At 38.8% G+C, this 57,671-nt stretch carries 57 protein-coding genes, 1 tRNA gene and 1 pseudogene (2 of these 59 cut by a window edge); 39 read left to right on the forward strand and 20 right to left on the reverse strand.

Annotated elements, in window-relative coordinates; translation table 11 throughout:
* A protein-coding gene (locus RM545_RS09295; protein ID WP_311495050.1) for a cupin-like domain-containing protein crosses the window boundary here: on the forward strand, window positions 1-422 show its final stretch. 460 nt of this gene lie to the left of the window's left edge; the window shows 422 of its 882 coding nt (coding positions 461-882); its start codon lies off the left edge, out of view; it ends in the stop codon at window positions 420-422.
* Between the two features lie 169 nt (window positions 423-591).
* Entirely contained in the window at window positions 592-1,005 is a 414-nt protein-coding gene (locus RM545_RS09300) for an ester cyclase (protein ID WP_311495051.1), read from the forward strand.
* Window positions 1,006-1,016: 11 nt separating this feature from the next.
* On the opposite strand, the gene RM545_RS09305 is transcribed toward RM545_RS09300, so the two are convergent.
* The 3 genes from RM545_RS09305 to RM545_RS09315 form a co-directional block, all read right to left on the reverse strand.
* Window positions 1,017-1,496, reverse strand: coding sequence for a regulatory protein RecX (locus tag RM545_RS09305; protein ID WP_311495117.1), 480 nt, complete (start codon window positions 1,494-1,496; stop codon window positions 1,017-1,019).
* 152 nt (window positions 1,497-1,648) lie between these two features.
* On the reverse strand, window positions 1,649-3,190 hold the full coding sequence (locus RM545_RS09310; protein WP_311495052.1) for an Rne/Rng family ribonuclease: 1,542 nt from the start codon (window positions 3,188-3,190) through the stop codon (window positions 1,649-1,651).
* Between the two features lie 301 nt (window positions 3,191-3,491).
* The gene (locus RM545_RS09315) at window positions 3,492-3,785 is read right to left on the reverse strand and encodes an HU family DNA-binding protein (RefSeq protein WP_311495053.1); all 294 of its coding nucleotides are present in this window, start codon (window positions 3,783-3,785) and stop codon (window positions 3,492-3,494) included.
* Window positions 3,786-3,920: 135 nt separating this feature from the next.
* Here RM545_RS09315 and mutY point away from each other — a divergent pair, with 135 nt between their 5' ends.
* The 5 genes from mutY (at window position 3,921) to RM545_RS09340 (ending at window position 8,413) form a co-directional block, all read left to right on the forward strand.
* Window positions 3,921-4,967: an A/G-specific adenine glycosylase gene (mutY, locus tag RM545_RS09320; protein WP_311495118.1), complete on the forward strand. Its 1,047-nt coding sequence runs from the start codon at window positions 3,921-3,923 to the stop codon at window positions 4,965-4,967.
* A 102-nt stretch (window positions 4,968-5,069) separates the two neighbouring features.
* Entirely contained in the window at window positions 5,070-5,540 is a 471-nt protein-coding gene (locus RM545_RS09325) for a single-stranded DNA-binding protein (RefSeq protein ID WP_311495054.1), read from the forward strand.
* Window positions 5,541-5,561: 21 nt separating this feature from the next.
* Window positions 5,562-6,884, forward strand: a complete 1,323-nt coding sequence (locus RM545_RS09330; RefSeq protein WP_311495055.1) for a gliding motility-associated protein GldE — start codon at window positions 5,562-5,564, stop codon at window positions 6,882-6,884.
* Window positions 6,881-7,444: a gliding motility lipoprotein GldD gene (gene gldD / locus RM545_RS09335; protein ID WP_311495056.1), complete on the forward strand. Its 564-nt coding sequence runs from the start codon at window positions 6,881-6,883 to the stop codon at window positions 7,442-7,444. The genes RM545_RS09330 and gldD overlap by 4 nt, the downstream gene beginning before the upstream one ends.
* Before the next feature lie 60 nt (window positions 7,445-7,504).
* Window positions 7,505-8,413, forward strand: a complete 909-nt coding sequence (locus RM545_RS09340; RefSeq protein WP_311495057.1) for a DMT family transporter — start codon at window positions 7,505-7,507, stop codon at window positions 8,411-8,413.
* A gap of 53 nt (window positions 8,414-8,466) precedes the next feature.
* On the opposite strand, the gene RM545_RS09345 is transcribed toward RM545_RS09340, so the two are convergent.
* Together RM545_RS09345 and RM545_RS09350 are read right to left on the reverse strand one after the other, a co-directional pair.
* Window positions 8,467-10,527: a M16 family metallopeptidase gene (locus RM545_RS09345; RefSeq protein ID WP_311495058.1), complete on the reverse strand. Its 2,061-nt coding sequence runs from the start codon at window positions 10,525-10,527 to the stop codon at window positions 8,467-8,469.
* Window positions 10,528-10,544: 17 nt separating this feature from the next.
* Entirely contained in the window at window positions 10,545-11,870 is a 1,326-nt protein-coding gene (locus tag RM545_RS09350) for a M16 family metallopeptidase (protein WP_311495059.1), read from the reverse strand.
* A gap of 182 nt (window positions 11,871-12,052) precedes the next feature.
* Here RM545_RS09350 and RM545_RS09355 point away from each other — a divergent pair, with 182 nt between their 5' ends.
* The 3 genes from RM545_RS09355 (at window position 12,053) to rpmA (ending at window position 13,414) form a co-directional block, all read left to right on the forward strand.
* Entirely contained in the window at window positions 12,053-12,517 is a 465-nt protein-coding gene (locus RM545_RS09355; protein WP_311495060.1) for a DUF4199 domain-containing protein, read from the forward strand.
* A gap of 109 nt (window positions 12,518-12,626) precedes the next feature.
* Window positions 12,627-13,124 carry a 50S ribosomal protein L21 gene (rplU, locus tag RM545_RS09360; protein ID WP_311495061.1) on the forward strand — a complete coding sequence of 166 codons (498 nt, stop codon included), beginning with the start codon at window positions 12,627-12,629 and terminating at the stop codon, window positions 13,122-13,124.
* 29 nt (window positions 13,125-13,153) lie between these two features.
* A complete protein-coding gene (gene rpmA / locus RM545_RS09365) occupies window positions 13,154-13,414 on the forward strand; it encodes a 50S ribosomal protein L27 (protein WP_311495062.1) in 261 nt (86 codons plus the stop codon).
* 326 nt (window positions 13,415-13,740) lie between these two features.
* Here the strand turns inward: rpmA and ahcY are convergent, their stop codons facing one another.
* Window positions 13,741-15,057, reverse strand: a complete 1,317-nt coding sequence (ahcY, locus tag RM545_RS09370) for an adenosylhomocysteinase (protein ID WP_311495063.1) — start codon at window positions 15,055-15,057, stop codon at window positions 13,741-13,743.
* A gap of 63 nt (window positions 15,058-15,120) precedes the next feature.
* Here ahcY and RM545_RS09375 point away from each other — a divergent pair, with 63 nt between their 5' ends.
* The 9 genes from RM545_RS09375 (at window position 15,121) to RM545_RS09415 (ending at window position 22,525) form a co-directional block, all read left to right on the forward strand.
* The gene (locus RM545_RS09375) at window positions 15,121-15,774 is read left to right on the forward strand and encodes a 4'-phosphopantetheinyl transferase family protein (protein WP_311495064.1); all 654 of its coding nucleotides are present in this window, start codon (window positions 15,121-15,123) and stop codon (window positions 15,772-15,774) included.
* A complete protein-coding gene (locus RM545_RS09380; protein ID WP_311495065.1) occupies window positions 15,774-16,484 on the forward strand; it encodes a phosphoglycerol geranylgeranyltransferase in 711 nt (236 codons plus the stop codon). Before RM545_RS09375 ends, RM545_RS09380 begins: the two co-directional genes overlap by 1 nt.
* Before the next feature lie 139 nt (window positions 16,485-16,623).
* Window positions 16,624-16,884 carry a thiamine-binding protein gene (locus RM545_RS09385; protein ID WP_311495066.1) on the forward strand — a complete coding sequence of 87 codons (261 nt, stop codon included), beginning with the start codon at window positions 16,624-16,626 and terminating at the stop codon, window positions 16,882-16,884.
* Window positions 16,868-17,500: a nicotinamide riboside transporter PnuC gene (gene pnuC, locus RM545_RS09390; protein WP_311495067.1), complete on the forward strand. Its 633-nt coding sequence runs from the start codon at window positions 16,868-16,870 to the stop codon at window positions 17,498-17,500. Before RM545_RS09385 ends, pnuC begins: the two co-directional genes overlap by 17 nt.
* On the forward strand, window positions 17,461-18,030 hold the full coding sequence (locus RM545_RS09395; RefSeq protein ID WP_311495068.1) for an AAA family ATPase: 570 nt from the start codon (window positions 17,461-17,463) through the stop codon (window positions 18,028-18,030). The genes pnuC and RM545_RS09395 overlap by 40 nt, the downstream gene beginning before the upstream one ends.
* Complete coding sequence (locus tag RM545_RS09400) at window positions 18,027-19,580, forward strand: DUF4301 family protein (protein WP_311495069.1); 1,554 nt, start codon at window positions 18,027-18,029, stop codon at window positions 19,578-19,580. The genes RM545_RS09395 and RM545_RS09400 overlap by 4 nt, the downstream gene beginning before the upstream one ends.
* A 5-nt stretch (window positions 19,581-19,585) precedes the next feature.
* Complete coding sequence (gene arfB, locus RM545_RS09405; protein ID WP_311495070.1) at window positions 19,586-19,987, forward strand: alternative ribosome rescue aminoacyl-tRNA hydrolase ArfB; 402 nt, start codon at window positions 19,586-19,588, stop codon at window positions 19,985-19,987.
* Between the two features lie 466 nt (window positions 19,988-20,453).
* Window positions 20,454-20,789, forward strand: coding sequence for a hypothetical protein (locus RM545_RS09410; RefSeq protein ID WP_311495071.1), 336 nt, complete (start codon window positions 20,454-20,456; stop codon window positions 20,787-20,789).
* A 377-nt stretch (window positions 20,790-21,166) separates the two neighbouring features.
* Window positions 21,167-22,525 carry a sigma-54-dependent transcriptional regulator gene (locus RM545_RS09415; RefSeq protein WP_311495072.1) on the forward strand — a complete coding sequence of 453 codons (1,359 nt, stop codon included), beginning with the start codon at window positions 21,167-21,169 and terminating at the stop codon, window positions 22,523-22,525.
* On the opposite strand, the gene RM545_RS09420 is transcribed toward RM545_RS09415, so the two are convergent.
* On the reverse strand, window positions 22,515-24,932 hold the full coding sequence (locus tag RM545_RS09420; RefSeq protein WP_311495073.1) for a hybrid sensor histidine kinase/response regulator: 2,418 nt from the start codon (window positions 24,930-24,932) through the stop codon (window positions 22,515-22,517). The genes RM545_RS09415 and RM545_RS09420 overlap by 11 nt on opposite strands.
* 299 nt (window positions 24,933-25,231) lie before the next feature.
* Between RM545_RS09420 and RM545_RS09425 the strand changes: the two genes are divergently transcribed.
* Window positions 25,232-27,613, forward strand: coding sequence for a TonB-dependent receptor (locus RM545_RS09425; RefSeq protein WP_311495074.1), 2,382 nt, complete (start codon window positions 25,232-25,234; stop codon window positions 27,611-27,613).
* Window positions 27,614-27,718: 105 nt separating this feature from the next.
* On the opposite strand, the gene RM545_RS09430 is transcribed toward RM545_RS09425, so the two are convergent.
* Window positions 27,719-28,153 (reverse strand): Rieske (2Fe-2S) protein, encoded by a 435-nt coding sequence (locus tag RM545_RS09430; RefSeq protein ID WP_311495075.1) that lies wholly within the window; start codon window positions 28,151-28,153, stop codon window positions 27,719-27,721.
* A 312-nt stretch (window positions 28,154-28,465) separates the two neighbouring features.
* On the opposite strand from RM545_RS09430, the gene greA reads away from it, so the two are divergent.
* The 3 genes from greA (at window position 28,466) to RM545_RS09445 (ending at window position 29,855) form a co-directional block, all read left to right on the forward strand.
* On the forward strand, window positions 28,466-28,942 hold the full coding sequence (gene greA / locus RM545_RS09435) for a transcription elongation factor GreA (protein ID WP_311495076.1): 477 nt from the start codon (window positions 28,466-28,468) through the stop codon (window positions 28,940-28,942).
* Between the two features lie 107 nt (window positions 28,943-29,049).
* The gene (locus tag RM545_RS09440; RefSeq protein WP_311495077.1) at window positions 29,050-29,445 is read left to right on the forward strand and encodes an HIT family protein; all 396 of its coding nucleotides are present in this window, start codon (window positions 29,050-29,052) and stop codon (window positions 29,443-29,445) included.
* Entirely contained in the window at window positions 29,445-29,855 is a 411-nt protein-coding gene (locus tag RM545_RS09445) for an acyl-CoA thioesterase (RefSeq protein ID WP_311495078.1), read from the forward strand. The genes RM545_RS09440 and RM545_RS09445 overlap by 1 nt, the downstream gene beginning before the upstream one ends.
* On the opposite strand, the gene RM545_RS09450 is transcribed toward RM545_RS09445, so the two are convergent.
* Window positions 29,852-31,000: a sensor histidine kinase gene (locus RM545_RS09450; RefSeq protein ID WP_311495079.1), complete on the reverse strand. Its 1,149-nt coding sequence runs from the start codon at window positions 30,998-31,000 to the stop codon at window positions 29,852-29,854. The genes RM545_RS09445 and RM545_RS09450 overlap by 4 nt on opposite strands.
* A 114-nt stretch (window positions 31,001-31,114) precedes the next feature.
* Between RM545_RS09450 and RM545_RS09455 the strand changes: the two genes are divergently transcribed.
* The 3 genes from RM545_RS09455 (at window position 31,115) to aat (ending at window position 33,145) form a co-directional block, all read left to right on the forward strand.
* Window positions 31,115-31,987 carry a flavin reductase family protein gene (locus tag RM545_RS09455; RefSeq protein ID WP_311495080.1) on the forward strand — a complete coding sequence of 291 codons (873 nt, stop codon included), beginning with the start codon at window positions 31,115-31,117 and terminating at the stop codon, window positions 31,985-31,987.
* Window positions 31,988-31,992: 5 nt separating this feature from the next.
* Window positions 31,993-32,367, forward strand: coding sequence for a DUF3127 domain-containing protein (locus RM545_RS09460; protein ID WP_311495081.1), 375 nt, complete (start codon window positions 31,993-31,995; stop codon window positions 32,365-32,367).
* A 139-nt stretch (window positions 32,368-32,506) separates the two neighbouring features.
* Window positions 32,507-33,145 (forward strand): leucyl/phenylalanyl-tRNA--protein transferase, encoded by a 639-nt coding sequence (aat, locus tag RM545_RS09465; RefSeq protein ID WP_311495082.1) that lies wholly within the window; start codon window positions 32,507-32,509, stop codon window positions 33,143-33,145.
* Between the two features lie 52 nt (window positions 33,146-33,197).
* On the opposite strand, the gene RM545_RS09470 is transcribed toward aat, so the two are convergent.
* The 9 genes from RM545_RS09470 to RM545_RS09510 all read right to left on the reverse strand — a co-directional run bounded on the left by RM545_RS09470 (window position 33,198) and on the right by RM545_RS09510 (window position 38,615).
* On the reverse strand, window positions 33,198-33,773 hold the full coding sequence (locus RM545_RS09470) for a DNA-3-methyladenine glycosylase I (RefSeq protein WP_311495083.1): 576 nt from the start codon (window positions 33,771-33,773) through the stop codon (window positions 33,198-33,200).
* A 4-nt stretch (window positions 33,774-33,777) separates the two neighbouring features.
* Window positions 33,778-34,497: an energy transducer TonB family protein gene (locus RM545_RS09475; RefSeq protein ID WP_311495084.1), complete on the reverse strand. Its 720-nt coding sequence runs from the start codon at window positions 34,495-34,497 to the stop codon at window positions 33,778-33,780.
* Window positions 34,498-34,515: 18 nt separating this feature from the next.
* Window positions 34,516-35,238 carry a tRNA pseudouridine(55) synthase TruB gene (truB, locus tag RM545_RS09480; protein WP_311495085.1) on the reverse strand — a complete coding sequence of 241 codons (723 nt, stop codon included), beginning with the start codon at window positions 35,236-35,238 and terminating at the stop codon, window positions 34,516-34,518.
* Window positions 35,228-35,566, reverse strand: a complete 339-nt coding sequence (locus RM545_RS09485) for a HepT-like ribonuclease domain-containing protein (RefSeq protein WP_311495086.1) — start codon at window positions 35,564-35,566, stop codon at window positions 35,228-35,230. Before RM545_RS09485 ends, truB begins: the two co-directional genes overlap by 11 nt.
* The gene (locus tag RM545_RS09490) at window positions 35,556-35,840 is read right to left on the reverse strand and encodes a nucleotidyltransferase family protein (RefSeq protein ID WP_311495087.1); all 285 of its coding nucleotides are present in this window, start codon (window positions 35,838-35,840) and stop codon (window positions 35,556-35,558) included. The genes RM545_RS09485 and RM545_RS09490 overlap by 11 nt, the downstream gene beginning before the upstream one ends.
* 13 nt (window positions 35,841-35,853) lie before the next feature.
* Entirely contained in the window at window positions 35,854-36,648 is a 795-nt protein-coding gene (locus RM545_RS09495) for an undecaprenyl-diphosphate phosphatase (protein WP_311495088.1), read from the reverse strand.
* Between the two features lies 1 nt (window position 36,649).
* Window positions 36,650-36,916 (reverse strand): DUF3098 domain-containing protein, encoded by a 267-nt coding sequence (locus RM545_RS09500; protein ID WP_311495089.1) that lies wholly within the window; start codon window positions 36,914-36,916, stop codon window positions 36,650-36,652.
* A 175-nt stretch (window positions 36,917-37,091) separates the two neighbouring features.
* Window positions 37,092-37,970, reverse strand: a complete 879-nt coding sequence (locus RM545_RS09505) for a cell division protein FtsX (protein WP_311495090.1) — start codon at window positions 37,968-37,970, stop codon at window positions 37,092-37,094.
* A 231-nt stretch (window positions 37,971-38,201) separates the two neighbouring features.
* Window positions 38,202-38,615, reverse strand: coding sequence for a hypothetical protein (locus RM545_RS09510; protein WP_311495091.1), 414 nt, complete (start codon window positions 38,613-38,615; stop codon window positions 38,202-38,204).
* 195 nt (window positions 38,616-38,810) lie between these two features.
* Here RM545_RS09510 and RM545_RS09515 point away from each other — a divergent pair, with 195 nt between their 5' ends.
* The 3 genes from RM545_RS09515 to ald all read left to right on the forward strand — a co-directional run bounded on the left by RM545_RS09515 (window position 38,811) and on the right by ald (window position 44,378).
* On the forward strand, window positions 38,811-39,737 hold the full coding sequence (locus RM545_RS09515; protein WP_311495092.1) for a ketopantoate reductase family protein: 927 nt from the start codon (window positions 38,811-38,813) through the stop codon (window positions 39,735-39,737).
* 147 nt (window positions 39,738-39,884) lie between these two features.
* Complete coding sequence (gene leuS, locus RM545_RS09520) at window positions 39,885-43,178, forward strand: leucine--tRNA ligase (RefSeq protein WP_311495093.1); 3,294 nt, start codon at window positions 39,885-39,887, stop codon at window positions 43,176-43,178.
* A 102-nt stretch (window positions 43,179-43,280) separates the two neighbouring features.
* The gene (ald, locus tag RM545_RS09525) at window positions 43,281-44,378 is read left to right on the forward strand and encodes an alanine dehydrogenase (protein ID WP_311495094.1); all 1,098 of its coding nucleotides are present in this window, start codon (window positions 43,281-43,283) and stop codon (window positions 44,376-44,378) included.
* 118 nt (window positions 44,379-44,496) lie between these two features.
* On the opposite strand, the gene rimM is transcribed toward ald, so the two are convergent.
* Together rimM and RM545_RS09535 are read right to left on the reverse strand one after the other, a co-directional pair.
* Entirely contained in the window at window positions 44,497-45,024 is a 528-nt protein-coding gene (rimM, locus tag RM545_RS09530) for a ribosome maturation factor RimM (protein ID WP_311495095.1), read from the reverse strand.
* An 18-nt stretch (window positions 45,025-45,042) separates the two neighbouring features.
* The gene (locus tag RM545_RS09535) at window positions 45,043-45,612 is read right to left on the reverse strand and encodes a 30S ribosomal protein S16 (protein WP_311495096.1); all 570 of its coding nucleotides are present in this window, start codon (window positions 45,610-45,612) and stop codon (window positions 45,043-45,045) included.
* Window positions 45,613-45,888: 276 nt separating this feature from the next.
* Here RM545_RS09535 and RM545_RS09540 point away from each other — a divergent pair, with 276 nt between their 5' ends.
* The 10 genes and pseudogenes from RM545_RS09540 to RM545_RS09585 form a co-directional block, all read left to right on the forward strand.
* Window positions 45,889-46,338 (forward strand): ferritin-like domain-containing protein, encoded by a 450-nt coding sequence (locus tag RM545_RS09540; RefSeq protein ID WP_311495097.1) that lies wholly within the window; start codon window positions 45,889-45,891, stop codon window positions 46,336-46,338.
* A 255-nt stretch (window positions 46,339-46,593) separates the two neighbouring features.
* On the forward strand, window positions 46,594-50,982 hold the full coding sequence (dnaE, locus tag RM545_RS09545; RefSeq protein WP_311495098.1) for a DNA polymerase III subunit alpha: 4,389 nt from the start codon (window positions 46,594-46,596) through the stop codon (window positions 50,980-50,982).
* Window positions 50,983-51,529: 547 nt separating this feature from the next.
* Window positions 51,530-51,862: pseudogene (locus tag RM545_RS09550) on the forward strand (type II toxin-antitoxin system RelE/ParE family toxin).
* 10 nt (window positions 51,863-51,872) lie between these two features.
* The gene (locus RM545_RS09555) at window positions 51,873-52,205 is read left to right on the forward strand and encodes a helix-turn-helix domain-containing protein (protein ID WP_311495099.1); all 333 of its coding nucleotides are present in this window, start codon (window positions 51,873-51,875) and stop codon (window positions 52,203-52,205) included.
* A gap of 353 nt (window positions 52,206-52,558) precedes the next feature.
* Window positions 52,559-52,876 carry a thioredoxin gene (gene trxA, locus RM545_RS09560; RefSeq protein WP_311483413.1) on the forward strand — a complete coding sequence of 106 codons (318 nt, stop codon included), beginning with the start codon at window positions 52,559-52,561 and terminating at the stop codon, window positions 52,874-52,876.
* Between the two features lie 88 nt (window positions 52,877-52,964).
* On the forward strand, window positions 52,965-53,894 hold the full coding sequence (locus RM545_RS09565; RefSeq protein ID WP_311495100.1) for a DUF58 domain-containing protein: 930 nt from the start codon (window positions 52,965-52,967) through the stop codon (window positions 53,892-53,894).
* Window positions 53,895-53,980: 86 nt separating this feature from the next.
* Window positions 53,981-54,054 (forward strand) — tRNA-Asp (locus RM545_RS09570).
* 113 nt (window positions 54,055-54,167) lie between these two features.
* Window positions 54,168-55,112: a hypothetical protein gene (locus tag RM545_RS09575; RefSeq protein WP_311495101.1), complete on the forward strand. Its 945-nt coding sequence runs from the start codon at window positions 54,168-54,170 to the stop codon at window positions 55,110-55,112.
* A 145-nt stretch (window positions 55,113-55,257) separates the two neighbouring features.
* Window positions 55,258-55,593 (forward strand): helix-turn-helix domain-containing protein, encoded by a 336-nt coding sequence (locus RM545_RS09580; protein WP_311495102.1) that lies wholly within the window; start codon window positions 55,258-55,260, stop codon window positions 55,591-55,593.
* A protein-coding gene (locus tag RM545_RS09585) for a DUF3987 domain-containing protein (RefSeq protein WP_311495103.1) crosses the window boundary here: on the forward strand, window positions 55,556-57,671 show its 5' portion. The gene runs 437 nt beyond the window's last position; only the first 2,116 of its 2,553 coding nucleotides appear in the window; the start codon lies at window positions 55,556-55,558; the stop codon falls past the right edge of the window. Before RM545_RS09580 ends, RM545_RS09585 begins: the two co-directional genes overlap by 38 nt.

Raw genomic sequence — 57,671 nt, forward strand, 5'->3', positions numbered from 1 at the left:
TTCATTTTCATTTCCATGGTAAGAAACAATGCATTTTATTTCCTCCTTCAGAAAGTCAATATCTTTATAAAGTACCGCATGCACTTATTTCCAGGCAGGACATAGATTTTGTAAATCCTGATTTTGAAAAGTTTCCGGTGCTTAAAAAAGCAAAAGGTTACATAACCGAATTAAACCACGGGGAAGCACTTTATATGCCCGAGGGTTACTGGCACCAGATGACTTATCTTACCGCCGGATTTTCGATGAGTTTACGCGCGACACCACGGACAGTAACAAATTTCTCTAAGGCAGTCTACAATGTTTTTTTTATGCGCCATTTTGATAATTACATGCGTAAGTGGAAAGGACAGAAATGGATTGATTATAAAAACGAACAGGCGGTTAAAAAGACGCACCAGAAGAACAAAATTGAACAGTAGTATATCTTTTCTGTAGAATAAAAATTTTTTCAGCTTTTCTCTGGATTACATTAGAGGTTTCGATATAAGTTAATCCTTGCTTAAGCAATGCTTAAAATAATCAAAAGTTATTTCATTAAAAGCTATGTTTTTCTGAACTTCAGGAAAACATACAAAAATTTAAAAAGTTATGAGTAAAGAGCAAAATAAGCAAATTCAACAGAAATTTGGAGAAGCAGTAAATTCAGGAAAACTGGAAAATCTAAGAGATCTTGTAGCAGATGATGTTAAGGAGCATGATCCGGCGCCCAATCAGGGTCCTGGAGCACAGGGTTATATAGATTTTTTTACCATGATGAGGAATGCCTTTCCCGATATGAAAGTTGAGGTGGAGCAATTAGTAGCCGATGAAGATAATGTCGCTTTTGCCTATACCCTCACAGGAACTCATAAAGGTGATTTTATGGGAGTTGCCGGTACCGGAAAGTCTATAAAAGCGCGCGGAATGCAAATTAGCAGGTTTAAAGACGGAAAATTGGTAGAACGATGGGGAAGTAGCGATGAGCTGGGAATACTAAAACAAATAGGAGTAAATCCAGTTTAAACCTTTAAAAGTTAACTGATATAGTTATCAGTAATTTCATATACAAGACTCGCCTCATAGCCTCTACGGAGTAAATGATCGGCGAGTTTTTTCTTTTTTTTGAAGGGGTTGGATTCCTTAATGAGTTTGGATTTCTTTTCAGCTACTTCATGTAAAGTAGAGAGATAGTCATCTTTATCAATTTCAGTAAGGGCTATTTTAATTATTGGACTAGATATATCCTTCAGCTTAAGTTCCTGCTTGATTTTTATCCTGCCCCATTTTTTTATTCTGAATTTCCCACGTACGAAGCTTCTGGCGAAGCGTTCTTCATTTAAGAAATTCTCCTGCATTAACTTAATGATAATTTGTTCCTGTGCTGCAGGAATCATGTTCATTTCCTTCAGTTTTTCTTCTACTTCTTTATGGGAACGATCGCGATAGGCACAAAACTGCATAAGCTTAACAGTAGCTTCTTTTACGGTATAGGATTTATGCGTTTTATTCAAAATTGAAAGGTTTTAAAGTTCAAAAGTAGAAAGAATAAAATTTTTTCACTAGACAGACATCAATGCATGAAAAAAAATCGGCAAAAAAATGTGCAGAAGAAGATAAATAGAGAAACAAAAAAACGCCTCCCGAATTAACGAAAGGCGTTCTAAATTTATATAATTACTTTCCCGTCTTTATCGTGAAAGTGGTATTCTAAATACGTGTAAGCGTCTCTAGGTAAGATTTTCACCCAACGTTTATGGTCCATAAACCATTGCGATCGGGGAGATGGAAAGCCTTTCGTTAAAAAGGCTGCAATAAATGGATGCGCACTTAAGGTAATTTTTTTATGATTCTTCTTAAGTAACTTTTCAAAGTCGGCCTTTATCTTGTTTATTAAAATAATTGGTGCCTCAATTTCACCATTTCCGCCATTAGGATTCACCTCACGGGTTTTAATATTCATTTCGGGCCTTACGCGTTGTCTTGTAATTTGAATCAATCCAAATTTACTAGGCGGCAAAATCTTATGTTTTGCCCTGTCATCACTCATTTCATTTCGTAGGTGGTCGAAGAGCTTTTTACGATTTTCAGCTTTGTTCATATCGATAAAATCCACTACTATAATTCCTCCCATGTCACGAAGTCGTAACTGGCGGGCTATTTCGGTAGCGCTTATCATATTCACCTCGAGTGCGGTATCTTCCTGGTTTCTGGATTTATTAGACCTGTTGCCACTGTTTACGTCTATAACATGCATGGCTTCGGTATGTTCTATAACCAGATAAGCGCCTTTACTCATGGAGACGGTGCGCCCAAAGGAAGTTTTTATTTGTCTTTCGATACCGTGTTTTTCAAAGATTGGTACATTGGATTGGTACAATTTTACTATTGATTCTTTTTCTGGGACGATCTCGCCCACATAATCTTTAATTTGAGTATAAAGCGCTTCTTCATCTACTATAATGGAGGTGAAGCTATCGTTAAAGATATCTCTTAACAAGGAAGAAGCCCTGTTTAGTTCTCCTAACACCTTTGAAGGATGGTGCGGTTTATACAATTTCTTACACATTGCTGTCCAGCGCCCCATTAAATTTTGGAGGTCTCTGTCCAGTTCTGCTACTTTTTTGCCTTCGGCTACGGTTCTTACAATAACACCAAACCCTTTGGGTTTAATGCTTTTAACCAATCTTTTTAAACGCTCCTTTTCTTCCTTGCTTTCGATTTTTTGTGAAACCGAAACCCGGTTAGAAAAAGGAACCAGCACTATATAGCGTCCTGGCAGGGAAAGTTCTGAGCTTAACCTTGGGCCTTTAGTGGAAATTGGTTCTTTTACTACCTGAACCAGTAGCGACTGATTTGATTTTAAGACATCGGTAATACTACCGTCTTTGTCTATGTCTTTTTCAAAAGAAAAATTCTGTAAAGAATAATCTTTCAGTTTACCTGTGCTTACACGTTTTATGAACTTAAGCAAAGAAGATACTTGAGGACCCAGATCGTGATAGTGTAAAAAACCATCTTTTTCATAACCTACATTTACAAATGCGGCATTTAGACCGGGGACAGCTTTTCTAATCTTGGCAATAAGAATATCCCCAACATTAAATTTGTTGTCATCTTCTTCCTTGTTGAGTTCAATAAGTTTTCCATCTTTTGTTAAGGCAAAATCTACAGCAGAGGATTCGGACCGGATAATTAATTCTTTGTCCACTCTTTTAGATTTTAATCTATACCTGCCAAAGCAGACACAGATGGATTAAACATTATTTTCTCACAGGGTTTTCAATCCTGAAGAAACTAAAACCAAAAATGGTTTAAGTTTCGATTTCAATGAACGTTTTAAAATAAAAAAAGTAGTTTAGAACTACTTTTTCTTGTGACGGTTAGCTCTTCTTCTTTTTTTACGCTTGTGCGTGGCTACCTTATGTCTTTTTCTTTTTTTACCACTTGGCATAGTGTTGTCTTTTTAATTAATAATTCTTTGTTGGTTTCTGTTTTTTAGGGGAAAACAGTTATTCTTTTACCTCTACATTGCTCTTAACACCTTCAACAAAAATCTTTGCGGGCTTGAAAGCAGGAATGTTATGTGCGGGTATTTTAATTGTAGTGTTCTTAGAAATATTTCTTCCGGTTTTCTCTGCTCTTGTCTTAACAACAAAGCTTCCAAAGCCTCTCAAATATACATTATCTCCACTTTCCAGGGAAGTCTTAACTTCGTCCATAAAGGATTCAATAGTAGCCTGAACATCTCCTTTTTCCATTCCTAGTTTTTCTGAAATGTTTGCTACGATATCTGCTTTCGTCATTTTCGTGCTATTTTATAATTGGGGTTTGAATTTTCAAGGGGGCAAATATAAGAATTATATCTTCAATATTTCAAGCCTAATCCATTAAATAATAACAGAATAAAGATTTTATATTGCAGGCAGATGATTTTAAGTATGGTGTTTTCTAAGGTGTTGATTAACTGGTATTTGAATAACAAGCGTGAGTTGCCCTGGCGTAAAACGAGAGATCCGTATAAGATATGGCTCAGCGAAATTATTTTACAGCAGACGCGTGTGGAGCAGGGAATGCCCTATTATTTCCGGTTTATTGAAGCTTTTCCAACTATTTTTGATCTGGCCGCGGCTTCCCAGCAGGAGGTTTTAAAGCTTTGGCAGGGTTTGGGATATTATTCCCGGGCCAGAAACCTGCACGAGACAGCGAAATATGTGGCGGATGAACTGGAAGGTGTTTTTCCGCAAGACTTTAGAGGACTCCTTAAGTTGAAGGGAGTTGGCGATTACACTGCAAGTGCGATTGCTTCAATTTGTTATGATGAGCCGGTGGCGGTGGTAGATGGAAACGTTTACCGGGTCCTGGCTAGATATTTTGGCAGTGCTACGCCAATAAATTCTTCGGAAGGCATTAAAGAGTTTAAGGCCCTGGCAACAGAATTGCTGGACAGAGATAATCCTTCAGCCTTTAATCAGGCTTTAATGGAGTTTGGGGCGCTGCAATGTAAGCCCAAAAATCCATTTTGCGCTACCTGTCCTTTTAATAGTAGTTGCCTTGCATTAAAGGAAAACAGGATTTCCGAACTGCCTGTCAAATTGAAAAAGGGCAAAATCAGGCATCGGTATTTCAATTACCTTGTTTTTCATTCCGAAGAAAATACTACGCTTTTAAATCAAAGAAAGGGAAAGGGAATCTGGAATGGCTTATATGAATTCCCTTTAATAGAGACGGAAAAGCAACTTACGGCTGCAGAATTCCTTCGGCAAGAAGAATTGAGGGAGAAAACAGGTCAAAATGCAGTTATCAGGTTGTATAATGAAAAGCCTGTAGTACATAAATTATCGCATCAGCATATCTATGCACGTTTTTGGTTAATTGAGCCGCAGAAATCACCTGAAAATGGAATTCCTGTATCGAAAATTGCCAAATATCCGGTTCCGGTTTTAATTCAGAATTTCCTTAATGAATATGAGCCTGCGGACTACTGAAGAAAATTTTGTTGAAATTTTATAACTTTCACCTTATTAAGCCGCTAAATTTTTCAGTATTTTACATTGTAATTGAAGAGTTGATATCTAAAATAGAAAAAAATGACAGGAACACTTAACAAGGTAATGCTAATTGGGCACACGGGAGATGATGTAAAAATGCATTATTTTGAAGGTGGTGGTGTTATTGGACGTTTTCCCCTGGCTACAAACGAAAGTTATACTAACAGGACTACGGGAGAAAAAGTAAATAATACAGAATGGCACAACGTCGTGGTACGGAATAAGGCTGCTGAAATTTGCGAAAAATATCTCAAAAAAGGGGATAAAGTATACATTGAGGGGCGTATAAAAACCCGTAAATGGCAGGATGATCAGGGGAATGAGAGGTATTCTACTGAAGTCCAGTGTACAGAGTTTACTTTTCTTACTCCCAAAGGTGAAAGTAGTTCAGAAAACCAATCTCAAAATTCGCCGATGTCTGGAACAAAAAGCCAGTCAAAAAATGATAACTTTGCAAATCAGAATCAACCGATTGGTCAAAGCGAAGAGGAAGATGATTTGCCATTCTAAGTTTAACTAAAATATTTGCCTTTGGATCCGGAACCTCCCAGTTTGCTATTGCTTTGGGCCGCTTTCGACATAACCGATGTAATAAGTATCCTATTCTTATTACTGCTATTGCTATGCTCTGCACTAATCTCTGGTGCTGAAGTTGCTTTTTTTTCCCTTACGCCGGCAAACTTTGTTACAGAAGACGGAAAGAGGACAAAGACGCAGGAAATTGTAATAAAACTTCTGGATAAACCCAAAAAGTTATTGGCTACCATTCTGGTTGCGAATAATTTTATTAACATTGCTATAGTGCTTCTTTTTGATTCCCTTGTAACAGAGATGTTTGGGGAAACAAATATGGAGGTATTCGGCATCGACTTCAGGTTAATAGTAGAAGTAGGTCTGGTTACATTTCTTATTTTGCTATTTGGTGAAATACTTCCCAAGGTCTATGCAAGCAGGAACAATGTGAAGTTTTCCAATATCATGGCCTATCCAATAAATTTTTTGGATACATTTTTCTCCCCTCTCAGTACTCCCATGCGTGCGGTCACGCTATATATTCAGGATAAGTTTGGGAGGAAAAGATCTTTTATAAGTATAGATCATCTATCCCAGGCGCTGGAGTTAACCAGTGAGGAAGATACTACAAGGGAGGAACAGAAGATTCTAAAAGGTATTGTATCCTTCGGAAATACAGATACAAAACAGGTGATGCGTCCCAGAATGGACATTTTCGCTCTTAACGAAGCCGATGCTTACAGGGAAATTATACCTGCCATTATCGAGAATGGGTACTCCAGAATTCCGGTTTATAAGGAGAATATAGATAATGTTTCAGGGATTCTCTATGTAAAAGATTTGCTTCCGTATATAAACGAACAGGAGTATGAATGGACTAAACTTTTAAGAGAACCTTATTTTGTGCCTGAAAACAAGAAGCTGGATGATTTATTAAACGATTTCCAGAGTAAAAGAAATCACCTTGCAATAGTGGTGGACGAATATGGAGGAACCAGTGGTTTAATATCTCTTGAAGATATAATAGAAGAAATTGTGGGTGATATAAGCGATGAATTTGATGATGAAGATCTGATTTTTTCTAAGCTTGACGAAAACAATTTCATTTTTGAAGGGAAAACTTCTTTAAAGGACTTTTACAAGATCATAAAACTTGAGGATCCTACTGCTTTTGAGGAACAACGGGGAGAAGCAGAGACATTAGCAGGATTTTTACTGGAAATCTCAGGCGGGTTTCCTAAGAAAAATGATGAAATTATTTTTCTTAATTATACTTTTAAAGTAGAAGTGATAGATGATAGGCGCATTAAACAAATAAAACTGAATATAGCACCGATATGAAACTAAGAAGAATGTTGTTCTTAAGCCTGTCGATAGTTTTATTTGCATGTGCAGATGATCCCCAGCCTAAACCGAAAGGTTTTTTGGCGCTGGAATATCCTGAAGCTGAATATTCCCGAATGGATATCGGCTGTCCATATTCTTTTGAAAAGAACGAGCTGGCCACTATTTCTCCTTCTCTTACAAATACTCCCTGCTGGATAAATCTTGATTACGAATTAATGAGCGGAGCTATTTATCTCACGTATCAAAAGGTTAATAACAATCTTGACTCTCTACTTCGGGACGCACAAAAATTGCCCTTGCAGCATACAATCAAGGCCGATGCTATAGAAGGTGATATTTACACCAATGATATACGCAATACGTATGGTATGTTTTACGAAGTGTCGGGAAATGCAGCCTCACAGGCTCAGTTTTATTTAACAGATAGTACCAATCATTTTCTCACAGGCTCGGTTTATTTTGAAAGTCAGCCTAACTACGATTCAATTGTTCCGGCGGCAGATTATCTTAAAAAGGATATCAGGTATCTCATGGAAAGCCTGGAGTGGAAATAATTTCCGGTTTTCCTTTGAAGCTTTTAAAGAATATCGATTTTTGCAGTTTTAAAAATTGATATGCCTGCTAAAAATTTAAAGTGGATCTATTTGGTCCTTCTTTCCCTGGTTTGGGGAAGTTCGTTTATTCTCATCAAGAAGGGCTTGATTGGCCTTTCAGCTCTCCAGGTGGGGTCTTTCAGGATTATCTTTGCTGCAGTTTTCTTAATACTCACTGGCTTTAAAACTTTGCTGAAACTCAACACCTCGCAATGGAAATGGATAATAATTTCAGGATTCGTGGGATCCTTTTTTCCTGTATATCTTTTTTCTTTTGCAGAGACGGAGATAGATAGTGCGGTAGCTTCCATTCTGAATGCAACCACTCCGTTATTAACTCTCATCTTTGGTGGTTTTTTCTTTCGTGCGGTTTTTACTCAGAATAAAGTGCTGGGTGTGGTAATAGGCTTAATCGGTACTCTTGCGTTAATTCTGAGTGGGGCCAGTGTGAATCCCGATCAGAACTACTTTTATTCGGGTTTGGTTATTGTTGCTACAGGATTTTATGCTATGAATGTAAATATTCTGAAGATGTATATGAAAGATATTTCTGCTTTGGGAATAGCTGCAGGAAATTTTTTTGTTCTTCTTTTTCCAGCCCTGGCAATGCTTTATTTCTCTGGGTTCTTAAGTAATGATTTTACTGAAGGTAAAATCCTTTCTTCTATAGGTTACGTGGCGATATTGGGCATTTTAGGCACCGGAGTTGCGATGATTATTTTTAACCGGCTGGTGCAAATATCAGATCCCGTTTTCACGACCTCAGTTACTTATACGATTCCGGTGGTAGCGCTGGGATGGGGTATTTTGGATGGTGAAATATTTAGTCTCTGGCAGCTTTTCTCAGCATCTGTTATTATGGTGGGCGTATTTGTGGTAAACCGATCTAAGAGTTTATATACCCCACGTAAAAAGAAATTGGATAAATAAAAAAGAGCCGATTTTCCTAAGAAAACCGACTCATCTAACATTAGCAAAAATTTTTATTCCTGAAAGTCAGCTTCACTTACTCCTTCGTTAATCAGGATTTCAGTTACATCAAACTCAAATGTCTGAGGACCTGCGGCCTGGGTTAGTTTAAAAGGAAATTTCACACCTTCCACTTCCTGATAGTCACTGTATCCTGTTGGAATAGACATTGTTTGTCCTGCCTGGGAAACAGTTTGTACAGTCTGTATTTTTAATCCGCTGTCTACGCTGTAGTATGCTTTGTTGTTTTCGGTCAGGGCAACTACATAAGCATCAACTCCTTCAATGGTTTCAATTCCTTCTAAAGTAGCATCTCCTGCTTCCAGTTCAGGAAAAGGATTGGCATCTACTTTAGCAGCTGTTATCTGCTCTTCGCTGTAAGGAATTTTTTGTCCCTGTGCCACAACAAATCCTGCTGCACCATCAAAAACTTGTTTACTCATTACATTTCCACCAACAGATACTTCCTGATTTAATTTACCGTCCATAGTTCTTTTTAGAACAAGGTTTAAAGTCATTCCCTGTACAGAAGCTTCAGCCTTCATTACAACACTTTCTATCTCTTCAACAGCATCACGTCCACCAATGGCTTCAATATAATCTTCATAAACCTTTTCTACAGTTACAGAAGCATCAACTTCTTTGGCCTGAGGTTTTTCGGCCTCTTCACCAAGTTTGTTGTAATACTTTACAGGAATTGTTTTTCCTTCAAATTCAATTTTCTCAAGGTTTTCACCAATTTCTGAAGCTTTACCGGCCACTATAATTCTCATATTATCAGTTTGATAATACTTATTGGCTACACGTTGGATGTCTTCTGCAGTAACTGCATTGATGTTTTGAAGAAAGTTTTCGTAAAAATCTTCTGAAAGATCATTTGTCTTTATGTCTAATGCATAACTGGCAATGGTAGAAGGCTGCTCAAGATCCAGAACGAAGTCACCTGCAAACTTACTTTTTGCATTTTCCAGCATTTCAGCATCTACGGGCTCTGTTTTAATTCTTCTAATTTCTTTTAGAGACTCTACAATTGCGCTATCGGTTACTGCGTTCCTGACGCTGGCCTGGGCAATAAATCTGGAGGCATACTTGTCGGCTCCTGTATTGGTTCTTGCTCCGTAAGTATAGCCTTTATCTTCCCTTAGGTTCATGTTAAGATAACTTCCAAAACTACCACCAAGGATTTGATTGGCAACCAGAACAGGGAAGTAATCTGCATCAGACATTTTAAGGTCTATTGTATTTTGAAGTCTTAGTTCGCTCTGTACTGCATTTGGCATGTCTATAAGGTTGATCTGTGTTGCGTCAACGTTGGTAACAACAGGTAAATCCCGCTCATTTGGAGCTCCGGCTTCCCAGTTGCCAAAGTTCTTTTCGGCCAGTTCTTTCACTTCAGCAGTTTCAATATCCCCAACTACTACAAGGTAAGCATTGGCAGGTTTGAAGTAACTCTTGTAAAAGCTTTCTACGTCTTCTAAAGAAACTTTTTCAGTATTTTCCACGGTAGCAAATTCACCATAGGGATGATTAGCTCCATAGGCTAGAGCTGCACTTACACGGCTTGCAATTGAACCTACGTCTTTATTGAGAGACTTTAAACCTTCGATTTGTTTATTTTTCTCAGCTTCAAATTCTTCCTGGGTAAATTTTGGCCTTAAAGCTCCTTCAGCCATTAGTTCCATTACCCGTGGGAAAAACTTGGAGAGAGACCGCGCATAAGCGCTTTCTGATCCAAAACTAATATCAGCTCCCAGGAAGTCGATTTCTTCGTTAAAAGCGTCTTTAGACATGTTTTCGGTTCCTGTTCCCAATAGGGAAGAAACGAGGGCAGAAGTAGCCGGTTTTTCTTCTGTGTGAGGTTTATTGTCTATAATTAAAGAAGCAGAAACTCTTGGTAACTTATGATTTTCTACAACCAGGACTTTTAATCCATTGTCTAATGTAAATTCATCAGGCTGTCCAAGATTGATCTTTGGTGCCGGTCCCGGTTCAGGTTGTTTAGATCGGTCTACCTGCGCAATTGTCGCTGTGGTCAAAAAGCAGGCTATAAATAATGTGAGTATATTAAATTTCATTCTATAAGTTTTTTAAGTTATTCCTTTTCGCTTTCCGGAAGGTAATCCAGTTCTAAACGCTGATTCTCGTTAAGATACTCATTGGCAACCCTTTGAATATCTTCCCTGGTAATATCCCTGTAGATTTCAATTTCTTTATTGATAAGGTCCGTATCACCGTAAAGTACATTGTAAGTGGCGAGCGAAGAAGCGATACCTTCTATGCTGCTATTGGAATTTACAAAGCGATTTTCAAATTTATTCTGAAGTTTTTCATATTCCTTTTCTGAAATTAACTCGTTCTGAAGCTTTTCGATTTCTTCATCCATGGAGGTGGCAAGAGTATCTAAAGGAGTTTCACCTAAAGCAAGAGCACCCATTACATAGGTTCCATAATCTTCCTGGGATCTGGGGAAAGCCAACACCTGAAGTGCAGTTTTTTCTTCGTCTACCATTTTTTTATACATCCTGGAGCTTCTGCCATCTGTAAGAATAGAAGAAATCATATCTAAAACATAAGCATCTTTTTCTACCATAGAAGGTGTACGGTAAACAAAAAGTTTTGCAGGAATTTGGATGTTGCTATCGTATTCTGTCGCTGTGATAGTTTCTGTAATGGGTTCTTCCTCAATTGAAACTGGCTCGACTTCATTTCCTTCAGGAATCCCGGCGAAGTATTTCTCTATCAGATCTTTAGTTTTCTCCATATCAATATCCCCGGCAACAACTAAAGTTGCGTTGTTTGGTCCGTAATATTTATCAAAAAAAGCTTTGAATTCATCAAGCTCGGCTGCATCCAGATCTTCCATGGTGCCAATTACAGAGTTTTTGTAAGGATGCTTATCAAAAACGTATTTGTTGATACCGGTAGAGTAGATGATCTTACCATAAGGGGCGTTATCTATACGGGAACGTTTCTCCTCCTTTACAACTTCATTTTGAGTTTCTACACCAATTTCATTTATAACCGGGTGGAGCATTCTTTCAGATTCCATCCATAGACCAAGCTCCAGGTTGTTAGAAGGAAATGTTTCGTAATAATAAGTTCGGTCCTGCGTGGTATTAGCATTATTACTACCGCCATTAGCAGCGACAATGTCAAACCATTTTCCGCGTTCAATGTTTTCGGTGCCTTCAAATAAAAGATGCTCAAAGAAGTGAGCAAAGCCAGAACGACCTGCTTCTTCGTCTTTAGCGCCTACGTGATACATTACTCCAACCGTAGCTACAGGAGCTGTATTGTCCTGGTGTAAAATTACATGTAATCCATTGTCCAGGTTATATTCGGTATACTCTACCTCCTGTCCAATTGCACAGAACCCTAAAAAGAGGGCGATGGCGGTGGTTTTAATCTTGTGGATCATTTTTTAAGTGGTTTTTTTTATTAATGTCTAAATATAAGTAATTGAAAAGCTTAATTTGTTACAGGAAAAAGATAATTACTGCAAACCCCCTGATTTATTGGGCTGGAGGAGAAAATTAACAAGCCCTTAAGGCATAAAATGCTAGTTTTTTCCCAAATTTACTAAGGAAAAACTAAATGACCATGAATAATATAAGTACTCCAGTAAAATTCGGACTCGGTATTGCAGCCGCTCTAATTATATATTTTTTGTTATTATCTATTTTTGGACTACATCAATATCCGGCCTTTAGTATTTTTAATATGGTGATACTGGGAGCGGGACTTTACTTTGCTATAAAAGGATATAAAAAAGAAGCGGGTGATAAATTCAAATTTCGGAAAAGTTTTATGGTGGGCTTAACTGCTGGCTTTCTCGCTACGACTATATTTACAATCTTTTTTTTAATTTATGCTACAGAAATAGATCCGGATTTTATGCTGGATTCCATGCCAATGTGGGTTACCGACTGGTCCTCTACTGTAGGCTTCCTGTTGGTAGGAGTTGGATTGGCCGGTTTTGCAAGTACGCTGGTTCTTACTTTCGCCTGGACACAACTACATAAGGTTTCCCGTAATACAGAAGAAGGCAAAGAACATACCTTTTAATTTTAGGATGTAAATTCCAGAAAGACTTTGTCAATTAATTATTTAGAAGTATATTTGCACCCGCTTGAAATAAGCAGAATTATCTTTAAATAATTAATTAAAATACGCTATGTACGCAATTGTAGAGATAGCAGGGCAGCAATTTAAAGTTGCAAAAGACCAGAAAGTATTCGTACACCGTTTGGCGGGAGAAGAAGGAGACAGTGTCTCTTTTGATAAAGTTCTTCTTACCGGTGATGGTGACGATATTACTTTAGGCGCCCCGGCTATAGAAGGTGCTCTTGTTGGAGCAAAAATTACCCGTCATTTAAAAGGAGACAAAGTTATTGTTTTCAAGAAGAAAAGACGTAAAGGTTACCGTGTTAAGAATGGACACCGTCAATCTTTAACAGAAATTCAGATTGAAGATATTACTTTAAAAGGTGGTAAGAAATCTTCTTCTTCTGAAAAAACTGAAAAGAAAGAAGAGACTAAAGCTAAGTCTGAAAATAAATCTGAGGATTTAAACAACTATACTGTTGTTGAATTAAGAGAGATGGCTAAAGACAAAGGTGTTGAAGGATACTCTTCAATGAAGAAAGCAGAATTGGTTGCTGCATTAAGCTAATTTTATTAATATACTAAAACTAATATAAGATGGCTCACAAAAAAGGAGTTGGTAGTTCCAAGAACGGTAGGGAATCAGAATCGAAACGCTTAGGTGTAAAGATCTTTGGAGGACAAGCTGCCGTAGCCGGAAATATCATTGTAAGACAAAGAGGAACTGCACACAATCCAGGTGAGAATGTGTACGCAGGAAAAGATCATACTTTACATGCCAGAGTAGATGGCCTTGTAAAATTTACTAAAAAGAAAGACAATAAATCTTACGTTTCTATTGAACCGTTTGAAGCATAAGCATTTCTTTTTAAGATATTTGAAGCCTTCAGTGAAAACTGAGGGCTTTTTTTATTGCGGAAAATAGCGGGTTGATAATTGGCATTTCGGAGTCTTTATTTTAAACTGAAGCAGGGAAGAGAAGATATAAGAATCCAGATACTCCCTACAATATTCTAAGAAGACGAGAGATTATTTGTGGATTAATGCTGAGATTTCAGGCCGATAATAGCCATTTTGGAAGTCGCACTTTTTGGAAAGTCTATCAATAAAAAAATCCCGTTCAGAATCATTCCGAACAGGATTTTTTATTTTTTGCCTATAGCCTATAGCCTATAGCCTACAGTCTAGTACCTGTAGTATTCCGGTTTAAACGGTCCTTCCACTTCAACACCAATATAATCGGCTTGTTCTTTGGAAAGTTCTGTCAGTTCAACTCCAATTTTTTCTAAATGAAGTGCAGCTACTTTTTCATCTAAATGCTTTGGAAGCATATAAACTTCATTTTCATACTTATCTGAATGGTTCCAAAGTTCTATCTGCGCTAAAGTCTGGTTTGTAAAGGAATTGCTCATTACGAAACTTGGATGTCCTGTGGCACAACCTAAATTTACCAGTCGGCCTTCAGCAAGAAGAATAATATCTTTTCCGTCTATGGTATATTTATCTACCTGAGGTTTAATTTCATCTTTTGTATCACCGTAGTTCTCATTCAACCACGCAACTGCAATCTCATTGTCAAAATGCCCAATATTACAAACGATGGTCTTATCCTTCATCGCTTTGAAATGTTCACCGCGCACAATATCTTTATTTCCAGTAGTGGTAATCACGATATCTGCTTTTGGAAGTACGGTTTCAAGTTTTTTCACTTCAAAACCGTCCATTGCAGCCTGTAAAGCACAAATTGGGTCAATTTCTGTAACCGTTACAATAGATCCGGCGCCTTTAAATGACTGGGCAGTTCCTTTACCCACATCTCCATATCCACAAACAACTACTCGTTTTCCTGCAAGCATCACATCTGTGGCACGACGTATCGCATCTACCGCACTCTCGCGACAACCATATTTATTGTCGAATTTAGATTTGGTGACAGAATCGTTTACGTTAATGGCCGGCATGGCAAGCGTTCCTTTTTTCATTCGTTCGTACAAACGGTGAACCCCTGTAGTGGTTTCTTCTGAAAGTCCGCGGATTCCTTCAGTAAGTTCCGGATATTTATCAAAGACCATATTGGTAAGATCTCCACCGTCATCAAGAATCATGTTCAGGGGTTTGCGATCTTCCCCAAAGAAAAGCGTTTGTTCTATACACCAGTTAAATTCTTCCTCAGTCATTCCTTTCCACGCATAAACAGGGATGCCAGCTTCAGCAATCGCAGCGGCAGCCTGATCTTGTGTAGAAAAAATGTTACAGGAACTCCAGGTAACTTCAGCTCCCAAAGAAACAAGAGTTTCAATAAGAACAGCAGTTTGAATGGTCATATGCAAACAACCGGCAATTCTGGCCCCCTTTAATGGCTGCTCATTTTTAAATTCTTCCCTAAGTGACATCAGGCCTGGCATTTCTGCTTCAGCCAGCTCAATTTCTTTCCTTCCCCATGCTGCCAGGGAAATATCTTTTACTTTATATGCCGTATAAGGCACCGTTTTAGTGGACATATTGTTATATTTGATTACAGTAACTATTAAGTTGCAAAAGTAAGTAATATATAAGAAAATTGCATGTCACTTTACAAAACAATAACAGTTGATGAGCGCACTAAAGTCCTCATTTGGAAGATTGAAGAATCGCTGGAATGGCTAAGTAAAGGCATAGAACTTACTGCGCATTGCCGGGAGAGAGTTGAGGGTATGAAATCTGAAATTCATCGGCGGGGTTTTATGAGCATCAGGCATTTATTGGCTGAAGCCGGCTATACAGACAATGATTTGTATTACGACGATTTGGGTAAACCTCACCTCAAAGATGGAAAATATATCTCTATTACTCATTCTTTTGATTTTACCGGGATTATCGTTAGCGACAAAGAAGTGGGAATTGACATTGAAAAGCAGCGCGATAAAATCCTGAAAATTGCCAATAAATTCACTCCTTTAAAAGAGTATCATACTTTGGCTAATGAAGAAGCCCTTGTGCGAAAACTTACTATTGTCTGGGGAGCTAAGGAATCTATCTATAAATTGCAGGCAGAACCGGGTTTGAGCTTTTTGCACCACATAGATATCAAAGATTTCGACTTTGAGGCGAATGCTACCACCGGAAAAAGCTTTTATAGAGGTAATACTGCACATTTTGATCTTGAATTTTTAGAATTTGAGGGTTTTACCTGCGTTCATGCCTCTCGTTCTACTGAAAATATGAAGTTTGACGATTAATGACTTCTATTTATTCTGAAATTTTAGCATCAGCTTCCCGGGGTGAAAAACTGCTATGTGTTTTAGTAGATCCTGAAAAATTTGATAATACCAAAGCTGAAGCTTTTCTAAAGCGGATGCCCCAAAATGCCAATTATCTACTTGTAGGAGGAAGCACCGCCACAGCACAGCAAACAGAGCAAACAGTTGAAGCTTTAAAAAAGCATTCAAAATTACCAATAATTTTATTTCCCGGAAGTCACGAACAGATCACTGAAGAAGCTGACGCTATTCTGTTTTTGAGTCTGCTTTCCGGAAGAAATCCGGAATATTTAATTGGGCAGCAAATAAAGTCTGTTCCCAAACTACAGTTTTCGGGGCTCGAAATTCTTCCGACAGCTTATATTCTCGTTGATGGCGGTAAGGAATCTGCCGTACAGCGGGTTAGCCAAACCGAACCTATAGGGCAGAGTAAAGTAAATCTAATTTCTGAAACAGCTTTGGCAGGCGAATTTTCAGGAAAAAACCTGGTTTATCTGGAAGCCGGAAGTGGAGCAAAAATCCCTGTGGGAGCTGCAATTATTTCCGAAGTAAAAAAAACCATTACGATTCCACTGATAGTAGGTGGTGGCATACGCAGCAAAGAACAACTTCAGGAAGCTTATACTGCGGGAGCTGATATTGTGGTAATTGGGACTGCTTTTGAAGATGCTAGCTTTACAGGGATATAGCTTTTATGTAATGGGTATTTGGACTATTACGGGACTAAAGAATTGAACAGAAATACTGTGATTGGAAAATATGCAGGGAAAAATGGCAATTTTCATGAGATTTTTATAGTATCCTTTTACCTTTGAGCAAACTCATAGTATGCAGATTTCAGTAGAGCTTACCCTTACGCCAATACAGGATAATTATGAACCGGCAATTATCGATTTTATCAAAACATTAAGGGCTTCAGGATTAACGATCCGGGAGAATCCATTAAGTACTCAGATATATGGAGATTATAATGAAATTATGCAACTCCTGAACACTGAAATAAAATCTGCTTTTGAAGCCATAGAACGCGGACTAATCCACGTGAAAATTGTAAAATCTGACCTTAGCGACTATGCAGCCGATTTTTGATTTCTTCTTCGAACAATACTATGGGATTCCTACGCACCTCCTCGTCCTGGAGCTTATAGGAGTTGTTTTTGGTTTCTTAAGTGTAATTTATTCCAAGAACAATAATATTCTCGTTTATCCAACGGGTATTATCAGCACGGCCCTTTTTGTTTATATTCTCGCCGTCTATGGTCTTTTGGGAGACATGATGATTAATGCCTATTATTTTTCCATGAGTATTTATGGCTGGTATATTTGGACAAGAAAAGTAGATGCTACCCATTTTACCCCAATCACAAATACCACCAGGAAGGAGAATTGGCAGGCGCTATTCATCTTTTTGGGAACTTTGCTTTTCGTTTTTCTGGTTTACGAATATTTTGAGAAATGGACAGACTGGACCGCCTATGTCGACACATTTACCACGGCAATATTTTTCGTGGGAATGTGGCAGATGGCTAAAAAGAAAATTGAAAACTGGATTTTCTGGATTATTGGAGATATAATTTCGGTGCCCCTGTACTTCTATAAAGGCCTCGCTTTTACGGCTATTCAATATTTTGCATTTACAATAATTGCCATTTACGGTTATAGAGCATGGAAGAAAGACTTGCGCAACGATCTGCGTCCTGCATAAAGATAGTACTATTTGGTCCTGAATCTACAGGAAAGACCACTCTTGCTACACAATTGGCTGCGCATTACAATACTGTGTGGGTAAAGGAATATATGCGGGAATATCTTCAGAAAAAGTGGGACGAAGAAAAGGAGATTTGTCAGCCGGAAGATTTAATCCCGATTGCAGAAGGGCAGATGAAAAGAGAAAATGATCTGGCTGCTGTTACGGAAGATTTACTAATTTGTGATACCGACTTGCTGGAGCTAAAAGTTTACTCTGAGGCTTATTATAACGGATACTGCCCGCCATTACTTCTTAAACATGCGTTAAACAACCACTACGATTTATATTTTTTAACGTATATTGATGTGGAATGGACGCCCGACGATCTCCGGGATAAACCAGATGATCGCATTGGGATGTTTCAACGGTTTAAAGCTGCACTTGAGCAGAATAATAAACCATTTGTGGTTTTAAAGGGTGATGAAGAAGAACGTTTTAAAACCGCTGTTTCAATTATTAATAACCAACTAAAAATTAAAAAGTGAAGCTCAGCGAAAAAGATACTGCGCAGATTAAAGAAAAAGGAATCAGCGAACAGGAAGTAGAAGACCAGGTAAAAATTTTTAAAAGAGGAAATATAAAGGTAGATATAAGCGAAGCTGCAACTGCCGGTAAGGGAATTTTTGCATTTTCTGAAGACGAGAAGCAGGAATTTATTTCTTTGTATGATTCTGAAAAAGAAAAACTGGAGGTGATAAAATTCGTGCCTGCCTCTGGAGCTGCAACAAGAATGTTTAAGGCTTTACACAATTTCGTGGATGAGTTCGATCCTTCAAAAGAAGGCTTGCGTTCCTATCTGGATAAACAGGATGATGAAAAACTTCAGAAATTTTTTGAAAAAATAGATCAGCTTCCTTTCTACAGCCTTGCGCTTGACTATGCCCGAAAGAATACAGAAAATTTTGACGAACTTTCTCATGATGAGCAACATCTGGCTATTGTGAAAAATATGCTGTTTGAAGAGGGGTTGGATTTAAGTGATTATCCAAAAGGACTTGTCCCTTTCCACAAATACAGGTCTGGCTTAAGAACGGCTTTTGAAGAGCATTTAATTGAAGCGGCGGAATATATTGCGGTTGACGGAGTTGCGAAAGTGCATTTTACCATTTCTGAAGAGCATCAGGATAAATTTAAGTGGGAGTTTAAAAATATTAAAGAAAGAGCTGAAGAAAAAGCAGGAGTAAAATTCGAGGTGTCCTATTCTTTTCAGGATCCTAAAACAGATACGATTGCAGTTGATGATAACAATGAACCATTTCGTACTAAAGAAGGAGATTTATTCTTTCGTCCCGGGGGTCACGGCGCACTTATAGAAAATCTCAACAATCAAACAGCAGATCTTGCTTTTCTAAAGAATATAGATAATGTAGTGACTGAAGATAATATTTCTGAAGTAGTTCATTACAAGAAAATGTTAGGTGGGAAATTGCTGAAGCTTCAGGAAAAGTGTTTTAACTACTTGAATAAACTTGACTCCGGGAATGTTTCTGAAGAAGAAATACAGGAAATTTCAGAGTTTCTTCAAAATGAACTTTTCAGAAGTCTGGAAGAGAAATTTGCCGAACTTTCTTCGGAAGAAAAAATTCAGTATCTCAAAGATAAAATCAACCGGCCGCTAAGAGTGGGCGGAATGGTGAAAAATGAAGGTGAGCCCGGGGGAGGTCCTTTCCTTGTTAGGGATGAAAATGGTGAAATTTCACTGCAGATTATTGAAGGTGCACAAATAGATCAGGATAATCCTGAACAATTAAAAACAGCTCAGGAAGCCACTCATTTTAATCCGGTGGATATTGTATGCGGACTAAAAGATTACAAAGGGAAGTCTTTTGATCTCAATCAATATGTAGATCCAAAGACCAGCTTTATTGCAGATAAAACAAAAGACGGAAAGCCTTTAAAAGCTTTAGAACGCCCCGGCTTATGGAACGGTGCAATGGCAAAATGGAATACTGTTTTTGTTGAGGTGCCTGTTTCTACGTTTAATCCTGTAAAAAGCGTGGCAGATCTTCTTAAAAAGTCCCATCAGGTAAATTAGAAATAGTGGACCGGGAGCAGTTACTCAGGGAATTAAACTATAAAGCCGTTAAAAGTTCTGGTCCGGGAGGGCAGCACGTGAACAAAACTGCATCTAAGGTGGAGCTCCATTTTGATGTAGGGGAATCTTCCGGAATTTCTGAAGAAGAAAAAACAAGAATTCTTAAGAAGTTGGAAACTCGTCTTACAAAAGAGAATATTTTGATTCTGCAGAGTGATGAATCCCGGAGTCAACATAAAAATAAAGAATATGTTTCGCAGCGGTTCTTTAATATTCTTGAGGATTCTCTGAAAAAGCCGAAAATCAGGAAAAAAACAAGGCCTTCAAAAGCTTCCAAAATGAAAAGATTAAAGAAAAAGAAGATAAATTCTGAAAAAAAGGCAAATCGTAAAGATCCCTTAAAGTAGAGGGGGCGTGAAAAATTTCCACATAAATGTGGAAGCAGTCACACATTTCCCCAAATATTTTTTAGCTGTAAGATTCCTTGTAAACCGCGCAATGTGTTTAAAACAGGGGGATTATATGAATAAGGACTTATTTCTCATAGATGGTACAATCTTTTCATTATGGTAGTAGGTTAGATAGATAAATTGATTTAATTAATTTGAACAAGAGAATTGTCGAATTATTTAGATTTTCGGATTAGAAAGAGGCTTCAAAAGAGCCTCTTTTTATTTGCCGGACTGTGGGAAGGTGGTGTGAGCCTTTTCTACATAAGGTTTTCTTAATCCGCATGATGTTCTACATAAAATTATAAAATTTCTTATATTTTAATCACGTATTCATTTGATAATTAGTGTTTTAAAAAAAAATTGAATTTTGGTATAATTTTCCCACTATTGATTATACATTAACTATAAAAATAATGAAATTATGAAAAAGCTAGGTTTAAGTTTAATTGCAGCTGCCGCCTTTTTAATATCAACCAATGATATCCAGGCTCAGGCTACAGATATGGAAGAAGAAATAGTGGAAGTAGAGCAAGAGCAGCAAACTGATGATTTTCAAACGATTGAAATTATGGCTTTACCTCAAGCTGTAAAAGTAGCGGTTATTAAAGATTTTGAAGGCGCCACTACGGAAGAGGCTTGGGTGAAGACCGATGATGAGGGGAAAAAGGTTTACAAAATTGCTATTAACGTAGACGGAGAATCCAAAAATGTAGTAGCTGATGCTGATGGTAAATGGATTGAAGAAAAGCAAGAGTAGAAGTAAATTTTATAATTTTTAAATGCTGGAATTTAAGAGAAGCCGACTCTTTCAGCAACGGATGGACAGAGAATAATAACAACTAAAAGTTGTTATCCCGACAAATGAGATGAAGAAATGTTCTTTTCGGATTTTTTCCGAAAACCAACAACTAACAACTAACACCAGGAACATTTCTTTATTTTATTAGGTGAATTATGAAAGGATGGTTTCTCATCCCTTCATCCGGCAAATGGATACTAACAATTCTAAGTTATAATGTAATTTACAATTGTAGGAAAGAGGTCTTTTTATTAAGGACCTCTTTTTTTATGTCCGATTTTAAAATCGTATGATGCAAAGATTGTTAACTTTGTAGGTATACTTTCTCAATAACTATGGCAAAAATTCTCCTGGTAGAAGACGACGTTGCTTTTGGAACAATGTTAAAGACCTTTTTAGTAAAAAGGGATTATAATGTAGAACTGGTTTTTTCTGCTGCAGAGGCTTATAAGAAGATTTCTTCCGTTCAATTTGATATGGTAATTACCGACGTACGTCTTCCGGATGATAATGGGCTGGACATACTTCAAGAAGCAAAAGTTGCTAACAAAGGAACAGAGGTTATAGTAATGACAAGCTATGCTGAAATTAGTATGGCTGTGCAGGCAATGAAATTTGGAGCTTTTGACTACGTCTCCAAACCCTTTAGGCCGGAATCGATTTTACAGACAATTAAAAATGCACTGGACCACAACTCGGTGCGATCTGTTCAGCAGGAGGAGCCTTCGCGCCCGCCGGAAAAGAAAACTGCGAATAGTTCTTTTAAAGGTAGTAGTTTTGTAAAAGGGGTGAGTGATGCTTCCAAAAAGCTCAATGATTATATCGAGCTGGTAGCACCAACAAATATGTCTGTTCTTATCATGGGGGAAAGCGGAACCGGAAAAGAGCAGGTAGCAAAAAGTATCCATAACCAGAGTAAAAGGAAAGGAGCGCCATTTATTGCTGTAGATTGTGGGGCCATTCCAAAAGAAATAGCTTCAAGTGAATTCTTCGGTCACCTAAAAGGTTCCTTTACCGGTGCTATTAATGATAAAACCGGTCATTTTCAGGCTGCCAACGGCGGAACCTTGTTTCTTGACGAAATAGGTAATCTAAGTTACGAACTACAGGTACAGTTGTTAAGAGCACTTCAGGAAAGAAGGATAAAGCCGGTAGGGAGTAATAATGAAATAGAAGTAGATATAAGGGTGGTAACGGCAACTAATGAAGATCTCGCTCAGGCAGTAAAAGAAGGAGAATTTAGGGAAGATTTGTATCACCGGTTAAATGAATTTTCTATACAGGTGCCGTCTTTAAAAGAGCGCACAGACGATTTGATGATCTTTGCTGAACACTTCTTGGATGAAGCTAATGCTGAACTGGAAAAGAATGTTTTAGGATTTAGTGATAAGGCAGTAGATGCTTTTAAAAATTATAGCTGGCCGGGGAATCTCAGGGAGCTAAAGAATATGGTAAAAAGGGCGGTGCTGCTTACGCAGGAGGATTTAATACCTCTAAAAGTCTTGCCTCACGAAATTTCTACTGCAGAGAAATCTGATGATGATTATAGTTTGTTTAGAAATAAGAACGAAGAGCAGCTTATTCTTGATGCCCTGGAAAAATCCGGTGGGAATAAAAGCAAAGCTGCCAGGATACTCTCTATAGACCGCAAAACGTTATACAACAAACTTAAGCAGTACGGGATTAAATTGTAACCTCGGTTTCCAGGCTTTTCATTAATTGTTTTAACTCCCTGATGGTCAAATCTACTTCTGAGTCTGAAACTTCCTCCTGTCTTTCAAGTTTCTCCAGGACCGGAACCACATGAGCGGCTTTCATCTGCTTTAGCATAGGGAGCATTTTATGGGCAATCTTGCCCAACGTTTCCGTATCTCTTTCTTTGTAAGCTTTTTCGAGTCCTGCAACATTCTCTTTTGAGCTATCCAGAAAAGCCTTTATAATTATTTCCATAGCCTCATCATCACCACCGGAAAAAAGGTAAATTTCTTCCAGGTCATATGCCGTGGTAATATTTTTTTGTTGTTGTTTCTTATGTTTTTTAGACTGAATTTCCACCTTAAATATTTCAGCTATTGTGCTGAGCAAATCGGCAGGTTGGTATGGCTTTAGCAGATTCTTGTTAAATCCTGCATCGAGATAAGTTTCCGAAGAAATTTCCCTTCGCCCAGATAGGGCAATCACGGGAATGTCTTTTAACTGAGGTGTGGCTCTTATTTCCCTGATAAGTGCGAAACCGTCCATTATTGGCATCTGAATATCTGTTAATACAAGATCGAACTTTTCAGCTTCTAATTTCTGCAGGGCCTGTTTCCCGTTTACACTGGTCTCACAACTAAAGCCAATTGATTTTACCAGTTCGCTTGTTAAAGCCAGCTGGGAATTTTCGTCATCGGCGACCAAAGCTTTTTTGCCACTCAGGTCCACTTTTTCAGGATTTACTTTAGGTTTTAATTCTTCTTTTTGTCCTTTTACAGTAACACAGGTTATAGGTATGGAGACAATAAACTCACTTCCCTCTCCCGGTTTGCTCTTTAACTTAATATCTCCTTTTAACAGTCCCGCAAGGCTTTTTGTAATTGTTAGCCCCAGGCCTGTTCCTCCATATTGTTTTTCAATTTTACTGTTTTCCTGGGAAAACTCTTCAAAGATCTCTTCCTGCTTTGCTTCAGAAATTCCTATTCCAGTGTCTTTTATAGAAATCACCAGCCAGTCCGCTTTCTTTTTGACAATCTTTGAGGTTACACGAATTTCACCCTCTTCTGTAAACTTGTAAGCATTGGTTACGAGGTTCGCAATGATTTGTTTGATACGAAAAGGATCACTAAGTACATCAGTATCGGTTTCTTCTGAAGCTTCTATAATTACCTTAACCTCGTCCTTTGTTTCTGCCGGGATATTATTGTTAACAGTATCTTCAATAAGGTTCTTCGGATTAAATGGTAGGCTTTCTACCAGCATTTTACCTGCCTCAAGTTTAGAAAGATCCAAAAGATCATTTACCAGGTGCAGGATAAAATCTGAAGATTTTCTTATCTGTTCCAGGTAACGACCCTGCTTGCTTTCCAGCCTTGTTTTCTTCATTAAATCTGAATAACCTATTACAGTCGTAAGCGGCGAACGTAGATCGTGGGTGATGGCGGCCATAAATTGCTCTCTCCTTTTTAAGAGCGTTTCGGCAAAATTCTTGGCTTCTTCCAATTGCAGCCGGTACTTCTGGCTTTGGGAAATATCTTTTAAAATAAGAATTAAAAAAATCAGAATAATAATAATACTTACAATGCCTGCAAAGAAAATAATTTGAGAAGTTCTCTCCAGCATTGCCTGAGAATTTGCTGTACGTACTAATGATGCTTCCCGCTCTTCCTGTTCGATTGTAGAAAGCAAGCTTCGCAGTTGCTGGTTAAGGATCAGGTCATTATCCAGTAATTGGTCTTCTTTCTCCAGTACTGTTTTCCGGAATTCGCGGTTTGCGTATTCCAATTCACTCAGTACCCGTTTTACAGAATTTACTAAAGAATCTGCCGTCTTGTTAGTCAGGGTTTCAGCGTTGTCTTCCTTGGCATATTCCAGCCAGCTTATAAGAACATTTCGCTGGTGCGGCTCTAAATTATTGAACCGCCTTTCATAATCATCTTCAGCAAAAGATTCGTCCACTCTTCTTAGTTCCCGTAGGACCTGCGAATAGTAATTGGTGTTCCTGTCTTGTTTTCTAAGTTCCAGTAGCTCCTGAAGGTTTTCTGTCTTTTGCGTTAGTAATTTACCTATGCTGTCCAGCCCGGTTTGCATTAAAGAATCAGAATATCGCTCTTTCAGCAATTGTATATTTTCCCTTATGCTATCTATTTGTGCGCTGTAAATTTCCACATCTTCTTCCTTCCCTGCCTGGATTAAACGTCGGCTAATGTTTTCAGTTTCATAGAGGTCGGTGGTGATTTCACTCACCATAAAAAGTTGTTCGTTATTGCTATTGTTGTACTGGCTAAGGTTCGTGTAAGCAATTACCTGGGTGTAGACAAACCAGGTAGCAGCACCAACAAGCAGGGCTAAAATAAGGTATCCGGCAACTACCTTAAATGTTATGGATTGTCTTGTGTTGCGCATGATTATATCCCTGCTAAATTACATTATTAAAATCAAACGAAATAAATTATTGGTTATTGAAAAAACCTGTTTACATTTGCCGCAAATCTCAAAGGGGTGCCGCCAAAACGGGGGCTGAGATTATACCCAATGAACCTGGGCGGGTAATGCTGCCAAGGGAAAAGTGCAAGAAATTGCGCATTGTATAGCGTACTCCTGAAAATGCCGGAAATCACAAGGCAATTTCAGGATTTATTTTTTTAATCAATTATTAATCAAGGAATAATCGCCCCTTTTATTCGTAAAAATTTTTATTACGGATGAAAAACGTATTATTTTTCCTGAGCTTGCTTTTCTTTTCAATGCAGGCTTTTTCTCAAAATTACACTTTACAGGGAACTGTAACCGAAGGAGAAACACCTTTGGAAGGAGTTAGTGTTTTTGCAACCGGCACCGGCAATGGAACACAGACCGATGAAGATGGAAATTATTCCCTCACCTTGCAGGAAGGGAATTATACCATTCTCTTTTCCTTCGGAAACAGGAAGCGCGTCCAGGTAAATTTAAACCAGGATAAAGTTCTGGATGTGGATATGAGCACTGCAGAAGAGGTCCTTGATGAGGTTTTCCTTTCTTCGGTAAGAGTATCTGCACAAGAGCCTATCACTTATAGCAATTTATCCAATGAAGAAATTGAAGACCGCAATTTGGGGCAGGATATTCCGGTGTTGATGAATTATATGCCAAACGTGGTCTCTACAAGTGATGCTGGTGCAGGAGTGGGATATACCGGAATAAGAGTGCGGGGAAGCGATGCAACCCGTGTAAATGTAACCGTAAATGGTATCCCTCTTAACGATGCTGAAAGTCAGGGTGTTTTTTGGGTAAATATGGGAGATTTTGCTTCTTCTGTTCAAAACCTTCAATTGCAGCGTGGAGTAGGAACTTCAACAAGCGGGGCGGGTGCTTTTGGTGCCAGCCTGAATATTCTTACAGATCGTTATCAGGAAGAAGCTTCAGCTCAACTCGCGAACAGTATTGGTTCTTATAATACCTTCAAGCATACGCTGGAATTCAGCACAGGTCTTATGAATGATCACTGGGAATTTGCCGGAAGGGCTTCAAAAATCAGGAGTGACGGATATATAGATCGGGCAGAAAGTGAGTTGAAATCTTATTTTCTTCAGGGAACTTATGTAGATGATAATACCCTGGTAAAGGCGATTTCTTTTGGTGGTACCGAAACCACTTACCATGCCTGGTATGGGATAGATGGGGAAACTTTAAGGGAAAACCGTAGGTTTAATCCCGCCGGAATGTATACCGATGATGATGGCAATGTTCAGTTTTATGAAGATCAAACCGATAATTACTGGCAGGATCATTATCAGTTCCTATGGAATGAAGATTATAATGAAAACTGGTCTTCCAATATAGCCTTGCATTATACGAAAGGGAGAGGATATTATCAGGAATATGAAGAAGAAGCTGCACTAACCGAATTTGGTTTACAACCTTTCACGGCAGGTGGCGAAGAAGTAACTACTTCAGATCTTGTTTCCAGGGAATGGCTGGATAATGATTTCTACGGAACCGTTTTCAGCTTAACTTATGAAAACGAAAAAGTAGACGCCGTTCTTGGAGGTGGCTGGAACAGGTATGTAGGAGATCATTTTGGTGAAGTAATTTACACTCAGTTTGCACGAAATAACGGTCCCTCTGATCTTTATTACGATAATACAGGAAAGAAAACCGACTTTAATATCTATGCTAAGGCCACTTTTTCTATTACTGAAAAACTTGCCGCTTATGGTGACCTGCAGTTAAGAACGGTCAATTATGAAACCCATGGGCTGCTTGATGATGGGACTTTTTTTAATGTGGACGATTCTTTTGAATTTTTTAATCCTAAAGCAGGATTAACTTATCAAATGAATACTCAAAATCAATTTTATGCTTCTTATGCCCGCGCTCACAGGGAACCCACAAGGAGTGATTATGAAAATGGAGACCCCGAAGCTGAAGAGCTGAATGATTACGAACTGGGCTGGAGGTATAACAGCCCTTCTTTCCAGATCAATTCCAATCTTTATTTGATGGATTATCGAAATCAATTGGTCTTAACAGGGGGAATTGATGATGTTGGTGCTTTTGTTAGAGAGAACAGCGGGAACAGTTATCGTCTTGGGTTGGAAATTGACGCAACCATCAGGCTTTCTGACCATTTTACAATAATGCCAAATATCGCCATTAGCCGAAACAAAAATGTAGATTTTGTTTCAACCCTTAACGGGGAGTTAAGAGAGTACGGTAAAACGGATATTTCTTTTTCCCCGGAAATTGTTGCCGGCAACATCATAGGCTATTCTCCTGTACAAGGACTGGAGCTTAAGTTGCTTTCAAAGTTTGTAGGAGAGCAATACATGAGTAACATTGAAGCCGAAAATTCTAAGTTGGAGAGCTATTTTATCAATGATTTTAATGTGCAGTATACCTGGAGGGATGCACCTGTATTTGAAGAGATTGTTTTTACAGGGCTGGTAAATAATATCTTTAATGAAGAATATGTTTCTAACGGATATTACTACACATTTAACGTTGAAAATCCTGATTTTGCAAGTGGCGTACAAACTCTGGACGGTGCAGGATATTATCCACAGGCGACAACAAACTTCTTAGCCGGATTAACACTGAAGTTTTAATCCTTTTTCTCCTGAAAGCTGAAGATTTTCAGCTTTCGGGATTTTATCAACGAATTGTTTGAAGGTCGAAAATTGGCAAATTTCGACCTTCACTTTTTTTCAGCATTAATTATAAACTTCAATAAAGTTTCCGCGACGCTCAATCCTGTAAGGTTTCATAGAGTATTGTCCGGTTCCGCTTGTCAATTCTCCCGTTATGATATTGTATTCATTCCCGTCGTCACAAGTACATTTTGCTGTAATTCCCTCTACAACCATTGCCGAGCAGTCGCCTGGTGGGTGATTGGGATCACTAAGCTCAAAAGCTATGTATTGGGTGTTGTTAATATTATAAACTACAATGCCTTTTATACCCTCTCTGTAGGTAGTAAAGCTATTTCCGGGAAATTGAAGCTTATTGTATTCCGGTAGATCCAGATTTAGCTGAATTCTGAAATTCAGGTCGACCAAATTTGGATTATTCCTGTATTCATCATCATCAGATGTGCAGCTTAAGAACATCAAAATACTGAATATGCCGAAAATTGTCTTTTTTATCATGTGATTTAAATTATAGTAAAGCTTTTTCTTTTGAATATTGATTTTCTCCAGGTAATATCTTTAGAATGCGAAAATAATATAATTGTTCCGAAGCTTTATATTCCTTACATTTGTTAATATAGAAATCCCGCCTAAAAATGGGATTTTTTCTATTCAGTAATGAAGCTAAAGTTTATAACGGCAGGAAAAACTTTAAATGCCGTTCATTCCCGCCCTTCCGGGAAGCAAAGAAACCAAACATCATTATGATATTAAACTTAAAAAAATGAACGAGGGTTTAAAACCTCAATTGTAGATATAAACGTATAAGTTATGAGCAAAGTATCTTATTATACAGCAGAAGGGCTCAAAAAATTGAGAGATGAGCTAAATCAGTTAAGGGATGTGGAGCGTCCCAAAGCGTCAGAAGCCATAGCAGAGGCCCGGGATAAAGGAGATTTGAGTGAAAATGCCGAATATGATGCGGCTAAAGAAGCCCAGGGGCTGCTTGAGATGAAAATTTCTAAAATGGAAGGAATTGTAGCTAATGCCAGGGTGATAGATGAATCTCAGCTGGACACCTCGAAAGCTTTAGTACATTCTTTTGTGAAAATTAAAAATCAGACGAATGGTGCTGAAATGAATTATAAGCTGGTCGCGCAAAGCGAAGCTGACTTAAAATCGGGTAAAATTTCTGTAGATTCTCCTATTGGAAAAGGCCTGCTTGGGAAAAAAGTAGGTGACACAGCAGAAATTCAGGTGCCTAATGGTACAATAACTTTCGATATTCTCGAAATCTGGCGGGAATAGTTAAATTCTGACCCCAAAATAGAAAATCCTTTTCATGTTCTTTAACTAAGAATTACGGAAAGGATTTTTACTTTTATAAGAACTAACAAGTAAAAAATAATATAGTTATGGCCAGTTTATTTTCTAAAATAGCAAAAGGTGAAGTTCCTGCTTACAGAGTAGCCGAAAACAGTCAGTTTCTTGCCTTCCTGGATGTCAGACCTAATGCAAAAGGCCATACGCTTTGTATACCCAAAAAAGAAGTCGATAAGATTTTTGAGCTGGAAGAAGAGATGTATCAGGAGTTAATGCGCTTTTCGCGAAAGGTGGCAATAGGGCTGGAAAAAACAGTTTCCTGTAAAAGAGTGGGAATGGCTGTGGTTGGTCTGGAAGTACCTCATGTTCACGTGCATCTAATCCCATTGAACAGTATGCAGGACATGGATTTCTCCAAAAATCAGGAAATGACCGAAGAGGAATTCCAGGAGCTGGCAGATGCTATTAAGGAAAATGTGGTGCTTTAGTGGATTTATCTGATTATAAACTCAGCCTGGAGATACGTATTGATTGGAGTGATCTGGATATTTATCAACATGTAAATAATGTTTCCTATATGCGTTATCTCCAATCCGGGCGTGTAAATTTTTGGGAAGCTACCGGTATTTATGAGAGTTACAACAACTCAAACAAAGGAACCATGCTTGTTTCTACACATTGTGATTTTAAAAAATCGCTTTATTACCCCGGCAAGGCTATCGTAAAAACAAAACTCGGTGAAATGAAGAATTCCAGTTTTAGTCTGAATCACATAATCCTGAATGAGAATGATGAAATATGTGCTGAAGGTGAAGACGTAGTGGTGTGTTATGATTTCGACGAAAATAAAACCTTCAGGATTCCCGATGAGCTAAGAACAATTCTGAAAAAGTTTTAGATTTTTCGAAGGGAAATTTTAAAAGTAGTCCCTTTATTGATCTCACTTTGCAGAACTTTTATCCTGCCTTTGTGATATTCTTCGATAATCCTTTTTGCGAGCGACAGACCCAATCCCCATCCACGTTTTTTGGAAGTCTGCCCTGGTTCGAATATGGTTTTGAACTTACTCTTTTCTATTCCTTTGCCGGTATCTTTTATTAAAATACACACCCATTTAGGTTCTTCTTTAATTTCAATATTTAATTTTCCTTTACCGCGCATCGCGTCTATGGCATTCTTTACAAGGTTCTCAATAGTCCAGCTATACAATTGTTGGTTTAACTCCACTTCAATTGCTTTTTTAGGTACATTTATAGAAAATTCAATAAGATTGGAACTTCTGACCTGCAGATAATCAAAACTTTCCTGAGTGGCTTTAACCACATCTGTAATCTTCAGCAAAGGCGCAGAGCCAATTTTAGAAAAACGTTCTGTAATTGTTTTAAGACGGTCTACATCCTTTTCAATTTCTGTAATGTAATCTTTGTTGACGTTTTCATCCTTTAAAATCTCTGTCCAGCCTATAAGTGACGAGAGGGGAGTACCAATTTGATGGGCCGTTTCCTTTGCCATTCCCGCCCACAGCTTGTTTTGTTCGCTTGATTTAGTGGTTGTATAGAAAAAATAAACCACCCCGATAAAAAGGAATCCGATAAGGGTGAGGCCAACAGGATAATATTTTAGCTTATTTAGAGTGGGGGAATTTCCGTAGTAAATATATTGTTCCTGTCCTTCTCCAAGATTAATGATTATCGGCTCATTTTCTTCCATCATTTGGAGAAGCAAATCATTTAAGCGTTCCTCGTTATCCAGGATTTTAGGATCAATATTGGTTGTATAGTCTATTTCCCCTTTATCATTGGTGTGGATTATAGGAATCGTTGTATTGTTATTCAGAATTTCGAGAATAAGCGCTGCATCTTCATTTGGGCTCATTTCTTCAAAATCCTGAAGAGCGTGCGCCCAAATGCTCATTTTTGACCGCTCATCTTCCTTGAGGCGTTGGAAAAAAATCGTGGTATTCCAAAGAACGAGGCTTACAACAACGAGACAGGAAATGATGATAAACCAACGGCTAAAATTACGCTCATCTGTAAAATTCATGAAGGACATCAACGTTTAATGCGTTTTAAAGATAATCGTTTTTAGAAGAATATTATTGTGTGCACGTTCTTTTCATTCCCTCGTTGTTTCGTTACCTTTGTGTAAAATCCAAAAATGTTAAGTATAGGACCTAAGGAGGTTAGTAGAAGCGAACTGCACCAGTATTTGCAGGGTGCGGTGGGGCCAAGGCCTATTGCTTTTGCCAGTACGGTAGATGCGGAAGGAAGGCCCAATTTATCCCCTTTTAGCTATTTTAATATTTTTAGTACCAATCCTCCAATCCTGGTTTTTTCACCTTCAAGGAGAGGGAGGGATAACACGGTGAAGCACACTTATATTAACGTAAAAGCGACAATGGAGATCGTAATAAATATCGTAAATTATGATATTGTGCAGCAAATGTCCCTTTCCAGTACAGAGTATGAAGAGGGAATAAATGAGTTTGAAAAAGCCGGACTCACCATGCTGAAGTCTGAGTTGGTTAAGCCTTTTCGCGTAGCGGAATCTCCGGTTCAAATGGAATGTAGGGTCAATGAAATCGTAGAATTGGGAAGTGAGGGAGGAGCCGGGAACCTGGTAATTTGTGAAGTGCTGAAGTTGCACATAAAAGAAGAAATTCTGGATGATAAGGGAGCTATAGATCCACATAAAATAGATCAGGTAGCTCGAATGGGAGGCAACTGGTATTCCCGTGCAAATGCAGGACTTTTTGAGGTGAAAAAACCCCTTAGAACTGTGGGAATTGGCGTGGATGCTTTTCCGGAGGAAGTAAGGAACAGCAAAATTCTTACTGGTAATGACCTGGGGAGGCTGGGAAATGTGGAAGCTTTGCCTTCAGAAGAAGAAATAGAGCAATACCTGGAAAAAAATCCAGAAATTGCCGTAATTGTAGAAAAAGGAAATAAAAAAGAAATTCATAGGCAGGCACAAATCTTAATTGATGAAGATCAACCTGAAGAAGCCTGGAAATTATTATTAGCAAAATAGAAGAAATGGAAGTACAAGGAAAGATTAAACTGATTGGTGATACTAAAACCTTTGGTAACAACGGATTTAGAAAAAGAGAAGTGGTAGTTACTACAGAAGAACAATATCCGCAGCATATTATGGTGGAATTTGTTCAGGATAAAACAGATTTACTCGATAGTTACAAAGTTGGGCAACCAGTAAAAATCGGAATAAACTTACGTGGACGTGAGTGGGTAAGCCCGCAGGGAGAGACGAAATATTTTAACTCTATCCAGGGCTGGAGAATAGAAAATCTTGCAGCAGGTAATACTGCAGGAGGACAAAACGTGCCACCACCAGATAATTTCGAACCGGCAAATGATATGAACGACGAAGATTACGATGATTTGCCTTTCTAAGGTATTTTGAGTAAAAAGAGCGGGAGGCTGGTTAAAAATGATAATTTTTATTTGCTGATTATTCTTCAGTAGGTCGAAAATTGCCATTTTTGGACAGCCTCTTTTATTTCAGAAAACTTTATAATTGTTAAAAGGCTGAATGTATATTATCAGGCAAAATGATGATTTTCCTCCTATAGAATATGCCAGCGAAGATGGTTTACTGGCCATTGGCGGAGATTTGTCGCTCAAGCGGCTCACTGCCGCTTACCAAAGAGGTATTTTTCCATGGTATGACGCTTCTCAGCCTATACTTTGGTGGAGTCCTGATCCGCGCATGGTGTTGTTTCCGGAAAAGCTGAAGGTTTCTAAGAGTATGAAGCAGGTGCTCAAAAAAGGCAATTTTCGGGTTACTTATAATGAAGCTTTTGCAGAAGTACTTCAGAATTGTGCTTCAATAGATCGTAAAGGCCAATCGGGAACCTGGCTTACCAGGGAAATGATTGATGCTTACAAGGGGCTGCACCAGCTGGGATTGGCGGTTTCTGTTGAGGTTTGGGAAGAAAATGAGTTGGTTGGAGGTTTATACGGAATCTATCTGAAGGAAAAGCAGGTTTTTTGCGGGGAAAGCATGTTTGCCAAAAAAAGTAATGCCTCAAAATTCGGATTTATTCAAATGGTGAAAAATTTACAAGCTGAAGGAGTACAACTTATCGATTGCCAGGTTTATACAAACCACCTTGCGAGCCTGGGTGCAGAAGAAATTCCCAGGAAAAAATTTCTAAAATTTTTAGAGTAAATTTCTCCTCCCAATTAACAGTAGGTAGATAATTGCCATTTTGGGAAGTGCTCTATAAATCTTTAACTTCTTTATATCTAAAACAGGAAACCTCGTGATCGTTTACCATTCCGGTGGCCTGCATATGTGCATAAATCACGGTAGATCCAACAAATTTGAATCCGCGTTTCTTTAGATCTTTGCTCAGTTTATCGCTAATTTCAGTAGTGGCAGGAGCTTTTTTATAATCTTCAACTTCATTTTGAATGGGTTTCTCATCTACAAAACCCCAAATGTATTTACTAAAACTTCCGTATTCCTTTTGAATTTCAACAAACAGCTGAGCGTTGGTTACTGCAGAACGCACTTTCAGTTTATTCCTGATGATTCCTTTGTCCTGAAGTAAATCCTGAATTTTTTCTTCAGAATATGAAGCAATCTTGTGGTAATCAAAATCATCAAAAGCATTTCGAAAATTTTCCCTTTTCCGAAGTATAGTAATCCAGCTTAATCCCGCCTGAAAGGTCTCCAACAGCAAAAATTCAAAAATTGTTTTATCGTCATAAACGGGAACACCCCATTCCTGATCGTGGTAAGCTTCGTAAAGCGGATCGCCCACGCACCAGCCGCATCGGGAAATTTCAGACATAATTTTAAGGTTTAAATTGATAACTAATCGTTCCCGGTTGTGAGTTTCTGCCCGCTAATTGGCTAAATCTTGCTCCGGCGGCATACCGTAGCGCATTTTCCTCCAGGCAGGCATTAGATGAGGTAGAACTGGCTTTGTTAATGCTGGTTTCCTGCACAACACCTTCAGCATTAACAGTAATATTTACTACGATTTTACCAGCAACATCACAGGTATATATGGGATTTGGAATTTCGAACGCCGTTCTTCCTCTTAAAGAATAAGTTATAGAACTATTGTCTATTCCGCCGGTTTGTGTAGAAATATTGTCGCTGCTGTTATTCCCGTCTGATCTCTTTTGCGGGCGATTTCTTTCAGGTTTGCTTACGTTAAAATCGCCGTTTGATGCGTCGCTTTCTTCTTCAGAAGATTCCTCTCGGGCAGCACTGTTCCTTTCAAAAATTTCGTTAAGCTGAGTGTCGAAATTCTGCTCCTGCGCTTCCTGGTTCTCGTTGTAAGCCCGGTGCGTTTGGACCTGCTTGCTTTGTTGCTGTTCTGTCTCCTCAGGTTCTTCTTCGGCCTCTTTTTCAGGCTCAGCTTCAGGCTGATATTCATTGATGTCCACAAGAAACTCCTGGGTTTTTTGATTGCTTCTGGATAAATTGAAGTTGTAAAGTGCCAGCAATAAAATGGCAAATAACAACGAGGTTATTATCAGGGCTTTATGTTTGTCGAAAAAATCCATAGGTAATTAAAACTGCACTCAGGCAGGTTTATTTTCCCGGGAAGGTAGTAATTTTTCAAAAGATTCGAGATCGAGTGAATTTTCTACGGAATATCCCCCAATTCTCGTTCTTCTTAATTCAGAAAGGTGTGCTCCGCTGTTTAATTCCTTCCCAAAATCGTGCGCCAGGGATCTTATATAAGTGCCTTTGCTGCAAACAACCCTGAAGTTTACCAACGGAAATTTTTCAGTTTCCACTTTAAACTCAGTAATACTTACTTTTCTGGATGGTATTTCTATGTCTTCCCCTTTTCGGGCATATTCATAAAGTCGCTTTCCGTCTTTTTTTAATGCTGAAAAAACCGGCGGAATTTGTTCAATTTCACCTTTAAATTTTTCTGTTGTTTTTTGAAGATCGTCTTCAGAAATATGGTCTGTGGAAAAAGTGCTGTCAATTTCAGTTTCAAGATCGTAAGAGGGTGTAGTTGAGCCTAAAGTGAAGGTTCCGGTGTATTCCTTTTCCTGCCCCTGAAGTTCGGTAATCTTCTTGGTGAATTTCCCCGTGCAGATAATGAGCAATCCTGAAGCAAGGGGGTCTAAAGTACCCGCATGTCCAACCTTGATTTTTTTTATTCCGCAGCTTTTTCTAATGAGCCATCTTACTTTATTCACGAGTTGAAATGAGGTCCATCCCAATGGCTTGTCGAACAAAAGTATTTGTCCCTCTTTAAAATCTTCTGGGGTAAAAGTTTTATGATTCATCTTCGATGATTTGAAGAAGTTGCGCCTTGAGTGGCGGTAATTCTTTTGTTGCTGTAATCCAGAGGATTTCAGTTATGACTCTGTCATAGTCATGGATAAGAATGTCCCTAAAACCTGCCATTTTTCTCCATGGAATACCGGGATACTTTAGTTTTAGGTGTTTATCTACCTTTTTTCCGGCTTCGCCAATAACTTCAAAGCTTCTAATGATAGCAAACTCCTTTTCTTTATTTTTACTCAGCTCCTCTTCGCTTACATCAAAAAGGAAATCTTTGATGTAGGAAATATGCTCCAACATATCCTGAATGTATCCAAGGCTATTTTTCATAAATTACTTTCAAATCCTTCATCACATAAGGAGTAATCCATTCTTTTAGCCCTTTTTTAGACACAAAATCTATCTTTCTGTTTAATTTTTCTTCCAGATCGAGTTTAATCTGAACAATATCAAAAAGGGATATTTTTTTATCCAGAGAATACAAGATATCGATATCGCTGTGAGGTTCCATTTCTCCGCGGGCATAGGAGCCAAAAACAGCAATTTCTTTGGGATCATATTCCTTTAAGTAATCGATAATTATTTGATTCGTCTTTGCATCCATAGTACAAAGATAGCTAATTCACATATTCAAAGATAATAGCCACAAGTCCTACGAAAAAACAATAGATAGCAAAATAGGATAATTTACTTTTCTTTACCAGCGATATCATCCAGGTACAGGCAACAAGACCTGCTAGAAAAGCCGTGATAAAACCTATTAAAAGAATGGAAGCTTCTGTAGTAGATGCTGCAATGTTGCCATCCAGTAAATCCTTGGCTATTTTTCCGAAGATCAAAGGAACTACCATTAAAAAAGAAAATCTAGCGGCTTTTGTTTTGTCATTTCCGAGTAAAACCGAAGTGGAAATAGTAGCTCCACTTCTGGAAATTCCCGGCAGCATTGCAATGGCCTGGGACACACCAATTACAAAGGAATTGCTGTAACTTACACTTTTTCCTGTGTTTTTCGCTTTATCTGCCAGCCACAGCAGGAGGGCAGTGATAAGCAACATAAAACCCACGAACATGATGTTACCGCCAAACAAAACTTCCAGCTGCTCTTCAAAAAAAAGCCCCACAAGTGCTGCGGGAATCATGGAAATGATTATTTTAAGTGAAAATTTTGCTTCATCATTCCATTTGAATCTGAATAATCCTTTAAAAATATCTGCGACATCTTTTCTGAAAACCACGAGCGTGCTCAGGGCAGTAGCAAAATGAAGTACGACGGTAAATAATAATGATTCTTCAGGAACACTGGTATCACCTAAAATTGCTTTTCCCAATTCTAGATGACCACTGGAGGAAACGGGTAGAAATTCAGTTAATCCTTGTATAATACCGAGAATGGCAGCGTCTAGTGCTTCCAATTTATTTTGCTTTTTTAGGGTTTGGATTTAGCAATATGGCATAAACCTCTACGGCGAAGCCAATAAGAACAAGTGTTGGTGCAAGGCGGATTCTCTGAAAATTATAAATAGCAGGATTAAAAGTATTGGGGTCTTCACTGCCGCCACCGGCCATCAAAATGAAGCCAAGTGCTATCACTCCCAACCCAATAAACATCATCGTATAATTTTTTTTTCCGAAGATGAAGGAAGTCTGTTGCTTTGGTAAAGGATTATTTTTTTTACTCATTTAGTTTATTTTTTTCTCTAATGCGGTATTCTGAATTGATACTAATTGTAACTTTTAATAATTTCTGGTTCAGAAAAATTCTTCCCAATTTCAGAATTCACATTTTTCTAACTTCTAACTTCTAACTTCTAACTTCTAACTTCTAACTTCTAACTTCTAACTTCTAACTTCTCACCTAGTAATATAATTCATCGGTCTTCAAATTAAGAAAACGCGAGGTCGCTATATATGTGCTTATCCAGGTGATAATCACACCCATTAAAAATATTCCTATAAAAAGTGCTGCGAGTAATTGCACATCTCCCAAAAGGTTTAATTCACCAAAACTTTTATTCAGATAATAAAGGACGGCAGCCATTCCTATAAGCGCAAGTATAGCGCCAATAATTCCCAATTTTACACTTTGCCAGATAAAAGGCCTTCTTATAAAACCTTTTGTGGCGCCCACCATTTGCATGGTTTTTATGATAAAACGCTTGGAATACACCGCCAGTCTTATGCTGCTGTTAATAAGTAGCACTGCGATAAACGTGAAAATAGCGCTCACTACAAGCACCCAAAAGCTTATCTTTTTCACATTTTCGTTAAGCAAAGCAATCAGGGGTTGATCATAAATAACTTCGTCAACAAAGTTTTTGGCAGTAAGTTCTGCAGCAATTTCGTCTACCTGTTCCGAAGAAACAAAATCGGCATTCATATAAATATCAATAGAATTCTGAAGCGGATTGTATCCCAGGAATTCCATAAAATCTTCTCCAATTTCCTTACTGTGTTCTTCTGCAGCTTCTTCTTTGGAAACATAAGTGGTCGACTTAGTGTAATCTGCCATGGCCAGGCTCTTCTTCAGTTGCTCAATCTCCACTTCTTTGGCCGTGTCTTTAAAATACACGGTCATCGCAATCTGTTCCTTAAAATGATCGGCTACTTTCTTGGTATTGAGTACCAGCAAGCCCAAAATTCCCAACAAAAAAAGTACTAAGGAAATACTGATTACTACAGAAAAGTAGGAAGAAATCAGTCGGCGTTTTTGATACCGTTCAAAAGATGTGCTCATACAGCGGACTCAGATTTTTGTGTAAAAATAAGAAAGTTCGGCTTTCCAGTATTTAAAAACGCGTAAAGATTTGTTTTATTTAGTTCCCTTATCTATTTAAAGTAATTATGTTCTTAAGGGAATAAAAAGAGGTTATCTAAGAAGCTATACTTTCGTTCATCTGACTTTTTTCAGAAGAACAATTGTTTAACTTTTTAAATAACCTCAGTAATATTTTGTAAGCCAAATAGACTATTCTTCTATCACAACAGCTGTGTCTTCTGTTAGGATATTTTGGTTTTTCAACCATTCGTTATAACCGGCTTCACTCATACTTGATTTCATTGCAGAAGAACTTACTGCCGTTCCTTCAACGGTAACAGTTGCAATAAATGGATAGCTTCCATAACGAACAACCCCGTCTATAAGAAGATCGTATTCCGGGCCGGCGCTTTCTAATGCTTCATCCATAGCATCTTTAATGTTCCATCCAATTCCAAGAAAGTAAGTTTTCTTACCTTCAGTTTTCACTCCCTGAGAACGGTCTATGTCTAAATTGACATTTTTCGAGCTGATGACGGTAAAATCTACAAGCCGCATTGAACAACTTGTTAAACTGATGGAGCCAATAATGGCTAACAAAATAAATGTAATTCTTAAATTCATAAATATTTGGTTGATTTAAGTTCCTACTCATATGGCTTTTCGGTTCGGCCCCGTTTGATGGTTTCTGGACTCCGCTACGAAGTTATAAAAAAATGTTAATTTAAAAAGGGGGATTATTCCCCCGTCCTTATTATTTGTTTTTTCCCAAAAAGGACGACACAGATTTCTAGTTTCTTAAATTTGAAAAAAACACCTATGGAAATACTTGTATATGGCATTGGAGGAGTTGGAGGTTATTTTGGCGGAAAACTGGCAAAAGCAGGATATGAGGTGAGTATGATTGCCCGCGGAAAACACCTGGAAGCAATTAAGGAAAACGGACTCGAAGTAGAGAGCATCAATGGAAACTTCACTGTACATCCAAAACTGGCAACTGATGATGTAGCTGAAGTTCCCGCTCCCGATTTGGTGATCCTCGGAGTGAAATCCTGGCAAATTTCCGAAGCTGCAAAAGATATAAAGTCGATAATTGGCAAAAATACGATGGTACTTCCTTTGCAGAATGGTGCCAGTAATGCTGAAAAACTTATGGAGGTAATTCCAAAAGAGAATGTTTTAGGAGGATTATGTCGGATTATAGCTTTTAAAGAAGGTCCCGGAAAGATAAAACACCCTTCTATTGAACCTTACGTCACTTTTGGGGAATTGGATAATACTAAAACCGAGCGAATTCTTCAGTTAAAGAAAGTTTTTGATAATTCGGGGGTGAATTGTGAAATTCCGGAGGATATTCAGCTGGAAATCTGGAGGAAATTCCTTTATATCACTACGGTAAGTGCAATTGGAGGCCTTACCAGGGTGTCTATAGATAAAATTCTGCAAAGCGACTACCTTAAGGACATGATGCGCAAAACTGCTGAAGAGGTTCTGGCAGTTGGCAATAAAAAAGGCATCGCTTTGACTTGGGAACATGTAGAAAAAGCACTTAAAGTTGCAGAGCAGCAGCCAAAAGGAACAACTGCTTCTACGCAGCGGGATATTATGGAGGGAAAACCTTCAGAATTGGAAAATTTCAATGGGTATATTGTAAAGGAAGGCGAAAAATGGCAAATATCGACCCCCGTTAACCGGTTGCTTTATGAGCTGGTGCTGCCAATGGAAAAAGAAGCCAGGAAAGCTTAAGAATCTCTCTGCTATTGGGCAACCCGACAAGTATAAAATTGTAAATTTGCAGGCAATTAGTGATTAACGTCTCTGCGAACAACGGGAAGCAGTCTTAGATTGCCGCGTGATTTCATTGTTCGCAATGACCAATAGTTAAGAGAAGAAATGAATTACAACTTCAACGAAATTGAAGCCAAATGGCAAAAATACTGGGCCGATAATCAAACTTTTAAAGCTAAAAATCCTGGCTCCCCTCCTTCGGAGGGGCTGGGGGAGGCTTATTACGTGTTGGATATGTTTCCATATCCTTCCGGGGCAGGGCTGCATGTGGGGCATCCGCTGGGGTATATTGCCAGCGATATTTACGCGCGTTACAAGCGCCACAAGGGATTTAATGTCTTGCATCCGCAGGGGTATGATAGTTTTGGGCTTCCGGCAGAGCAATATGCCATTCAAACCGGCCAGCATCCGGCGGTTACTACAGAGAATAATATAAAACGTTACCGCGAGCAGCTGGATAAGATTGGTTTTTCTTTTGATTGGAGCAGGGAAGTGCGCACCAGTAATCCCGAATATTATAAATGGACGCAGTGGATTTTTATCCAGCTTTTTGAATCCTGGTATGATCATGAGCAGGATAAATCCCGTGCAATTTCAGAACTTGAAGAGATTTTTGCTTCGGAAGGGAATACAAAAGTAAAAGCAGCCTGTGACGATGATGTTGAAGATTTTACTGCGGAAGAATGGAATGCTTTTTCTTCTGAAGAAAAACAGAAGATTCTACTTAAATATCGACTTACTTATTTAGCTGAAACCGAAGTAAACTGGTGTCCGCAGTTGGGAACAGTGCTCGCGAACGATGAAATTGTAAACGGAGTTTCCGAACGTGGCGGCTATCCCGTGGTTCGGAAAAAAATGACACAATGGAGCATGCGTATTTCTGCCTTTGCAGAACGCCTTCTTCAGGATCTTGATAAAATCGATTGGACCGAGAGCTTAAAAGAAAGTCAGCGTAACTGGATTGGGAAATCGGTTGGAGCAATGGTTGAATTCCCCATCCTATCCTTCCCCGAAGGGGAAGAGAAAGCACAACGGGGATATATGACTGGAGGAAACAATTCCCATTTGCTTCTTGAAAAGGCGAGGGAAAACAGGAATGATCCTACGGATGCAGAAAGAATTCTTTGGAAACATCTGCGCAATAAAAATTTAGGCTATAAGTTTCGTCAACAACATCTTATTTATGATTTTATAGTAGATTTTGTTTGCCTGTCAAAGCGATTAGTTCTTGAAGTTGATGGAGGAATTCATGATTTGCAGATTGAAGAAGATGAAAACCGAACTGCGATAATTGAAAGCAAAGGATTCAAAGTCCTAAGGTTTAAAAATGCAGAAGTAATTGGAGATATTGATGCCGTTCTTGAAAAAATTGAAACTGCTCTTTCTGGACAACCTCATGTTAGTGAGAAAGTCCAAAAAGCTCCCCCTTCGGGGGCTGGGGGGATTCGTGTTTTTACCACCCGTCCCGATACGATTTTTGGAGTAACTTTTATGACTTTGGCACCGGAACATGAACTGGTGAAAAAAATCACCACTCCGGAACAGAAAGAAGAAGTTGAAGCGTATATCGCTGCCAGTGCGAAACGCAGTGAACGTGAGCGTATGGCAGATGTGAAGTCGATAACCGGTGTTTTTACGGGTGCTTATGCAGAACATCCTTTTACCAAAGAGCCGGTGCCAATCTGGATTGGGGATTATGTGTTGGCGGGTTACGGAACTGGAGCGGTAATGGCTGTGCCTTGTGGCGACCAGCGTGATTATGATTTTGCAAAACATTTCGACTTACCAATTATCAATATTTTCGAAAATGCTGATATTTCTGAAGAAGCTTTTTCGGGAAAAGAAGGAACGGTCATCGCAAATTCAGATTTCCTTAGCGGACTAAAATATAAAGAGGCGCTTCAGAAAGCGATCCTGGAACTGGAAAAATTGGGTCTTGGCTACGGAAAAACAAACTACCGACTTCGGGACGCTGTTTTTAGCCGACAAAGATATTGGGGAGAGCCTTTTCCTATTTATTATAATAATGGTCTGCCACATCCCATACCTGAGCACTGCCTGCCACTCGAACTTCCCGAAGTAGAGAAATATCTCCCAACTGAAGAAGGTGAGCCGCCTCTGGGACGCGCTGAAAAATGGCACTGGGATGAAAAAAATGAGAAGGTGATATCTCAAGAGGAATTTGAAAGTTCCCCTTTAGGGGGCGGAGGGGGCTTGGAACTAAATACTATGCCTGGATGGGCGGGAAGCTCATGGTATCTTTTCAGGTATATGGATCCGCATAATGAGGAGACCTTTGTCTCTAAGGAAGCGAAGCAGTATTGGGAAAACGTAGATTTATATATAGGTGGAAGTGAACATGCTACTGGGCATTTATTATATTCCCGTTTCTGGACAAAATTTTTAAAGGACCGCGGATACCTTACTGTTAAAGAACCTTTTAAGAAGCTGATCAACCAGGGGATGATCCTTGGAACGAGTGCTTTTGTTTACCGTCTTGAAGGGGAAAATGTCTTGATATCCAAAAACCTAGTTGGCAAAAATGCTGTACAACCTATTCACGCCGATGTTTCCCTGGTAAATTCTTCAGATGAGTTGGATATTGAAGGTTTTAAAAAGTGGCGTCCGGAATTTGCTGATTCTAAATTTCTAACAGAAGAGGATGGGAAGTACGTGGTAGGCCGCGAAGTTGAGAAGATGTCCAAATCCAAATATAACGTGGTAAATCCGGACGATATTTGTGAAAATTACGGTGCCGATACTTTAAGAATGTATGAGATGTTCCTGGGGCCGTTAGAACAGGCAAAACCCTGGAATACTGCCGGAATCACAGGAGTGCATAATTTCCTGAAAAAACTTTGGAAACTTTATCATTCCTCCCCCAGCCCCTCTGAAGGAGGGGAGAACAGTTTCTCTGTTTCAGATGAGCCGGCATCCAAAGATTCGCTAAAAACTTTGCATAAGACGATTAAAAAAGTGACTGAGGATATTGAAAATTTCAGCTTTAATACTTCGGTTTCCACGTTTATGATCTGCGTGAATGAACTTTCGGCTCAAAATTGTAATCAGCGGGAAGTACTGGAGCCGCTTGCAGTTTTAATCGCGCCTTATGCACCCCATATAGCGGAAGAATTATGGTCGAAATTGGGCAATTCTGAGTCCGTGGTTACCGCAGTATATCCTGTTTATGAAGAGAAGTTCCTGGTGGAAAGCACCAAAAATTATCCCATTTCCTTCAACGGAAAAATGCGCTTTACCATGGAATTGCCACTTGATATAAGCAAAGAAGAAATTGAGAAGACGGTATTGGAAGATGAGCGATCAAAATCATATTTATCTGAAGCAACCCCTAAAAAAGTAATAGTTGTTCCTGGTAAAATTGTAAATATTGTAATTTAACCCCCTAAATAATTACGATAGAAATAAAAATTATATTCTTTTTTATGAGCACCCCCTGCGTTTGAATATTTTAATTTAATTTGCGTCAAAAATATTCTACTTATGAAAATCGGGGTGCCTAAAGAAATTAAAAACAACGAGAGCCGCGTGGGAATGACTCCTGCTGGTGTACTGGAACTCACCAAAAGTGGACACAAGGTTTTTGTGCAGTCTACTGCGGGTGATAACAGCGGATTTTTAGATGAAGATTACTCAGCTTCCGGAGCCGAGTTGCTTCCTACCATTGAAGATCTTTATGCCAAAAGCGATATGATCGTCAAGGTAAAAGAGCCTATTGAAAAGGAATATCCCCTGATAAAGGAAAATCAGGTAATTTTCACTTATTTTCATTTTGCTTCTAATCGCGAGCTTACAGAGGCGATGATTAACAGCAAATCCGTTTGTATTGCTTATGAAACGGTGCAGGAGCCTTCGGGAGCTTTACCTCTGCTTACACCAATGTCTGAAGTTGCCGGAAGGATGGCGATACAGCAAGGAGCAAAATATCTTGAAAAACCTGTAAAAGGAAAAGGATTATTATTGGGAGGAGTGCCCGGCGTGCGATCTGGAAAAGTCTTGATTCTTGGAGCCGGGACAGTTGGGATTCAGGCAGCAAAAATGGCTGCAGGGCTTGGAGCTCAGGTTACGATTATGGACGTGAATATGGATCGTTTGCGGCATGTGAATGATATTATGCCCAGCCATGTAGTAACTGAATTTTCAAATGAATATAATATCCGGAAACATCTTCGCACGCACGATCTTATAATTGGTGCTGTTTTAAATACCGGGGCAAAAGCTCCGAAACTTATTACACGAAATATGTTAAAAGAGATGGAGCCGGGGACTGTAATTGTGGATGTTGCGGTAGACCAGGGAGGGTGCATAGAAACTTCACGGCCTACAAGCCATGAGGATCCTATTTATATTATAGATGATGTTGTGTATTATTGTGTGGCAAATATGCCGGGTGCTGTTCCGCACACGTCCACTCTTGCTTTAACTAATGTTACGCTTCCTTATATTTTAAAGCTGGCTTCGGGCTGGGAAGCCGCCTGCTCACAAGATGCAGTTCTATCCAAAGGTCTAAATATTGTAAAAGGTAAGATTGTATATGAAGCAATAGCTGAAGCGTTTGGCTGGGAAGAAATTCTTACCTAAAACTTATAATTTCTTGATAATATAAGATGCCGTTGCCATTAGGGAGCGGCATTTTTTTAGATATACCAGGTATACATGGAGTGACAATAAATAATAAAAATAAAGAATAAGAATGCCTTTAGGACAAATAAATATCCACCAGTCCTTCAGGAGTGTTGAGGTAAATGACTTTATTTTCCTTATCTACTTTTTCCAAAAACTCATCGTTCATGGGAATAAGTATGTCTTTACCATCCTTTTTAATTTCAAATAAGGCCTGCGCCGTATTATCGTTTACAGATACTATTTCGCCAATATCACCATGGTGAGCATCTATTACTTTAAAGCCGATAATTTCGTGAAAGTAAAACTGATGATCTGCCAGCTCTGGAAGCATGGTAAGGGGCAGGTAGAGTTCGCAGCCTATGATGTCTTCGGCATCATCTTCGGTATTAATGTCTTCAAATTTGGCGCGAAGTAGTGTGCTTTTGTGAAGAGCACTTTTTTCAATAAAAAATGGAACCAGGTTCTCGTTGTATTCAACGAAAACCGATTCCATTTCTGTGTAAGTTTCAGGTTCATCAGTATCGAGTTTAATCAATACCTCTCCCTTAAAACTGAATTTACTAACGATCTTGCCAAGATAGAAACATTCTTCTTTTGTCATTTTTCGTTAGAAAAGGTTTTAAGATCCTGCTTGTTCCTGCTTTTCGTTTGCTTTAGCTTCGTCAGCAGTTGCTTCCTCTACCTCACCGGCGGCGGCAGCTTCCTGATCTTCTGCAGTTTCCTCAACCTCTGGTTGGGCAGCAGCGGCAGCTTCAGCTTCACGTTTAGCGTTGGCAGCCTTTTCAGCTTCAAGAGCTTTAGCTTTTTCAGCTTCCTGTTCTTTGGTTAAATTCTCTTTCTTAGCGTCAATTTTACCTTCTTTTTCTTCTAACCAAGCCTGGAATTTCTTCTCGGCCTCTTCTTCAGTCAAAGCACCTTTTTTAACACCAACAGCAAGGTGTTTTTTCAGTAAAACTCCTTTATAAGAAAGGATAGCACGGGCAGTATCTGTAGGTTGTGCCCCGTTCTGTAACCATTTTACTGCGCCATCAACATCTAATTCGATAGTTGCAGGATTAGTGTTTGGATTATAAACACCTATTTTATCAAGGTATTTACCATCTCTTTTTGCACGCGAATCTGCGGCAATAATCCAGTAAAAAGGTTTTCCTTTTTTACCGTGTCTTTGTAATCTTATTTTTACAGGCATAAAAATTAATTTGTGGGGTTCCCGACCCCGATTATTAATAAGGCTGCAAAGATACTACATTTTTCTAATTTACAAGTTTTTACAAAATTAAATTTATTGATTATGTTCTGGAAGCCCTAGCCTCTTTTTAGCAATGAAATGGGTTTTGTGAAAGGTTTTAGAGAAAAAACAAGATGCGTTGTTAAAACCAGTTAATTAGTGCTAAACCCTGTTAAATAGCTTGATGCGAAGGTTTTAGCGCTGTACCTTTAGCTAAACGATAAAAGAAAAGAAGGCATGGAATATTCAGAAAAAGTTGCAAATAAACTAAATGAACTTCTTAAGAAAAATTACGATTCAGAGAAGGGTTTTAAGTTTGCTGCAGAGAAGGTGAAAAATGATCAGCTTAAATCTTTTTTTAAAGATAAGGCACAACAGCGATATGATTTTGGGCACGAATTAAAGTCAGAAATTGCCAATTTTGGTGAGTCTCCAGATAAAGGTTCGAGTATAGCAGGAGATGCGCACAGAACATGGATGAATCTTAAAGCGAGTCTTTCATCAGATAAAGAAGAGGCTGTCCTCGAAGAAGCGGTAAGAGGAGAAAAAGCAGCAGTTGAGGATTATGAAGACATTCTTAAAGATCCTGACATTCCGGCATCGACAGGAAATATACTGTTGAAGCAAAAAAATGCTATTATGGCTACCTTTAACGAGGTGAAAAGCCTTGAAAAGCAATTTGATTGATAACAATAATATAAAAAAGAAAAAGATGCGAACACAGGTTGACTGATGTAGTAGTGGTTTAAAATGTTCGCATCAGGCCTCACAAATAAGTACCTAAATGGTCACTGTTTGTGAGGCTTTTTTTATGGGCTGTAGTGGTTAATAAAACGTAAAAAGTTTCTTTTACGAAGAGTCATTTTATCTTTAATTTAGCAGGAAAAGCCGGAGTGCTTTTTTTTGGCCATTCTTGGGTCTGCCTAAATTAAACCGAACCACATGTATCTCATTTTTGACACCGAAACTACCGGATTACCAAAACGTTGGGACGCTCCCTTATCTGATTCTGATAACTGGCCACGCTGTATCCAGATTGCCTGGCAGCTGCATGACGACATGGGAAGGCTGGTTGAAAGTCAGGATTATTTAGTAAAACCCGAAGGTTTTAATATTCCTTATGATGCAGAAAAGATCCACGGAATTTCCACCGAACTAGCCGCGGAAAATGGAATTACTTTAAATGAAGTTTTAGAGAAATTTCAATCTGCACTCAACAAGTCGAAATTTGTAGTTGGCCAGAATGTAAGTTTTGATGTAAATATTATGGGAGCCGAATTCTTCAGACTTCAGATGGAAAATTCACTTCAAAATTTGCCAATTCTCGATACCTGTACAGAGGTTACGGCAGGAATGTGTAAAATTCCCGGTGGCCGCGGCGGTAAATTTAAACTGCCTACGCTTACCGAACTTCACGAGTATTTATTTGACGAACCTTTTGCTGAAGCCCATAACGCAACGGCCGATGTGGAGGCAACGACCCGTTGTTTTCTTGAACTGTTACGCAAAAGAATGTTCACCAAAGAACAATTGGACGTTCCTGCAGATTATTTCCAGAATTTTTCAGAAGCCAATCCGCAGCCGATACCACTTATCGGGTTAAAACATATCAACCTCAAAAAGGCTTCCGAAGAAATAAGGAAGCAGCTTCAGAAGGAACAACCGTCCGAAGCAATTACTACCGAGGAAATTGAAGAGAACCTCGAAAAACTGGATGAAGTACCGTTTGCACATTTGCATAACCATTCCCAGTTTTCAGTTTTACAGTCTACCATTAGTATTCCCGACCTGGTAAATGCGGCAGGAGAAGAAAATATGCCGGCTGTCGCTTTAACAGATCATGCCAATATGATGGGCGCTTTCCATTTTGTAAAAGAGGTGGGTGCCTATAATAAATCTATTAAAGCGAAGAATGCTGAAGCGCTGGAGAATAATTTGCCTGCTGAAGCTAAAGAATTAAAAGCTGTGGTGGGTTGTGAGTTCTTTGTTTGTGAAAATCATCTGGATAAATCCAGGAAAGACAATGGTTACCAGATCGTGATGCTGGCAAAGAACAAAAAAGGATATCATAACCTGGCAAAAATGTCTTCCATCGCCTATACCAAAGGATTTTATTACGTGCCGCGAATCGACCGGGAAGTGATTCAGAAATATAAAGAAGATATTATTGTCCTTACCGGAAATCTTTACGGGGAAATTCCCAGTAAAGTGCTGAATGTGGGAGAAAAGCAGGCAGAAGAAGCTTTGCTTTGGTGGAAAGAAGAATTTGGAGACGATCTCTATATGGAGATCATGCGGCACAACCAGGAAGACGAGAACAGGGTAAATCCGGTCTTAACTGACTTCGCCAAAACTCATAAAATAAAGCTGGTTGCCACCAATAATACCTATTACTGGAGACAGGAAGATGCCAATGCGCACGATATTCTGCTTTGTGTAAAAGATGGCGAAAAGCAGGCCACACCGATAGGAAGGGGTAGAGGTTATCGTTATGGGTTGCCAAACCAGGAATACTATTTCAAGTCTGGCGAAGAGATGAAGAATCTCTTTAAGGATTTACCCGAAGCGATTTCCAATGTTCAGGAAATTGTAGATAAAATTGAACCTTTTGAACTGGCGCGGGATGTACTCTTACCGGCGTTTACCATTCCTGAAGCTTTTTTAGTTGAAGAAGATAAAGTGGATGGCGGAAAGCGGGGCGAAAATGCCTATTTGAAGCACATCACTTTTGAAGGAGCGAAAAAACGTTATGCAGATCTTACGCCGGAAATTGAAGAACGGCTGAATTTTGAGCTTTCGGTAATTGAAAATACGGGTTATCCCGGATATTTCCTTATTGTGGAAGATTTTATTCGGGAAGCACGGAATATGGACGTGTCGGTTGGGCCGGGTCGTGGATCTGCAGCGGGAAGTGCCGTGGCCTACTGCCTTGCAATTACAAATATCGACCCCATTAAGTACGATCTCCTTTTTGAGCGTTTCCTTAATCCGGATCGTGTGAGCATGCCCGATATTGATATTGATTTTGATGATGAAGGGCGTAGCCGTGTTATGGATTATGTAATTGAGAAATATGGGGCCAATCAGGTGGCGCAGATTATCACCTACGGAACCATGGCTGCTAAATCTTCAATTCGGGATACTGCCAGGGTTTTGGATTTACCTCTAAGTGATGCGGACAGGATTTCGAAACTTATTCCCAACACCAAGTTAGGTAAAATCTTCGGAATGAGCGAAAAGGAGCTAAAAAGCAAATTCCGAAGTGAAGAATTAGAGAATATTAATGAACTCCTTAATATAGCTGAAGGAGACGACCTGGAGGCGCAAACCGTTAATCAGGCACGTATTCTGGAAGGTTCAGTGAGGAATACAGGAATCCATGCCTGCGGGGTGATAATTACCCCCGGAGATATTACAGACTATGTGCCGGTTTCGGTCGCAAAAGATTCCGATTTATATGTTACACAATTCGATAACTCTGTAGTAGAAAGCGCCGGACTGCTAAAAATGGACTTTTTAGGCCTTAAAACCCTGACTTTAATAAAGGACACGGTAAAAATTGTAAAAGGTCGTCATGATATAGATTTAGATCCCGATAGTTTTCCGTTAGATGATGAGGAAACGTATAAACTTTTCCAGCGTGGGGAAACCGTAGGGATATTTCAGTATGAATCTCCCGGAATGCAGAAGCATATGAAGGATCTTAAACCCACAGTTTTCGACGACCTTATTGCAATGAACGCTTTGTACCGCCCCGGGCCAATGGAATATATTCCGAGTTTTATCGCCAGGAAGCATGGGAGTGAAGAGATCGCCTACGATTTGCCCGATATGGAAGAATACCTGCAGGAAACTTACGGAATTACAGTTTATCAGGAGCAGGTGATGTTACTTTCGCAGAAACTCGCCGGATTTTCCAAAGGTGACGCCGATATGCTGCGAAAGGCGATGGGTAAAAAAATATTCGCTTTACTGGAACAGCTAAAACCGAAGTTTTTAGATGGGGGAGAAGCCAAAGGCCATCCCAGGGAAGTGCTGGAGAAAATCTGGAAAGACTGGGAAGCATTTGCGGCCTATGCCTTCAACAAATCCCACTCTACCTGTTATGCCTGGATCGCTTACCAGACTGCTTATTTAAAAGCGCATTATCCTGCGGAATATATGGCGGCGGTGCTTTCCAATAATATGAATGATATCAAGCAGGTTACTTTCTTTATGGAAGAGTGCAAGCGTATGAAGCTAAATGTGCTTGGGCCTGATGTAAATGAATCTTATTACAAGTTCTCTGTAAATAAAGAAAATGCCGTAAGGTTTGGTATGGGCGCGATTAAAGGAGTTGGTGCAGGAGCAGTGGCTACTATTGTAGAAAATCGTAAAACTGAAGCAGGTTCTTATCGTTCCATTTTTGATATGGCCAAACGAATAGATTTACGTGCAGCCAATAAAAAAGCTTTTGAAAACCTGGCTCTGGCCGGTGGCTTTGACGGATTTAACGATACCCATCGCGCACAATATTTTCATGATGAAGGCGACGGAATGACTTTTCTGGAAAAAGTTATAAAATTTGCGGCAAAATTCCAGGAAAATGAAAACTCCTCGCAGGTAAGTCTCTTTGGAGAAGCCAGTGATGTCCAAATTCCGGAGCCAACAGTGCCGCCATGTGAGCCTTGGGGCACGATGGAAAAACTGAAGAGAGAGAAAGAAGTGGTGGGAATTTACATTTCGGGACATCCGTTGGATGACTTTAAGAAGGAGCTCCAATATTTCTGCAACTCCACTTTAGCCGATTTTAATGAAATGGAGAAGTTTGTAAACAGGGAGCTTTCTTTTGCAGGTGTAGTTAGTGATGTGCAACATCGGACTTCCAAAATGGGCAAAGGATGGGCCACATTTTTTGTAGAAGATTATGTGGAGACTTATGAATTCAGGATGTTTGGGGAAGAGTATCTTAAATTCAGGCATTTTCTGGTGCCGAATTCTTTTGTACATATAAAAGCTTTTATCAAGGAAGGCTGGACCAATAAAGAAACCGGGAAAAAGAGTGACCCAAGGATTCAGTTTAACAGTTTCCAGCTACTTCATGATATTATGGATAGTTATGCAAAGAAACTTACCATCCAGCTGGATATAAATGACCTAAAAGAGGAGAAGATTACAGTGCTAAAAGATATTTTTCGTTCCCATCGCGGGGATCATAAACTAAATTTTGTGGTTTATGAAATGAAGGAGCAGGTGAAGCTGCATATGGCAAGCAAGCGGCAAAAGGTAAAGATATCACAGGAATTACTGGAAGCCCTGGAAGAGGAGCAGGTAAATTATAAGCTGAATTAGTTCGTTGTTCGTTGTTCGGGGTTTGGAGTTTTTCGAAGTAAGAAAAATGAAGTTTCTGTAGGTCGATAATTGGCAAATTTGGACATAGGCTTATTGTTGTCTGTTGTCCGTGGAGATAGCTCGATAATTGACAATTTAGAGCATCCTCCTGGGACGGATTAAAGATTGAAATTAGGAGCGGGAACCTTGTTCCCATGAATTTCTGAAAATGATCTCTCAAAATGTCCATTTTTCGGCATGAAAAGAATGGAAAAACAGGATGTTTAGGCAGTAAATCGAAAAAAATGGACAGCGGTATAGATAAAGTGTGTGGTTTTTAAGTATTTGTGAAGTTAAACGATTAGAAGGCAGCAGAAAAAGGTCAGTTTCATGCTGTTTAGGGTCGAAAATTGCCAAATTTAAGCAGTGGCAAAAAACACAGCCAGGATTGGCTTTAATTGATATTCTTGATAAGTTAACTGTTGCCAGCAATGTGGACTAAATCAAAAAGTTTCCATATAATTCAACTTTTGTTATCTTTGCTAAAGAGAACTAACGAAAGCATTAAATGAGACCAAAATTTGAGATAGTTTTTCTTGAACAAGCTATTGATTTTATGTCCCAATTGGACGCGAAAGCTAGAAAGAAAATCTACTATAATTTGGATAAAGCTAAACTTGAAAACGACCCAAAACTCTTCAAAAAGTTGAACGACGATATTTGGGAATTCAGAGCAGTTTATAAAGGGATTCAATACAGACTTTTTGCATTTTAGGACAAAACTGATAAAACTGAAACGCTTGTGTTATCAACACACGGAATTATAAAAAAAGTAAGTAAAGTTCCAAAATCGGAAATTGAGAAAGCAATGAAAATAAGATCAGAATATTTTGACGAGTAAACTTGAAGTTATGGCAACGAAAAATAAAAAAATGAAAATGATGACACTTGACCAAATGAAGGACAAGGACATTGGAAAACTTGGAACACCAGAACGTGACAAATATGAGTTTGACTTGCGAATGCAAGTTCTTGGCGATATAATAAAGTCTGTACGCAAAGAACGGAATTTGACTCAAGAACAACTCGGAGAATTAATCGGAGTTCAAAAATCGCAAATTTCAAAATTGGAGCGAAATACCAAAAATGTTACTATCGAAACAATTTTAAAAGTATTTAAAGCATTGAAAGCCAATGTGCGATTTAGCGTGGAAATGAACGAATCGGAATTCAAAGTAGCTTAAAGTACTACTGGCAACAAGATATATAAAAGCAATTCTTCAATTAGTCTTAAATCGAAATTCCCTGCTCGCTTGCTTAGCTAATTGTTCCTTCGGAAAATCACGCTCGCTCGCACAGTTTAGACGGGACTTTATTGCAACTGTGTCACTGCCAACTTGTTTTTCGGTTATGGATTGGAGCAAGCTACCTTGTAGCGCGAAAAGCCCGGCCCCGCGCCACGAGCGCGGGGAAACCGCCAAATAAGCCTTGTAAATAAGGTTATAGCCAAATACAATATGCTTGTGTAAGAAAAAGCAAAATTATTTGACTAATTTTACATATTACATAAAAGAAGCAAAACTTAAAATAAGATATTATGGCAATTGAAATAACAGATGCGACTTTTGAAGAGAAAGTTTTAAAGAGTGATAAGCCTGTAATGGTAGATTTTTGGGCTGCATGGTGTGGACCTTGTAGAATGGTTGGACCTATCATCGACGAGATAAGTCAGGAATACGAAGGAAAAGCACTGGTTGGAAAGCTTGATGTGGATGCGAACCAGGAGTTTGCTGCTAAATACGGAGTGAGAAATATACCTACAGTACTTGTTTTTCAGAACGGGGAATTGGTAGGGCGCCAGGTTGGTGTGGCTCCTAAAACTACTTATGCTGAAGCTCTTGATAATCTTTTGTAGTAGGGTTATTACATAACGATAACGAAAAGGCCTGATGGAAATCAGGCCTTTTTCTATATATTACAATTTGTTTTTAGAATTAAGCAGGATGAATTTACAGGAGCAAGTACACAAGGCAGGAGGATTTACCAATATCGAGTTACTGGCGCGGCAGGTGGTGGAAGGATATATTTCAGGGATTCATAAGAGTCCGTTTCACGGATTTTCTGCGGAATTTGCCGAACATAAAATTTATAATAACGGCGAGAGTACCAAGCATATCGATTGGAAGTTATTTGCCAAAACCGACAAGCTTTATACAAAGCGGTATGAAGAGGAAACAAATTTGAGATGCCATTTAATTTTGGATAATTCAGCTTCTATGCATTATCCAAAACTGGCAAAACAAGAGGTTGGTGCTCTAAATAAAATTGGTTTTTCTGCTTTAGCTTCGGCTTGTATTATGCAAATAATGAAGCGGCAGCGGGATGCGGTTGGTTTAAGTGTTTATAGTGACGAGTTCGAATTTTATGCGCCTGAAAAAGGTAGTGAGCGGCATCACCATATGCTTCTAAATACGCTGAGTGATCTTGTCCTGGAAAAAGCTGAGGGTAAAACAACCGATACTCACAAATTTCTTCACCAAATTGCAGAAAAACTGAAGAAGAGATCACTTGTATTCTTATTTACCGATATGTTCCAGGCAGATGCCGAAGAAACTGATTTATTTGAAGCTCTGCGGCACTTAAAGTATAATAAGCATGAAGTAGTGCTTTTTCATGTAATGGATGAAAAGAGGGAGCTTAGTTTTGATTTTGACAATGTTCCCAGGCGGTTTACCGATGTGGAAACTGGTGCACAGGTAGATTTATATTCTGAAAATGTAAAGGAAAATTATAAACTTGCGGTCGGGGATTATATTAATTCCCTTAAACTGGAATGCGCCAGGTATAAGATCCAGTATGTGCAGGCGGATATTAATAAAAATCTCGAAAAAATTCTGACGACTTATCTTGTTGAAAGACAAAAGATTGGTTGATGGGTTTAAATTATTCTGAAAAAAAAGCAAAAAAAGGTTTGTAGGATTGCAAAACGGCTGTATATTTGCCCTCGCAATAAAGCAACGGTCTGGTAGTTCAGTTGGTTAGAATACCTGCCTGTCACGCAGGGGGTCGCGAGTTCGAGTCTCGTCCAGACCGCAAGAATAGTTAAGTAACCGCTTAGTAATCAATAAGATAGCTAGGCGGTTTTTTTATGCAGTAACAAATTCAGTACATTGTCATCCTAGAATGCTGATTCTTAAAACTTTGTAATGGACTCTAAATATAGATATTCCTTCCAAGATTGGCTAAACGGGACTATAACATTCACAGATATCGCGAGTAATATCTTTTATGAAAAGGACTACATTTCACCTGAAGACAAAGAAAAAGTTCAACAGAAGCAAAGGGAAATTTTTAATCAAATTTTAGATGATCGTTTTGAGATCAAAAAGAGTTTCTTGATTCAGTCCTTTAGAAGATCTTCAAATAGGGGATCCGAAATTTCAAAGCATATCACCACTTATGAAAACATTCTCTACGGAAACATTGATGGTTTTGAGGATACAACAGTAATTATAGAAGAAGATTTCATGAAGGCTCCTGAGTTAACAGTTAAGCTCATACCTCCATTGAACGAAACCAACCACGGATCTGTAGAACTTAATTTCATTCAAGAGTCTATAGAAAGCTATCATCAAACCGGGGACTGGGATTACCGGACAGTTCAGACACCGAATCCAAAAGACTTATTTGGACACATGGACTTCTACGGAGAATTCTATGCGGGATTCTATTACAGGCTGATAAACTATCTGAAAAGTTTGAAAGACGCCCCCTACAACTCTTATAAAGTAGAAGATTTGAATTATGAAAAATTTGGTTTAATTCGAGCAGAACTAAAGAAGGCTGGATATATTACTGAAGACATCTCGCCTGCGGCCTTTCTGCGAATCTTCAGTGGCTCTTTTTTGGAAGAGAGTCAAAAAATTGATTGGCTTAAGAACTACAATACGTTAAACTTCTTCTTGAGACGGTTAAAGCCAAAGATTTATACTTCCAAAAATCATGGTTTCTATGATATAGCATCCAATTGCTTCTTAATCAAGGGAGGAGTGGTAAATCCCAGTACGCTGAGAAAAGCAACTTCTGAAAAATTAAAACCTAAGGAAGAGATGGAGATACTTCAAATAACAGGTAAGATCCTTAAGAAGTAACGACATTTTCAAATAATTTCTTTCCCCTCTATTCATAAAAGCCCTCTTTCTAAGGGCTTTTCTTTTTCCAAATCACGACATTTTAAAAATACCAATTTCGGAGCTTCTTCATTGCCTTTATTTTCGATGAAAATTCCTGAAGACAATGAGTTTCAAACCAAACGATTACAATCCGTTTATCGACCTAATCATTGATAAGGTGGCCGCCAAGGTTGTTGAACGATTGGAATCTACCATAATGCAGTCTCTGGAGGGAAGATTAGCTAACACTGCCAATGGTCAAAAACTACTCATTAATACTAAGGAATTGGCCGATCAGCTCTCAGTGTCGCCCAGCACCATTAGAAAACTTCGTGAGCAAGGAATGCCTACAGTTTTAATTGGTGATGCGGTGCGCTTTGAGCCAGAGGCAGCAATGAAGTTTATTATTAAAAATGCTCAAGATGAGAATAACAAAACAAGAGGTCTTCGAGAAGACTAACGGAGGACTTAACTATATTATGCACATTTTTCCAGAATTAGAACAAAATGCTTTTCAAAGAGGAAGGTCTAAGCCTATCAGAAATCATTTGAGGGGTGAGAGGAATCCATCGCTCCAATGCTTCGACAGAGAAGGTAAGTACTACATTAAAGATTATGGTGATCCGGACTACGATGGTGATGCCATAAACTTGTGTATGCAACTTAATCCTGATTTCGGCTTTATTCAAGCCTTACATGAAGTTTTAAAAATTGGATCTCCTGATCAATATAAGAATTTACAGAAAGAAGATTCGATAGTTGAAGAGGTTGAACTTCCAGAAGGAATTGATTTTGACATTGATGAAATGTCCGAGGATGAATTGGCGCATGCTGAAATGAATTTCTTAGAAGAAATTCAAATTAATTATAAGGACCTGAAGAGATTCAATTCTGTTTTTCTTAAAAGTTACACTTTTTATTCTGAAGAGAAAGATAAATTCTACAGGATTATGAAGAAGGACCATGAAGTTTTCATTGGTCAAAAGTTTAAATGTTCAGTAAAGGTGTATAAGCCGTATGCGAAGGAATATAAGCACAAATGGATCGGAGATTATCCAAGGGATTATCTCGGCGGTTTAGGCCTTTTAAAACAACTTTACCATGAGGTAAAAAACGAACCGACAGATGATTTAGTTCAGGTTGTATTTTGTGCAGGTGGAAAGGATATGATTAAAGCTGGTTCGCTTGGCTTTAATGCTATTTGCCTCAACTCTGAAACTAGTACGTTTATTCCTGAAGATGGGAGGATGTATCTAGAAGATATCAGAGATGCAAATCACAATAATTTCGAACTAGTTATAGCATACGATGATGACGAAACGGGAAGGAAGTCTGCAAAAAAGTTCAAAGAGAGACACAAAAAAGACTTTTATATTCGTGTCGTGAAATGGCCTGAGAAACTCAAAAAGGCAGGAGGTAAAGACCTTTGTGACTGGATTACTCTCGGACTTCCTGAAGAAGAACTGATTGAACTTCTTTCAGGGGGGAATACCAATTTCTCTGCTCTTTCCCCTGTTTCCCCCATTTCCCCCCAGGCAGTAAATTCTACTGTTGAAGATAATAGTGAGAGCGAGGCTGAGGAAAGCAAAGATGAGAATTTAGGTTCTTTTGAGGAGTCTAAACAGGAATATCCTCAAGAACAGGTGAAGGAAGATCCAGATGATCAGTTAGCCTTTCCTTTACCGGTTTCTATAAAGGAGGAGGATCTACCGGAAACGCTTAAGAAGCTAGCTCACCCGTTTGACAGGGAGTTTTCTGAAATGCAAATTATTTCCTTCATAACAATTTTTGGAGGTGTATTTAGAAACGTTGTTGGGAGATTCCGTAATGATAAACTGTACACCAATCTGTTTACAGCTATTATTGGAAATCCTGCTTCAGGAAAAGGTTTAATTAAATGGCCGAACAGAATTGTGAAAGAGATTGACCAAATGCTGATTAGAGAAAGCCGTCTTAAAATGGACGAATATGAAGAGCGATTAGAAATGTATAATAAAGGTGGTATAAAGTATTCCGAGGTAGGACCTAAACCTAAATTGGAAACCTTCAGTATTCCTGCAGATATCACTCCTCCGATGTTGGTGTTACAGCTTTTTGAGAATAATGGAACTGGATTTGTTTTTGACACAGAAATGGATACTATGGTAGAAAGTGCTAAGGGATCGGATACTACTATCAGTCCGCTTCTACGAAAGGCTTATGAAGGGGAGCCGATCACCCTTATGCGCAAAACCAATCGTGAACACTTAATTGTTCCCGAAGGAAGACTTTCAATGCTGCAATCAGGAACTCCAAGACAATTTTTCAGATTAATTCCTGATACAGAAAACGGATTATTCAGTAGAATTATTCCCTATATACTTCATTCAGACTTGGGATGGAAGGATGCATTGGATATTGATGACTTTGATTATGAAGGATATTTCGCAGGTCACGCGCAGAAGGTGCTTGACTACTTTATAGAACTTGAAAGTTATGAAGATCCTATTGTCTTTGAACTGTCCAAGGAACAGTTGGATAAATTTGACAAACACTTCA

Source organism: Autumnicola lenta, assembly GCF_031846515.1.
Taxonomy (GTDB): Bacteria; Bacteroidota; Bacteroidia; order Flavobacteriales; family Flavobacteriaceae; genus Autumnicola; species Autumnicola lenta.

Excerpts from the sequence above, each read along its gene's own strand:
- RM545_RS09300 (WP_311495051.1), top strand. The coding sequence starts at position 592 with ATGAGTAAAGAGCAAAATAAGCAAATTCAACAGAAATTTGGAGAAGCA.
- RM545_RS09315 (WP_311495053.1), bottom strand. The coding sequence starts at position 3,785 with ATGACGAAAGCAGATATCGTAGCAAACATTTCAGAAAAACTAGGAATG.
- mutY (WP_311495118.1), top strand. The coding sequence starts at position 3,921 with ATGGTGTTTTCTAAGGTGTTGATTAACTGGTATTTGAATAACAAGCGT.
- RM545_RS09325 (WP_311495054.1), top strand. The coding sequence starts at position 5,070 with ATGACAGGAACACTTAACAAGGTAATGCTAATTGGGCACACGGGAGAT.
- gldD (WP_311495056.1), top strand. The coding sequence starts at position 6,881 with ATGAAACTAAGAAGAATGTTGTTCTTAAGCCTGTCGATAGTTTTATTT.
- RM545_RS09340 (WP_311495057.1), top strand. The coding sequence starts at position 7,505 with ATGCCTGCTAAAAATTTAAAGTGGATCTATTTGGTCCTTCTTTCCCTG.
- RM545_RS09345 (WP_311495058.1), bottom strand. The coding sequence starts at position 10,527 with ATGAAATTTAATATACTCACATTATTTATAGCCTGCTTTTTGACCACA.
- RM545_RS09350 (WP_311495059.1), bottom strand. The coding sequence starts at position 11,870 with ATGATCCACAAGATTAAAACCACCGCCATCGCCCTCTTTTTAGGGTTC.
- RM545_RS09355 (WP_311495060.1), top strand. The coding sequence starts at position 12,053 with ATGAATAATATAAGTACTCCAGTAAAATTCGGACTCGGTATTGCAGCC.
- rplU (WP_311495061.1), top strand. The coding sequence starts at position 12,627 with ATGTACGCAATTGTAGAGATAGCAGGGCAGCAATTTAAAGTTGCAAAA.
- rpmA (WP_311495062.1), top strand. The coding sequence starts at position 13,154 with ATGGCTCACAAAAAAGGAGTTGGTAGTTCCAAGAACGGTAGGGAATCA.
- ahcY (WP_311495063.1), bottom strand. The coding sequence starts at position 15,057 with ATGTCCACTAAAACGGTGCCTTATACGGCATATAAAGTAAAAGATATT.
- RM545_RS09375 (WP_311495064.1), top strand. The coding sequence starts at position 15,121 with ATGTCACTTTACAAAACAATAACAGTTGATGAGCGCACTAAAGTCCTC.
- RM545_RS09380 (WP_311495065.1), top strand. The coding sequence starts at position 15,774 with ATGACTTCTATTTATTCTGAAATTTTAGCATCAGCTTCCCGGGGTGAA.
- RM545_RS09385 (WP_311495066.1), top strand. The coding sequence starts at position 16,624 with ATGCAGATTTCAGTAGAGCTTACCCTTACGCCAATACAGGATAATTAT.
- pnuC (WP_311495067.1), top strand. The coding sequence starts at position 16,868 with ATGCAGCCGATTTTTGATTTCTTCTTCGAACAATACTATGGGATTCCT.
- RM545_RS09395 (WP_311495068.1), top strand. The coding sequence starts at position 17,461 with ATGGAAGAAAGACTTGCGCAACGATCTGCGTCCTGCATAAAGATAGTA.
- RM545_RS09410 (WP_311495071.1), top strand. The coding sequence starts at position 20,454 with ATGAAAAAGCTAGGTTTAAGTTTAATTGCAGCTGCCGCCTTTTTAATA.
- RM545_RS09415 (WP_311495072.1), top strand. The coding sequence starts at position 21,167 with ATGGCAAAAATTCTCCTGGTAGAAGACGACGTTGCTTTTGGAACAATG.
- RM545_RS09420 (WP_311495073.1), bottom strand. The coding sequence starts at position 24,932 with ATGCGCAACACAAGACAATCCATAACATTTAAGGTAGTTGCCGGATAC.
- RM545_RS09425 (WP_311495074.1), top strand. The coding sequence starts at position 25,232 with ATGAAAAACGTATTATTTTTCCTGAGCTTGCTTTTCTTTTCAATGCAG.
- RM545_RS09430 (WP_311495075.1), bottom strand. The coding sequence starts at position 28,153 with ATGATAAAAAAGACAATTTTCGGCATATTCAGTATTTTGATGTTCTTA.
- greA (WP_311495076.1), top strand. The coding sequence starts at position 28,466 with ATGAGCAAAGTATCTTATTATACAGCAGAAGGGCTCAAAAAATTGAGA.
- RM545_RS09440 (WP_311495077.1), top strand. The coding sequence starts at position 29,050 with ATGGCCAGTTTATTTTCTAAAATAGCAAAAGGTGAAGTTCCTGCTTAC.
- RM545_RS09450 (WP_311495079.1), bottom strand. The coding sequence starts at position 31,000 with ATGAATTTTACAGATGAGCGTAATTTTAGCCGTTGGTTTATCATCATT.
- RM545_RS09455 (WP_311495080.1), top strand. The coding sequence starts at position 31,115 with ATGTTAAGTATAGGACCTAAGGAGGTTAGTAGAAGCGAACTGCACCAG.
- RM545_RS09460 (WP_311495081.1), top strand. The coding sequence starts at position 31,993 with ATGGAAGTACAAGGAAAGATTAAACTGATTGGTGATACTAAAACCTTT.
- aat (WP_311495082.1), top strand. The coding sequence starts at position 32,507 with ATGTATATTATCAGGCAAAATGATGATTTTCCTCCTATAGAATATGCC.
- RM545_RS09470 (WP_311495083.1), bottom strand. The coding sequence starts at position 33,773 with ATGTCTGAAATTTCCCGATGCGGCTGGTGCGTGGGCGATCCGCTTTAC.
- RM545_RS09475 (WP_311495084.1), bottom strand. The coding sequence starts at position 34,497 with ATGGATTTTTTCGACAAACATAAAGCCCTGATAATAACCTCGTTGTTA.
- truB (WP_311495085.1), bottom strand. The coding sequence starts at position 35,238 with ATGAATCATAAAACTTTTACCCCAGAAGATTTTAAAGAGGGACAAATA.
- RM545_RS09485 (WP_311495086.1), bottom strand. The coding sequence starts at position 35,566 with ATGAAAAATAGCCTTGGATACATTCAGGATATGTTGGAGCATATTTCC.
- RM545_RS09490 (WP_311495087.1), bottom strand. The coding sequence starts at position 35,840 with ATGGATGCAAAGACGAATCAAATAATTATCGATTACTTAAAGGAATAT.
- RM545_RS09500 (WP_311495089.1), bottom strand. The coding sequence starts at position 36,916 with ATGAGTAAAAAAAATAATCCTTTACCAAAGCAACAGACTTCCTTCATC.
- RM545_RS09505 (WP_311495090.1), bottom strand. The coding sequence starts at position 37,970 with ATGAGCACATCTTTTGAACGGTATCAAAAACGCCGACTGATTTCTTCC.
- RM545_RS09510 (WP_311495091.1), bottom strand. The coding sequence starts at position 38,615 with ATGAATTTAAGAATTACATTTATTTTGTTAGCCATTATTGGCTCCATC.
- RM545_RS09515 (WP_311495092.1), top strand. The coding sequence starts at position 38,811 with ATGGAAATACTTGTATATGGCATTGGAGGAGTTGGAGGTTATTTTGGC.
- leuS (WP_311495093.1), top strand. The coding sequence starts at position 39,885 with ATGAATTACAACTTCAACGAAATTGAAGCCAAATGGCAAAAATACTGG.
- ald (WP_311495094.1), top strand. The coding sequence starts at position 43,281 with ATGAAAATCGGGGTGCCTAAAGAAATTAAAAACAACGAGAGCCGCGTG.
- rimM (WP_311495095.1), bottom strand. The coding sequence starts at position 45,024 with ATGACAAAAGAAGAATGTTTCTATCTTGGCAAGATCGTTAGTAAATTC.
- RM545_RS09535 (WP_311495096.1), bottom strand. The coding sequence starts at position 45,612 with ATGCCTGTAAAAATAAGATTACAAAGACACGGTAAAAAAGGAAAACCT.
- RM545_RS09540 (WP_311495097.1), top strand. The coding sequence starts at position 45,889 with ATGGAATATTCAGAAAAAGTTGCAAATAAACTAAATGAACTTCTTAAG.
- dnaE (WP_311495098.1), top strand. The coding sequence starts at position 46,594 with ATGTATCTCATTTTTGACACCGAAACTACCGGATTACCAAAACGTTGG.
- RM545_RS09555 (WP_311495099.1), top strand. The coding sequence starts at position 51,873 with ATGGCAACGAAAAATAAAAAAATGAAAATGATGACACTTGACCAAATG.
- trxA (WP_311483413.1), top strand. The coding sequence starts at position 52,559 with ATGGCAATTGAAATAACAGATGCGACTTTTGAAGAGAAAGTTTTAAAG.
- RM545_RS09565 (WP_311495100.1), top strand. The coding sequence starts at position 52,965 with ATGAATTTACAGGAGCAAGTACACAAGGCAGGAGGATTTACCAATATC.
- RM545_RS09575 (WP_311495101.1), top strand. The coding sequence starts at position 54,168 with ATGGACTCTAAATATAGATATTCCTTCCAAGATTGGCTAAACGGGACT.
- RM545_RS09580 (WP_311495102.1), top strand. The coding sequence starts at position 55,258 with ATGAGTTTCAAACCAAACGATTACAATCCGTTTATCGACCTAATCATT.